Origin of the sequence: Pseudomonas sp. NPDC089741, assembly GCF_044748825.1 — a bacterium.
Lineage (GTDB): Bacteria > Pseudomonadota > Gammaproteobacteria > Pseudomonadales > Pseudomonadaceae > Aquipseudomonas > Aquipseudomonas helmanticensis.
On record NZ_JBIVGT010000020.1, the window covers coordinates 57,672 to 98,922 of the forward strand.

Consider the following 41,251-nt stretch of genomic DNA (forward strand, 5'->3'; position numbering starts at 1 on the left):
AGCAACCGGCGATCCGCGAATACGATGAGGAGCATTACGCTCTGCAAGCGGCGATAGCCGGGCAAGGGTTGGTGCTGGCGAGCAATATTCTGGTCTCGGAAAGTGTCGCCAGCGGTTTGCTGGTGCCGTACATGGCCGAGGTGGTGGTCGATGGCGCGGGTTACAGCGCCTTGTGCGTGCCGGGGCGGGAGCGGCATCCGCCGGTGCGGGCATTTTTTGCCTGGTTGCGCGAGGAGGCAGAGTTGTCCGGGCTGGCGCCAGGAGCGCGGCCTTCGGCAGCTCCTGCGAGGGTTGTGTAAAACCGATAAAACTTTTTGCAGCGCGCATGACTCACAACTTGGGTAGCGACCGCGTCCGCAGAACGTGGCGCCCATCGGATTAGCCTCCAGGAGACTGAAATGAGCAATGACCTGCACCTGTCAGATGTCCAAACCCTGCGCGACCGTGCGCGCCAACACGTCGAGAACGGCGCCGTCACCGAGAGCTACAGCGCCGACCGCGATGAGGTGCTGCGTTTGCTCAATGAATCGCTGGCCACTGAACTGGTCTGCGTATTGCGCTACAAACGCCACTATTTCATGGCCACCGGCGTCAAAGCCCATGTCGCCGCCGAGGAGTTTCTCGAACACGCGACTCAGGAAGCCCAGCACGCCGACCGTCTGGCCGAGCGCATTGTGCAACTGGGCGGCGAACCCGAGTTCAATCCCGACATGCTGTCGAAAATGTCCCACGCGCAATACGTGGCTGGTAAAGATCTCAAGGAGATGGTCTACGAAGACCTCGTCGCCGAGCGGATCGCCATCGACAGCTACCGCGAGATCATCCAGTACATCGGCGAGAAAGACCCGACCACCCGGCGGATCTTCGAAGATATCCTCGCGCAGGAAGAAGAGCATGCCGACGACATGGCTGACATTCTGAAAGACCTGTAACCGTTAAAAACAAAAGATCGCAGCCTGCGGCAGCTCCTGCATTGATCCCTGTGGAGCTGCCGAAGGCTGCGATCTTTTGTTTTATTCTTTTACCTGGTGGGCTTGACGGTCACCGGCGCCTTGCCCGCCTTCATCTGCTCCAGCAACGGCGCGCACTGATTCGGCTCACCCCCACTCGGCGCCACCAGCGCCAACAGCCCCGCCGCCGGTGCGGCAATCACGCCCAGCGCAACCATCCCCGCCCCACGCAGCATCAGCGGCACAGCCTTCACACCGGCATCCGGCTTGATGAACTTGCCGCGCACATACAGCGGCGAGCGCAGGGAGATCAAACGCCAGCCCTTGGATTCCGGCGTCACGGTCAGATCAAGTTGCTCGGTGGCCATGTTCGCCGTGCCATCGATATAGATGATCGCGTTCTCGGTATCGAAGACGAACAGCTGCGTGGTCGCCAGGCCGGTTTTGATGTCGAAGTCGGCCGCCGCACAATTGATCTTCACTTCCTTGTCGCCAAAGATCTTGCCGACCACATAGTTGCCGACGTTGAGCCCGGCCAGTTCCATCAGCTCGCGACTGATGGCGCCGTCATTGATCAGCATCTTCAGCTTGCCGTTGGCGCCGCCCAGCAGCTTGGCGACCGAGTTGCCGCGCCCGCTGATGTCGGCGTCGCCATTGAGCTCGCCGAAACTGGTTTTCATCGGTTCAAAAGTCGGGAACAACTCTTTGAGCTTGAAGCCACGGGCGGTCAGTTTCGCCCGGCCTTCGAGCGGCTCGGTGCGGCCGTTGAGGCGGATCTGCGCATCAAGGTTGCCGCCGGCCACGCCGAAGCGCAGTGGTTCGAGACTGAGTTCGCCGTCGTTGAGCTTGAGGTGGGTATAAAGGTCGGTGAACGGCAGCTTCTCGCTATGCACGATACGTTTGCCGGTGAATTCGACGTCAGCATCCATCGCCCGCCAGCGGTCGGTCTTGAACTCCTCGACCGGCAGGACTTTGTCGGCCGGTTGTTTGCTCTCGCCGCCGCGAGCCTTTTGCTTATCGTTGGAGTCGGCACCGATCAACGGCGCGAGGTCAGCGAACAGCAGTTGATTGGAGAGCAGCGCGCCGCTGAGCTTGGGTCGCGGCTGACTGGCAACGTAAGTCAGATCGCCATGGATGTCGCTGCCGCCGATCTTGCCGTTGAACTGTTCATAGGTGAATTTCGCGCCGCCAGCATCATGCAGCTTGGCGATCAGATGGCCGTCGGTGGAGTACGGCGGGGTGTCCGGCAGGGTCACGCCGGTCAGCGGATAGAGATTGCCAAGGCTGGCGCCCGCCAGCTTCAGGCGCAGGTCAAGGGCGCCGAGGTTGAGCGGATCGGTCAACGTACCGGCGAGTTCGATGCTGGTGTCGCCGATCTTGGCCTGCGCCTGCAACGGGAACGGCTTGCTGGCGTCCTGCAACGCGAGCAGGCCGCCGATCTTGCCTTGGCCGCTGAGGTTCTGCGCGTGATATTGGCCTTTGACCTTCAGCGCAAAGGCGTAGTCCTGCGGTGCGGCGCCCTTGTCCTGTGCGGTTTTCGCCGCTTTGTCGCCGACGATGTCGCTGTACGGGATTGGCTTGCCCAGCGGATCGATCAATACATCGAGATTGGTCTTCAGTGTCTGATCGTCGAGCGTCACATGGCCCTTGTCGAAACCGATGGCGCCGATGTCGACCACCCAGTTCGACGGCTCGGCATTCGGATCCTTGGGATCGAACTTGAACGTCCAGTTGGCGCGGCCATCGGCCAGGCGCTGCAGCTCGGCATTGGGTTCGGTCAGGTCAATACGCGGGATCACCACGCGCTGTGCCAATAGCGCCAGTGGCGAGATGCGCAGTTCAACGCGCTTGAGCGTGACCATCTGCGGCTTTTTGGACCAGTCCGGGTTGCCCAGGCTCAAGTCCTCGGCCACCACATGCGGCCACGGCACCCAGGCACGCCAGCCACCTTCGTCCGGCTCGCGTTGCCAGATCACCGCGAGGTTGCCATTGATGGCGAACGGTCGGTGCAGTTCTTCCGAGACTTTGGCGTTGATCGGCGGTTTGATCCGGTTCCAGTCGAAGAACACGATGATCAAGACCAGCACGGCGAGTAGCAGCACGAGGATGGCGAAGGTCCAGCTGAATATTTTTCCAGTGCGCGTCATGCACAAAGCTCCTGATCACGTGCGCCCGGACATCGCGGCGCACGGCTGAAACGGCGGGCCAATGCGACCCCTCTGAATTCTGTGACTGGCAAAAGGCCCGCAGGTTTAATCAAAAGGTTGATCAAAGCGCAAAAAAACCAGCTGAACCTGACTGATCGGTCGAACAGCGTTACCGCGACCCGCACATTTGCGAGGCGCGAGTGAGTCGAAAATACCCACCTCGGTGCAAAACCGTCGCCCTGAAAGGCCTGATCTAGAGCCTTGCGCCAGAACAATCAATTCTGTTGATTATTACCATTGCGTTTATGAACTTTTATATCGACTTATCGAGAGTAGCATTGCCCTCGTACCCACTTTATCGCCCTCCCAAGGAGCAACCCATCATGAAACGCCAATTACTGTTCAGTCTTACCCTGTCGATGCTAGCCAGCACTGCTTTCGCCCTGCCTGCTGCCGACCAAGCGACTCCGCAAGTGAAATCCAGCCATTCGGCATTCAGCCAGACCGTTGCTGCTGACGGCGGCGACCGCACCCCACAAGGCCAGACCCTGGCTGAAAACGGCCGCAACCGCCTGGAAGAAAAAGGCCTGGTGCAAGATGGCTATGACAAGACTCCACAAGGTCAGACCGTAGCCGAAGGTGGCCGTGATCGCCTCGAAGAGAAAGGTCTGGTGCAAGACGGTTCCGATCGCACTCCACAAGGTCAAACCCTGGCTTCTGACGGCAGCGACCGTACCCCACAAGGTCAAACCCTGGCTTCCGATGGCAGCGACCGTACCCCACAAGGTCAAACCCTGGCTTCCGATGGCAGCGATCGCACTCCACAAGGTCAAACCCTGGCCTCCGATGGCAGCGACCGTACCCCACAAGGCCAAACCCTCGCTGAAGGCGGTGGTGACCGTGTGATCGAACGCAACAGCGCTTTGAGCTAAGCCCATGGCGGCCTCGAAAAAAAGCCCAATCAGCGGATTGGGCTTTTGACTTTTCAGCCCCACTGAAATCCTTCGCTGCACCTCCTCCCGTTCGACGCCGACAAAGCCGATTTGCTAGAGTGCGGCGCTTGTCCTGCCGAAGAACACACCCTGCGATGCTGCCCCGCGCCGAACAGAAACAACAGACCCGCAACGCCCTCATGGACGCTGCCCGCCACTTGATGGAAAGCGGCCGAGGATTCGGCAGCCTGAGCCTGCGCGAAGTGACCAAAACCGCCGGGATCGTGCCGACCGGTTTCTACCGGCATTTTGCCGATATGGATGAGCTGGGCCTGGTGCTGGTCAGTGAAGTCGGCCAGACCTTTCGCGAAACCATCCGTTTGGTACGCCACAACGAGTTCGTCATGGGCGGCATTATCGATGCCTCGGTGCGAATCTTCCTTGATGTGGTCAGCGCCAACCGTTCGCAATTTCTCTTTCTCGCCCGCGAGCAGTACGGCGGTTCGCAGCCGGTGCGCCAGGCAATCGGACGTTTGCGCGAGAACATCAGCGCCGACCTTGCGGCGGATTTGACGTTGATGCCCAAGCTCCAGCATCTGGACGCTGCGGGGCTGAGCGTGATGGCTGACCTGATCGTCAAATCGGTGTTTGCCACCCTGCCGGACATTATTGATCCACCCGCCGAAGCACTGCCGGAGCATCTGACGCCGCAGGCGAAGATCACCCAGCAACTGCGTTTCATCTTTATCGGACTCAAGCATTGGCAGGGGCTCGGCAGTACCGAATAAAAGATCAACGGATCGCAGCCTTCGGCAGTTCCTACAGGGATTGATGTAGGAGCTGCCGAAGGCTGCGATCTTTTTTATGCGCCGCAAATTGGTGCATTAAAAAATCTTCACGCACCAAAACCTCTCATATCTCCGCAACATCCTGAAACATCCGCTAGTCTCCGACAGGGATTTCCTACATCTCGTCCGATTGGCAAGGCCCTTGCTCTAGTCTGAGTATTGTCCATAAGCTGGAAGCTTACCGATGCTGGTGATTCACCGCAGAATCGACCCTCAACCCGTCTGGGCCGCTGAGTTGCTCCTGACTTTCGAAGCGCGGAGCAAAAGCCGTCTGCGCTGTTTCAGTGCCGAAGGCGAAGACGTCGGGCTGTTTCTGGAGCGCGGCCAACCGCCGCTGTATGACGGCGAATGCCTGCAAGCCGAAGACGGCCGCATCGTTCGCGTTTGTGCCCGCCCCGAACAACTGCTGCACGTCACCTGCGCCAACGCTTTCGAATTGACCCGCGCCGCCTATCACCTGGGCAATCGCCACGTTGCCCTGCAAGTCGGCGATGGCTGGCTGCGCTTGCTCGATGACTACGTGCTCAAAGCCATGCTCGAGCAATTGGGCGCGCAGGTCGAAGCCATCGAAGCACCGTTCCAGCCGGAACACGGCGCCTATGGCGGCGGCCATCACCATTCCCGCCACGGCGACGAAGACTTCAACTACGCGCCGAAACTCCATCAGTTCGGCGTACGCCTGTGAATCCGGCCTGGGCGCTGCTGCGCCTGGCCAGTCCGCAACTGCCGATTGGCGGCTACAGCTATTCGCAAGGCCTGGAAATGGCGGTGGATAACGGCCGGGTGAAAAACCCGGACGACGCCCGCCGCTGGATCAGTGATCAGTTGCTACTGAATCTGTCGCGCTTTGAGGCGCCGTTGTTGGTTGCGCATTGCCAAGCGGCGGCGGATGAAAACTGGTGCGAGTTGCTGACCCTATGTGAGAGCCATCGCGCCAGCCGCGAGACCCGCGAGTTGCATCTGGAAAGTCGGCAGATGGGCTATTCGTTGCAGCAATTGCTCAACGGTTTGCCGGAACTCGACACGCCCGCGCGCGACTTTCTCGATCAATGCACAGAACCGCATCTGGCCCTGTGCTGGGCGCTGGCCGCGCGCGCTTGGGGCATTAGCCCGCAAGACGCACTCGCCGCGTGGCTGTGGAGCTGGCTGGAAAACCAGCTGGCCGTATTGATGAAAACCCTGCCGCTGGGCCAGCAAGCGGCGCAACGCCTGACCAGCGAACTGCTGCCACTGCTGCAACAGGCGCAGCAGGACGCCAGCCGAATCAATCCCGAACACATCGGCAGCGCCACGTTCGGCCTGTCCCTGGCGTGCATGGCCCACGAGCGCCAGTACAGCCGCCTCTTTCGCTCCTAGGAGAAACATTTATGAACACACAACCTCTGCGCGTCGGCATCGGCGGCCCGGTCGGTTCCGGCAAAACCGCGTTGACCCTGGCCCTGTGCCTGGCCCTGCGCGAGCGCTACAACCTCGCCGTGGTCACCAACGATATCTACACCCGCGAAGACGCCGATTTCCTCGTGCGCAATGAAGCTCTCGCGCCGGAACGGATCATCGGCGTGGAAACCGGCGGCTGCCCGCACACCGCGATTCGCGAAGACGCCTCGATCAACCTCGAAGCGGTCGATCAACTGAATCGACGCTTTCCGGGACTCGACCTGATTCTGGTGGAGTCCGGCGGCGACAACCTGTCGGCGACCTTTAGCCCGGAATTGTCCGACCTGACCATCTACGTGATCGACGTTTCGGCCGGCGACAAGCTGCCGCGCAAGGGCGGGCCGGGGATCTGCAAATCCGATCTGCTGGTGATCAACAAGATCGACCTTGCGCCACTGGTGGGCGCCTCGCTGGAGATGATGGACAGCGACACCAAACGCATGCGCAACGGCAAGCCGTTCGTCTTCAGCAACCAGAAAACCGGTCAGGGCCTGGAAGCCATCATCGCCTTCATCGAACGCCAGGGCCTGCTGACCGCAGCCTGATTCACTTTTCAACAAGGAAGCTTTTCCATGACTCTCAAACGCATTCTTGGCGCGGTTGCGCTACTGCTGACCCCGGCATTGGCCTTTGCTCATCCGGGGCATGGCGACAGTGGCTTGATCGCCGGTATCAGCCACCCGATAGGCGGCCTCGACCACTTGCTGGCGATGGTTGCCGTTGGGTTGTGGGCAGCGCAGCAACAAGGCGCCGCGCGATGGGCGCTGCCGTGCACGTTTGTCGGCACCATGCTGATTGGCGGCCTGCTCGGGTTTGAAGGCCTGCAATTGCCGGCGCTGGAAAGCGGGATTGCTGCCTCGGTGCTGGCGCTGGGCCTGGCGGTGGCGTTGGCTGTGCGTCCGCCGCTGGTGATGGCGGTGGTGGCAACGGCGGTGTTTGCGTTGTTCCACGGTGTGGCGCATGGGCTGGAATTGCCGGACATGAGCAGCCCTTGGGCGTATGCCGCTGGTTTCGTCGCCGCGACAGCTGCACTGCATGCCGCTGGTTATGCCGTAGTGCGTTTCCTGCCTCAGGCTGCTGCACCGTTGGTGCGCCTCGCTGGCGCTGCCTCAGCCATCACCGGCGCCTGGCTGCTGGCTGGCTAGACGGCACATCCCCTGTAGGAGCTGCCGAAGGCTGCGATCTTTTGATTTTGATTAATAAAAGCAAGATCAAAAGATCGCAGCCTTCGGCAGCTACAGGGTTCGTCACCCACCCGGTGCTCTCTGCTACCATGTCGCGCAATCGCCCCAGCCCGTGACGACGTCCGCCCATGCCCCACGCTTCCCGCTCCACCGCCCTGCCTGAATTGACCGCCCTGTTCGGCGCTGTGCAACAGCACTTCGTCAATGTGATCGTGCCCCTCTGGCAAGGCCCGGGCTGGAACGCCGACATGGCGTTGCCCTATGAGGCGCTGGACGCTGCGCACCAACCTTTGCCGGCGCAGCGCTATCGCGCGATGGCCTGTGCACGCCAGCTGTATCTGTTTTCCAGTCTGATCGGGGTTGTGGATAACGCTGAAGCTCGCGCAGCGACGCTGTTCCGTTCCCTGCAACGGCATTTCCACGATGCCGAGCACGGTGGCTGGTTCTACAGCATCGATGCACAGGGCAAGCCGCTGGATCAGCGCAAGGATCTCTACACCCACGCCTTCATTCTGTTCGCCTGCGCGCATTATTGGGCCAGGTCCGGTGATCCGCTGGTCGAGTCGACCTTGAACGCGGCGCTGGAAATCATCGGTCGGCGCTTTGCCACCGGTGACGGCTTGTACGAGGCGTGCCTGGATCGCGACTGGATCACCCTTGAAACCGGTCCGTTGCAGAATCCATTGATGCACCTGGCCGAAGCCTTCCTCGCCACCCTGGCCGTGCGCAAAGATGCACAGACGCAGACAGCGTTGCTGGAGTTATGTACAGCCATGCACAAGCGCTTCATCGATCCGCAACACGGCGTATTGATGGAGAAGCCGCTTGGGGCTGTGGATAACTGGTACGAACCGGGGCATCAGTTCGAGTGGTATTTCCTGCTGGAGTCGTCGCCGCTGTTGCGTGGTTCGAAACTGCATGCGGCACTGGACCGGGCGTTCGCGTTCACCGAGCAATACGGTGTGGTGCAACCGTCTGGCGCGGTGCGGGCGATGCTGGATCTGGAGCTGGATGGAAGGCCGAAGGATTCGACTCAGCGGATTTGGGCTCAGGCGGAATATCTGCGGGCGCTGACGTTGCGTCAGGGCAGCGAAGCCGTGGTGCTGCGCCAGTTACAGGCGTTGCAACAACGCTTTCTGCATGCCGGTGGCTGGCATGAATGCCGGGATGAACAAGGCGAAGTCAGTCGCAAGGACATGCCTTCTACTACGCCTTATCACCTTGCGACCTGCTATCACGGTCTGGCTGAATATTTACGCTGATCTCATGGAAAATGAGATCCAGTGTGCTGAGGAGATCTACTGTGGCGAGGGGATTTATCCCCGTTGGGCTGCGCAGCGGCCCCGCTCTTTTTAGGGCCGCTTCGCGCCCCAACGGGGATAAATCCCCTCGCCACAATAAATCTCCTTCTCCACAAATGTGTTCTCAACAGGAATCAGGGTTACATCAGGCGATCCACTTCTTGTCCCCGGTGAAGCTGATAGTCAACCAGCGCGCCGCATCCGGAGTGCCCAGCTTCGCCGAAATCTCCTCACGTAACGCATCCAGTTGCCCGACATTGCTCAGCGCATAATCGGCCGGCAACACCACATGAATCTCGATAAACCGCGCCCGCCCGTGCTTCTGTACGTACGACACGTAATCATCGAAACCATGCTCGACCTTCGCCGCGTCCATCACCTGGCGCACCTGGTCATCCAGCGTGTCCGGCGCGATCCCCAACACGTCACGCAGTGCCGGCCGAAGTATCTTGAACGCTGGCGGCAACATGGTCAGCGCCAGCACGATCAGGATCAGCGGGTCAACGTACGCCGCCCACTGGCCATAGCCCTGCGACTTGAGCAGCAGCGCTGCGAGGAAACTGATCAACAGGCCCACGGACAGCATCGCGTCCACCAGCCAACTGATGTTGTCGAACTGGATCAGACTGGATTTCAGTTTGCGGTTACGCCGACGCACGTAGAAGAAATAGGCGAACTCGACCACGGTGAACACGCCTGCATAGATGATCACCAGACCCAGTTCGATCTCGCGGCCACCGTTGATAATGCCGAACACACCGTTGAGAAATGCATAGATCGCAATCAACAGGAGAAAACTGCCTTCAATCAGCAGCACCATCGGTTCGAGATGCCAGAAACCGAACTGGAAACGGTGGTTGCTTTCCTTGGCGATCAACTTGGCAGTGATCAGCATCAGGACTTTGATGAAGGTTGCGATCAGCGAGAAAAAACCATCAAAAAGGATGGATTGGGAACCTGAAACAAAACCGGTAACGATCCCGGCGATCGCCACGGCAAACATCAGAATGGTCGATTGTTTGAGCAGCGCCTGCTCACCTCGGTTACTCACTTTAACTCCTCGAAAAACCCTGAAAACCGCGGGGTGCGGTGGGGTTGTTGAGAGAGGAGTTTACCTTATCGCTGATTTCCACCCGATTTTGTGGCGAGGGAGCTTGCTCCCGCTGGGGTGCGAAGCGCCCCCTGCTCTTCAGCTAAAAGCAGGGGCCTGCTGCGCAAGCCAGCGGGAGCAAGCTCCCTCGCCACAGGGTTAAGTGTCAGGCCTTGTTACGCTCGATCGCAAACCCAGCCCAGGTCTGGCTCACCGGCATCAACTCCAGGCTGTTGATGTTGATGTGCGCCGGCGCATTCATCACCCAGAAAATCGTCTCGGCAATGTCCTGCGGCTGGATCGGCTCGGCACCGGCATACGTTGCGTTGTAGCGTTCCTGATCGCCAGCGAAACGAACCAGCGAGAACTCGCTTTCGCACAGCCCTGGCTCGATATTGCTGACACGCACGCCGGTTCCCTGCAAGTCGCAACGCAGGTTCAGCGAAAACTGCTTAACAAACGCCTTGGTCGCGCCGTAGATATGGCTGCCCGGATACGGGTAGTTACCAGCGATCGAACCGAGGTTAACGATGCCGGCCCCTCGGCCATGGGCGATCAGGCGCGGCAGCAGCAGACGGGTTGCGTACATCAGGCCTTTGACGTTGGTGTCGACCATGGTGTCCCAATCGTCCAGATCGCACTTCGGCGCCGGGTCCACGCCCAATGCCAGACCGGCGTTGTTGATCAGGCCGCGCAGCTTGGCGAACGACGGCGGCAAGTTTGCAATCGCCTCCTCCATCGCCTTGCGATCACGCACATCGAGCACCAGGCCATGCACCTCGGTCTGCTTCGACAGCTCGGCGCACAGCGCATTGAGGCGTTCTTCACGACGACCGGTCAGCACCAGTTTCCAGCCAGCCTCGGCAAAACGGCGGGCACAGGCTTCACCAAATCCGGACGTCGCGCCGGTGATAAACAGGGTGTTGGACATCGTGTTCTCCTTGCTTCGGCCACCGTAGCAGCCCTTGGAATAGAAAATCAGCCAGCAGCATGCCCGGCCCACGAATATCGGGCAACTACCGCCTCCGTGTAGGAGCTGCCGAAGGCTGCGATCTTTTGATGTTGTTTCTGAAGGTCAAAAGATCGCAGCCTTCGGCAGCTCCTACACGGAGGTATTTCAGCTCAAAAAATGATCAATCGTCGGAGCGTCATACAGGGCGTGGCCTGTAGCCATGTGCGCGCACGTTATCCACAGTCCCTTCCACAGTTTCCGGGGGCAAGTGGAAACGCGCAAAGCCGCGCCATACAAGGCTTTGCGGGCGAAATAGAAAGTTTTTTGCTTGACCCTGAAGTGACAGATGTGCGGCACATGGCATTTTGCACGACCGAGCGGTCAGTGCAGTGATTGCGCGAGGCCAGTAATTACGGCCCTTAGCGAGGTCTTTCCAGAGTTTAATCACAGACTTATCCACAGGCTTGCCCCTCAGCAACCAACCCCTTTGCCGACTGGATAAAAAGGTTGACAAGAGCGACTCCAGCACGCGTAAAAACGCCTGATCAAAAAACAACCACAACGCTGCAAGCCACGGTTCCAGAGGCTTTCAGCCAGCTACTCCCACGTTATTCACAGCCAGCTCCACAGCAAACGGGGACAAGTCAAAACTGTGCAAAAACAGCCATTTGCAGCGTCTATATGTCGCGCTTTGACAGCTTGGTGGATTTGTTTTCCACAATTAGACGGAACAGCTGTTTTCCCTGTAGGAGCTGCCGCAGGCTGCGATCTTTTGATGTGTTTTTAAAGATCAAGAGATCGCAGCCTGCGGCAGCTCCTACAGGGGGATTGCAAGCATTAAAAAGCCCCGGGACTTGCGTCGCCGGGGCTGTGTATAACGTTGCAGCAATCAGTGCCCGCCCAAATAGGCGTTACGCACCTCCTCGTTCACCAGCAGCTCCTTGCCAGTGCCGGTCAGGCGGATCTCGCCGTTGACCATGACATACGCCCGGTCGGACAGTTTCAGCGCATGGTTGGCGTTCTGCTCGACCAGAAAAATGGTCATGCCGGTTTTCGCCAACTCGCGCAGGGTCGCAAAGATCTGCTTCACCACAATCGGCGCCAGGCCCAGGCTCGGCTCATCGAGCAGCAACAACTTCGGCCGGCTCATCAAGGCACGAGCAATCGCCAGCATCTGCTGTTCACCACCGGACATGGTCATCGCCCGTTGGGTACGGCGCTCTTCCAGCCGAGGAAACAGCGCAAACATGCGCTGCATGTCCTCTTTAGCGTACTTGTCGCCAATCGGGATGGTGCCCATCAACAGGTTTTCCTCGACAGTCATGTCGGGGAACACCCGCCGTCCTTCCGGCGATTGCGCAATGCCGTGGGAGGCGATGTAGTGCGATGACTTCTGGGTGATGTCGACGCCCTGATAAATAATCTGCCCGCCGGCCGCTCGTGGCTGGCCGAAGATCGACATCAGCAACGTCGATTTGCCGGCGCCGTTGGAGCCGATCAGGCTGACGGTTTCCCCCTCATTGATCTGCAGCGAAACACCCTTGAGCGCCTGGATCGGTCCGTAGAACACGTCGAGGTCTTTGAGTTCGAGGATCGGTTGCGTCATACCAGCTCCTCTTCGTCGGCGCCCAGATAGGCGGCAATCACTTTCGGATCGTTACGAATCGCTTCAGGTCCGCCTTCGGCGATGACGATGCCGTGGTCCAGCACCACGATGTGGTCGGAAATGCTCATTACCATGCCCATGTCGTGTTCGATCAGCACCACGGTCAGATCGTGCTCATCGCGCAGCAGCCGGATCATCGCGCTCAGCGCTTCGGTTTCCTGTGGATTGAGGCCGGCAGCCGGTTCGTCGAGGCAGATGATCTGCGGCCGCGTGCACATGGCCCGGGCAATCTCCAGACGGCGCTGCTGGCCGTAGGAGAGTTCACCGGCGAGACGGTTGGCGCAGTCGACCAGATCGACCACTTCCAGCCAGTAGAACGCGCAATCGAGCGCATCGCTTTCAGCCTTGCGGTAGCCCTTGGTGTTGAGGATGCCGGCGAGCATGTTGCGGTTGACCCACATGTGCTGGGCCACCAGCAGGTTTTCCAGCACCGACATTTCCTTGAACAGGCGAATGTTCTGGAACGTCCGAGCCAGGCCTGCGCGGTTCACCAGATGCGTGCCGCCGAACATCTTGTAGTACAGACGGCTGAGGAAGGATTTCGGCGAAACAAAATCGGTCGCTTTGAACGATTCGCCCAGCAACTGGATAACGTTGGTCTGCTGGCCGCGCACGTTGAGTTCGATCTTGCCGCCGGAAGCTTTATAGAAACCGGTCAGGCAGTTGAACACCGTGGTTTTGCCGGCGCCGTTAGGGCCGATCAAGGCGAAGATCGAGTTGCGCTTGACCTTCAGGCTGACATCGCTCAGGGCCTTGATGCCACCGAAATGCATCATCAGCTTTTCAACAGAGAGTACGACTTCACTCATGGCGCAGTCCTCTCATAGTGAATGGCACCTTTGCGTGGAGTGACCCCGGTGCGGCTGATGCGGATCAGCCCACGTGGTCGCCAGATCATCATCAACACCATCAGGATGCCGAACAGCAACACGCGATATTCGGCGAAGCCGCGCAGCAGTTCCGGGGCGACGGTCAACACGAATGCGGCGATCACCACGCCGATGGTCGAACCCATGCCGCCGAGTACGACGATGGCCAGAATCAGCGCTGATTCGAAGAAGGTGAACGAGGTCGGGTTGACGAAGCCTTGATAGGTCGCGAAGAACACGCCCGCGAGGCCGGCCGTCGATGCACCGATGGTGAACGCCGACAGCTTGACCAGCACGTGGTTGAGGCCCATCGAGCGGCAGGCGATTTCATCTTCACGCAGGGCTTCCCAGGCGCGGCCGACCGGCATTTTCACCAGACGATGCTTGATGTACAGCACGGCCAATACCACGAGGAACAACACCGCGTAGATGAAGTAGTACTTCACGTCCGGGTTGTAGGCGATGCCGAAAAACTCGTGGAACGGCACCCCGCCGTCCTTCGCGCGCTTGCCGAACTCCAGACCGAAGAAGGTCGGCAGCGGCGCCGGCATGCCGTTCGGGCCACCGGTCAGGGACAACCAGTTGTTGAGGATCAGGCGAATGATTTCACCGAAGCCCAACGTCACGATCGCCAGATAGTCGCCATGCAGGCGCAACACCGGGAAGCCGAGGATGCATCCAGCAAGGCCAGCAGTAATTGCCGCCAGCGGCAGCACGGTCCAGAAACCCAGCCCGAGATACTGGTAACCGAGCGCCAGACCGTAGGCACCGATGGCGTAGAACGCCACGTAACCAAGGTCGAGCAGACCGGCCAGACCGACCACGATGTTCAATCCCAGGCCCAGCAGCACGTAGATCAACCCGAGGATGACCACGCCCAGCAGATAGGAGTTGGAAACGAACGGCACGATGACCGCCAGCACAATCAGCAGCGGGATGATCCAGCGCAGGCTCGATTTGTGATCGCTGGGCAGTACGTGCACACCGGAACCGGTGCTCTCGAATCCGTCGAGAATTTTCAGGCCCTTGGGCGTTTGCAGGAACAGGCTGAGGGCGAAGCGGCCAATCATGACGATGCCGATGATCCACGCCACGCGGGTCGGTTCGAGATTGAAGCTGTACCCCTCAAGGACGACACCGACAATCGGCCCGAAAACGATCAGGGCAATCAGGCCGGCAAGAATCGCCTCAACCAGGCTTTTTTTGACATCAATGCTTTTTTTGGTGGTTGAAGACATCGCTTACACCTTCGACACAAGAGGACGGCCCAACAGGCCCTGCGGCCGGAAGACCAGAACAAGTACGAGCAGCGAGAAGCTGAACACGTCTTTGTAGTCGGAGTTGACCAGGCCGGAGAACAGCGACTCGGAGATACCGAGGATGATCCCGCCCAACATCGCACCCGGCAGCGAACCGATCCCGCCGAGTACCGCAGCGGTAAAGGCTTTAATGCCGATGACGAAACCGGCGTAGAAGTCGAACGTGCCGTAGTTCATGGTGATCAGCACACCGGCCAGTGCCGCCATGGCTGCACCGATGATGAACACGTAAGAGATAACGCGGTCGGTGTTGATCCCCAGTATCGAGGCCATCTTGCGGTCTTGCTGGGTGGCGCGGCACATGCGGCCGAGCTTGGTGTACTTGATGACATAGGTCAGCAGGCCCATGCCAACGAACGCGGCGACCAGGATGAACACCTTGGTGTAGGTGAGCTGGACAAAACCGGTGCCGATGTCGACGCGCCAGGCACCGGTGAGCAGTGTCGGAACGCCCTGTTGGCGCGCGCCCTGACTGATCTGGGCATAGTTTTGCAGAATCAGCGAGATGCCGATGGCGCTGATCAGCGGAGCCAGTCGGGTGGAGTTGCGCAGGGGTCTGTAAGCGACTCGCTCAATGACCCAGCCATACACCGCCGTGACGACGATGGTGAAGATCAGTGTGCCGAGCATCAGCAGCGGGAAGGATTCGATACCGAAGTAAGCCAGCAGAGCCAGACTGATTGCCGCCAGGTAAGCGGAAATCATGTAAACCTCGCCGTGGGCGAAGTTGATCATGCCGATGATGCCGTAGACCATTGTGTAGCCGATGGCGATCAGGCCATAGACCGACCCGAGGGTCAGGCCGTTGACCAGTTGCTGCAGGAAAATACCATCCATAACGCAATCTCACGCAGTGAGAACCTGCCCACCTGTAGGCGGGCGGCTCTTCTAGGGAAAATACAGATTTACGTCGGAGCAATGTCAGCCACGATTCACCCGTCACCACCGCCCCCTGTAGGAGTGAGCCTACTCGCGATAGCGGATTAACATTCAACACATGTGTTGCCTGTAACTCCGTCATCGCGAGCAGGCTCACTCCTACAAAGGAGCCGTGGGATCAGTTGATCGCGTCAGCCCTTACTTCTGTTTTTCCAGCTGGTGATATTTGCCGCTGGCGTCCCACTGGTACACCACGTAGTCGGAGACTTTCAGGTCGCCCTTCTTGTCCCAGGCCTTCTCACCCATGACGGTTTTCACCGGGTTGGCTTTCAGCCACTCGGCGGCTTTCTCGCCACTGTTGGATTTTGCGCCATTGAAGGCTGCAGCCAGGGTTTGCACCGAGGCGTAGGCGTACAAGGTGTAGCCTTCAGGTTCGGTGCCGGCCTTGCGGAAGGCATCGACGACGGTTTTACTTTCCGGCAGCAGACGCGGGTCGGCGCCGAAAGTCATCAGCACGCCGTCGACGTATTGCGGGCCGCCAGCGGTGGTCACCAGTTCGTCGGTAACGATGCCGTCGTCGGACATGAATTTCACGTCTTTCAGGCCTTCGGTACGCAGTTGTTTGACCAGTGGACCGGCTTCCGGGTGCAGGCCGCCGAAGTAGACAACGTCGGCACCGGCGGCGCGGATCTTGGTGACCAGGGCGCTGAAGTCTTTCTCGCCACGGGTCAGGCCTTCGTAGATGACCGGGGTCACACCACGCTTGGTCAACTGCGCCTTGGTGGCATCCGCCAGGCCTTGGCCGTAGGTGTCCTTGTCGTGGATGACCGCGACTTTCTTGCCCTTGAGCACGTCGACGATGTAGTCGCCGGCGACGATGCCTTGCTGGTCGTCACGTCCGCACATACGGAACATGGCGCCCAAGCCGCGCTCGGTCACTTGCGGGTTGGTGGAACCCGGGGTGATCGCGATAACGCCGGCCTCGTCGTAGATTTCCGAGGCTGGAATGGTGGAAGAAGAGCAGAAGTGACCGACTACGCCAGCGACTTTCTGGTTGACCAGGTCCTTGGCGACCGTGACCGCTTGTTTCGGTTCGCAGGCGTCATCGCCTTTGACCAGAACGATTTTCTCCCCGTTGACGCCACCTGCCGCGTTGACCGCATCAGCCGCCGCCTGTGCACCCTTCATGTACTGCTCGCCAAATGCCGCGTTGGCGCCAGTCATTGGACCCGCTACACCGATTTTGACGTCGGCTTGAGCAAACGCAGAAACACCCAACGCAGTAGCCACTGCGAGGGCCAGAAAGCCTTTCTTGTAAAACGTCTGGGACATGAGGTGGTGCTCCAAGGTTTTTTTTAGTTGGCACTGCGACTTCACTTCACTGAAAGCTCAGAGCAAGGCCCGTGCCATCGGTTTTTTATTCTTCAAAAAGTCGCTGCTTTCTTGTTATTTCGACTGTTTCGTTCCCATTTTCATTGGGCGTGCAACCGTCTAAACCGCGGAAGGTGAAACCATTTATTTTTTCAGGCGCACCCCGCACGCGCCATCATTGCAACCGCGGCGCCAAACGACGTGCAACCAGCCTGTAACAGCCCGCGTCACCGAACTGCACACTGCTGGTGCGGGACTGCTACAACCCGCACCATTACAGGCTAGTCGCTGCATCGAAAAGCGCCGCTTCCGGCAACATATTTCAACACTCAAATGACGATGCGCAGGCACTGGCCCGCGTGATACAGCGAGAACCCGGCCTCGTACAGGCAACTGCGCAAGCTCACGCCCGCCAAGGGCTGCATCGGTGCAAAGGGTATCGGCAGGGCCTGTGGATTGCCGTTACACAAGTAATCGGCAAAGGCCTTGCCGACCACGGTGCCGGTGGTGACGCCGCGACCGTTGTAGCCAGTGACGGCCACCAGTCCCGGCGCCGGTTCGAACAGACGCATGAGGTGATCGGGCGTGAACGCGATACGCCCGGTCCAGGTGCATTCCCATTCAACCGGTTTCAGGTTGGGGAAATAATGCTGTTGTACCCGGTCGGCCCAAGCCTTGAGAAACCAGGCCGGTTTCTGGTTGCCGTTGCCAAGGCTGCCGAGCAATAAGCGCCCTTCTTTGTCACGGCGGATACTGCTTAACACTTGTCTGGTATCCCACGAACCCTGCCCGCCCGGGAGGATTGCCTGCGCGGCGTCTTCGCTCAGCGGCACCGAGGCGACCTGATAGTAGTAACCGGGGAAGAAGTTGCGCTTGAGTTCGGTCCAGTCGCCTTCGGTATAGGCATTGGAGGCGATGACCACTTGTTCGGCGAGCACCGAACCGTGCTCGGTTTGCACCGACCATTTCGAGCCCTGACGTTCGAGTCGGGTGACCGGCGAGTGGTCGAACATCTGCCCGCCGAGGCCGGTTACGGCGTTGGCCAAACCGCTGACGTAAGCCATTGGATTGAGTGTGCCGGCACGACGATCGAGCAGCGCGGCGGCGATTTTTTGCGTGCCGGTGGCTTGCTCGCAGGCCTTGCCGGTGAGCAATTCGACCGGCGCACCACGGCGTTTCCATTGTTGCTCACGACTGCGCAGATCCGCCTCGCCCTTGGCGTTGTGCGCCATGTGCAGGGTACCTTCGCGGCGCAACTGGCAATCGATGTTGTATTTATCCACAAGGCTGAACACCAGCGCCGGCGCCGCCCCGAGCATGCGGTTGAGCTGGCTGCCGACCGCTTCGCCGAAACCGGCTTCGATCTCGTCCGGCGGGATCCACATGCCGGCGTTGACCAGCCCGACATTGCGCCCGGAACCGCCGTGGCCGGCGCGATAGGCTTCCAGCACACAGACGCTTTTGCCTTTTTCCAACAGATGCAGCGCCGCCGACAAACCGGTGAACCCGGCGCCGATCACGCAGACATCAACTTTGACTTCGCCCTTCAGCCCGGTGTTATCCGGCCGTTGTGGCGTGAGCTTTTCCCACAGACATTCTTCGCGTAACGGCATTGCCAGACTCCAACAGAAACCTAACAAACACTGCATACCCTGTGGGAGCGAAGCTATCTGTGACGAAAACCTGTGGCGAGGGGATTTATCCCCGTTCGGCTGCGAAGCAGTCATCGCTTTTAGATTTTCAGGGCCGCTGCGCAGCCCAACGGGGATAAATCCCCTCGCCACAAAGGTTCACTCCTGCAGGGGGGATCTCCACCTGTCAGTCGAACGTGATGCCCTGCGCCAGCGGCAACTCCAGCGAATAGTTCACGGTGTTGGTCTGGCGGCGCATGTACCCGCGCCATGCATCGGAACCCGATTCACGACCACCGCCGGTTTCCTTCTCGCCACCAAACGCGCCACCGATCTCGGCACCGCTCGGGCCGATGTTGACGTTGGCGATCCCGCAGTCACTGCCCACCGCCGACATGAACTGCTCGGCCTCGCGCACATCCGTGGTGAAGATGCACGATGACAGACCTTGTGGCACGGCGTTGTTCAGGCGCAGCGCTTCCTGGAAATCGTTGTAACCGACCACGTACAGAATCGGCGCGAAGGTTTCGCTGCAGACCACGTCGCTCTGCTCCGGCATTTCAACGATGGCCGGCGAAACGTAATAGGCATTGGGGAATTGGTCTTCGAGCTGACGCTTGCCGCCGAACACCCGACCACCCTCGCTCAACGCCTGCTCCAGTGCGTCCTGCATGTTTTCGAAGCTGTGCTTGTCGATCAGCGGGCCGACCAGATTGCCTTCCAGCGGGTTGCCGATGCGCACTTTCGAGTACGCAGCTTTGAGGCGAGCAACAATTTCTTCCTTCACCGACTCATGGGCGATCAGGCGACGCAGCGTGGTGCAGCGCTGGCCGGCAGTGCCGACGGCGCTGAACAGAATCGCACGCACCGCCATGTCGAGGTCGGCGCTCGGGCCGAGGATCATCGCGTTGTTGCCGCCCAGTTCGAGAATGCTGCGGGCAAAACGCGCGGCGACTTTCGGCGCCACTTCGCGGCCCATGCGCGTGCTGCCGGTGGCGCTGATCAGCGCCACACGCGGGTCGTCGACCAGCGCTTCACCCGCGTCGCGACCACCGATAATCACTTGGCAAAGATTCGCCGGCGCATCGCTGAAATTCTTCACCACACGATCAAACAGTGCCTGACAAGCCAGTGCGGTCAGTGGAGTTTTCTCCGACGGCTTCCATACCACCGGGTTGCCGCAGACCAGCGCCAGCGCGGTGTTCCACGCCCACACCGCGACCGGGAAGTTGAACGCACTGATGACACCGACCACGCCCAGCGGATGCCAGGTTTCACGCATGTGGTGGCCCGGACGCTCGGAGGCAATGGTCAAACCGTACAACTGACGAGACAGGCCGACGGCGAAATCGCAGATGTCGATCATCTCCTGCACTTCACCCAAACCTTCCTGGGTGATCTTGCCCGCCTCCCAAGACACCAACTCGCCGAGATCGGCCTTGTATTCGCGCAATACTTCACCGAATTGACGCACCAACTCGCCGCGACGCGGGGCCGGGATCTTGCGCCACTGTTCGAACGCATGATCTGCGCGACTGATGTGCTGCTCGACTTCGGCCGCGCCCTCCCAATTGACGGCGGCAATGCGGCTGCCATCGATGGGCGAATGCACCGGCACTTTGCCGTTCTGATAAAGGGCCGGGTTCACACCAAGACGATCAAGCAATGCGGCAACCATGGGTCACTCCTCAAGCAAAAAACTGAATGTGTGCGGCCGCTGTTTGCACGACCGGGCAGGCCTTTAGTTGTAGCGTCACAATGGCAAGGCAACAAACGACCTTTACGCGAGATATCATTCCGTTTATTCATGCTGAGCATCGAAAGACAAGAAAAGGATCGGTCATGCTGAACAAACGCCACTTGCCCTCGATCACCGCCCTGCAGTGCTTCGAAGCCGTGACCCGGCACCTGAGCTTCACCCGCGCGGCCGAAGAACTGAACCTGACCCAGAGCGCGGTCAGCAAGCAGGTCGCGCAGCTGGAGGAATTGTTACAGCACTTGTTGTTCCTCCGCGTGCGCCGGCGTTTGCAGATGACCCCGGCCGGGGATCTGTACCTGGTCGAAGTACGAAAAATCCTCACGCAGGTGGAGATGTCGACCCATTACCTGCGTTCCTACGGCGGCGAAACCGAAGTCCTGCGCGTATCGACGCCATCGACCTTCGGCGCGCGCTGGCTGGTGCCGCGCTTGAAAGGCTGGCGTTTGCGTCACCCGTCGATTCATCTGGATTTGTGCAACGAACAGGAAGCCGATGACTTGCTGCAAGGGCGCAGCGATCTGGCGTTTTATTTCGGTCAGGGTTCGCGGCCCGGCACGGAATGCCTGAAATTGTTCGGCGAAGAGTTGGTGCCAGTCTGCGCGCCGGGCAGCCTGCCAGACACACCGTTTACTGACCCGACGCAGCTCACCGATCTGGTCCTGCTGCAAAATGCCTCGCGCCCACAGGCGTGGCACGACTGGTTCGACAGTCAGGGTTACCAAACCGAACACAGCTATCACGGCCCACGCTTTGAAACCTTCTATATGTGCATCCGCGCCGCGCAGGTCGGCTGCGGCGTGGCGTTGTTGCCACGGTTTCTGGTGGAAGAGGAATTGGCCGACGGCAAATTGGTCATTCCCTGGCAGCATGCAATGCCCAGTCCCGACGCCTATTACCTCGCCTACCCGGAGCACGCGGCGGAAGTGCCGAAGGTGCGCGACTTCGTCAAATGGATGCTCGAACAGATCGACAATCCCTGACCGATCTCCCGTAGGAGCTGTCGAGTGCAACGAGGCTGCGATCTTTTGATCTTGAAAACCAGCATCAAAAGATCGCAGCCTCGTTGCACTCGACAGCTCCTACAGAGGGCGCTCATTGGGCAATAACAAACAAACCGTCAACAACGTGAGCCTGGGCGAGTCGTGAACGCAGGTCATCATCGATAGTGCAATCATCCGGCTTGTACAGCCGCACGCGGCGATAGGCTTCGACCCGATTGATTTCCTGCCCGAGATATTCCCAGACAACCCTCGAGCACGACGGCGCACGATGATCCGCAGCAGAGACCCCCATCTTCAAACCATTGAGCCGCGTGATACAGCTTTTGAAACTCGGGATAAGAATGGTTTGGCTGATTTCGTTTGAAGTGAGCGATTCATAATCGATAAAAAACAGGCGATCCCGTAGGTAGTAGGCGACGCCCAAATATCGATATTGTTCAAACCCTGCCTCCTCACCGGCAATTTGCAAGCGCTCGTTTCGCTCATAAACGATGTCTTCACCGTCCTCTCGCACATGCACAAGCGAACACAGAATGGAACCGGGATCGGTCATTGCGTTGTAGTACTCGTAGTAATAACCGACGTGAGTTTTCAGTTCCGGTGAAGACTCCTGGCGCAGATGGTCATGCATTATTCTTGAAGGCGTCGCCTTTTCGGTAGAGTGGCAATTACTGGATTTCATACAAAGCAATGCGCTGAACTTCTCCGCAGGCAAAGCCAGCTCAAACTCATCCACACCAAAAAAATCGCAAATTCGCTTGAGATTAAAAGGTGTAGGGACACTTTTCCCACAAAGATACTTATTGAATTGCCCACGATTAATACGAATTTTCCTACAAACTTCCGCGACAGATCTGTAGTGACTACAAAGTAATTTCAGATTCACGGAAAGAGACTCGCACATACAATAACCCAACGAAAATCAAGAGAACGCAACCATAGCAGCAACTCGCATCATATTTAAGCAACTTGCGAAATTGCATCGAATGAAATATGGCTGGATATTACGCCCCCTGAAAGGCTTCAGGACTGAAGACACCATCGTTTCGCCAGCACTCTAAATAGCTAGGAGCTTTGAATGCTAGATATCATCAACGACTTTCTGTCGGGCAAAATATTAATACCTTTAGTTCTAGGACTGGGAAGCTACTTCACCGTCCGATCAAGATTTGTTCAGCTCAGATACTTCACCCATATGTTCGGCGTTTTACACGGCAGTTGGCGCGCCGGCAGCCATCAATTGAGTTCATTTCAGGCGCTGACACTCAGCCTTGCTGGACGCGTGGGTACTGGCAATATCGTCGGGGTCGGAATTGCCGTCAGCATGGGAGGACCTGGCGCCGTATTCTGGATGTGGATAACCGCTTTTTTGGGCATGTCCAGCAGTCTTTTCGAATGTACGCTGGGTCAACTCTACAAGCGTAGCGATGGGAACGGACTCTATAGAGGTGGCCCGTCCTGGTACATTCAGCACGGCCTGGACAAACGTTGGCTAGGAATGATCGCTGCAGTGCTTTTGCTCGTGACCTTCGGGTTTGCAATCAATGGCCTTGAGTCCCATGCGGTATCACACTCGCTAAAGGACGCGTTTGGTGTACCGCCTATGTGGTCAGGGCTCGCACTTTGTTTAATGCTGGGAGCCGTGTTCATCGGCGGGATAAAGCGTATAGCCGCAGTGGCCGACCTTTTGGTTCCGCTCAAGGTCCTCGCCTACATTGGCGTGACAACCTACGTGCTGGTTCTGCAGTTCGATCAAGTCCCGACAATGCTGATGTCCATCATCAAAAGTGCATTCGGTATGGATGAAGCGTTCGGAGGCCTGATTGGCAGCGCAATCATCATGGGGGTGCGACGTGGAGTATTTTCCAACGAAGCAGGCTTGGGCAGCGCTCCCAATGTTGCGTCAGTAGCGAAGGTCGGCCACCCGGTTGCACAAGGCGTGGTCCAGGCATTGAGTGTTTTCATCGATACATTCGTGATCTGCACGTGCACTGCCCTGCTGATTTTGCTATCCGGTTTCTACACTCAAGGATTTGAAGGAGACGGAATTGCTCTGGCACAAAACTCGCTGGCGGCCGTTGTTGGTGAGTGGGGGCGGATGTTTATAAGCGTGGTGCTGGCATTGTTCGTATTCACGGCAATGCTCTACAACTATTACCTTGGAGAAAATAGCCTGCGGTTCATGTTTGGTGAGCCCAGGAAAACGCTAATACTTTATCGCCTGCTGGTATTATTTTTAGTGTTATGGGGTTCCATCGAAGATCTGTCCACTGTTCTGGCTTTTGCCGATATCACAATGACTTTATTGGCACTTGTCAACCTGATAGGGATGGCCCTGCTGTTCAATATATGCCTGCGCCTTTTGCGTGATTATGACGAACAGCGTCGCGCCGGAATCCAGGCACCCGTTTTCGACCCAACGTTGTTTTCTGATCTGGATCTCGATCCTGGAGCATGGCCACCGCTGGCCGATCACGCTGGTACATCAGTGCTTGGCAAGCCCGCAAGGAGACAGCCAGTTTAAACTTAGATAGAAATTGCAGAGCCATTAAACCAAGTTATGGCTCTGCCCTGCTGCAACCGCAACCAAAACAACAACAGACTCTTCGATCTGGCGCACCTAAAACAACTTAAGGACTTTTCCCATGAGTCGATTCCACCCCCTCAAAGCAAGCGCAACCAATACCCCGACCTTCTTTATAGATTCGTATGCCGCACCTAATCAGTTATTTGAAGACGCCTGTTTCAGAATCCGCGCCGCCGCCAGTCTGTTGGAGACTTTCACATCGGTCACCATAAAGGGCACTAACGACTCTGACTTTTATCGAATGATACTTCCTGCTTATGTATTACTTCAGGACGGCGTTGACACACTGGAGCAGATCTCTTTCAAGGGTGGTGTCATCCATGTATAAAATAGCAACCCACACAATGATTAGAGCAGCGATGATTAAAGCAGTTGAAATAAATCTGATACCGAGACACTCACTACTCTCCGAGTATTTAAAAAGCTGGGAGCATATTGAAAAAGTCCTTTACGCCGCACTTGAGGTGCAACCGAAAATAGATAATTTTTGCGGGCTAAGGTGTATGGCCTCTAAGGATCTTTCACCTGAAAGCAAAAAAGCGCTGGCAATCCCCACCGCTGATATGCGCCACTAGCGCCATTGATTGAGACCGCGCCACGGCGCGGCGCACCTGGAGACCCCGTTATGAGCGAGAGTGTGTTTGCCGATCGCATCGTGCAGAACCTGCTCGACACCGACTTCTACAAACTGACGATGATGCAGGCGGTGCTGCACAACTACCCCAACGTTGAAGTCGAATGGGAGTTTCGTTGCCGTAACAGCGAGGATCTGCGCCCGTATCTGGCCGAGATCCGCTACCAGATCGAGCGCCTGGCCGAACTGAGCCTGAGTGCCGATCAACTGAATTTCCTCGAGCGCATCAGCTTCCTCAAACCGGATTTCCTGCGGTTCCTCGGGTTGTTCCGCTTCAACCTGCGCTACGTGCACACCGGCATCGAGAACGGCGAACTGTTCATCCGTCTGCGCGGGCCATGGCTGCATGTGATTCTCTACGAGGTGCCGCTGCTGGCCATCGTCAGCGAAGTGCGCAACCGCTATCGCTACCGCGAAACCGTGCTCGAACAGGCGCGCGAGCAGCTCTATCGCAAGTTCGACTGGCTGACCGCCAACGCCTCGGCTGACGAATTGTCGCAACTGCAGGTCGCCGATTTCGGCACGCGACGCCGGTTTTCCTACCGCGTGCAGGAAGAAGTGGTGAACGTGCTCAAGCACGATTTCCCTGGCCGTTTCGTCGGCACCAGCAATGTGCATCTGTCGCGCGAACTGGACATGAAACCGCTGGGCACCATGGCCCACGAATGGATCATGGCGCACCAGCAACTCGGCCCACGGCTGATCGACAGTCAGATCGCCGCGCTCGATTGCTGGGTCCGTGAATACCGCGGCCTACTCGGTATCGCCCTCACCGATTGCATCACCACCGATGCCTTCCTCGGCGATTTCGATCTGTTCTTCGCCAAGCTGTTCGACGGTCTGCGCCACGATTCCGGCGATCCTGTGGTCTGGGGCGAAAAATGCATCGCCCACTATCACCAGCTCGGGATCGACCCGATGAGCAAGACGCTGGTGTTCTCCGACAGCCTGACCCTGCCCAGGTCGCTGGAAATCTTCCGCGCGCTGCACGGCCGGATCAACGTCAGCTTCGGCATCGGCACCAACCTCACCTGTGACATTGCGGGTGTTGAACCGATGAGCATCGTGCTTAAAATGACCGCCTGCAATGGTCAACCGGTGGCGAAGATCTCCGACGAGCCAGGCAAGTCCCACTGCAAAGACCCGAATTTCGTCGCCTATTTGCGACATGTTTTCCAGGTTCCTGCCGATTCCAGTCTATCTAGCAAGGAGTGAATTCATGCAAGCCGTACAGCGTGAGATTGCGCAGCAGCTCAAGGTGCAACCGCCGTTCGCCGACTACAAGGCCCTGCAGGCCGAAGTCGCCCGGCGCATTACCTTCATTCAGGATTGCCTGGTCAATTCCGGGCTCAAGACCCTGGTGCTGGGCATCAGCGGCGGTGTCGACTCGCTGACCGCCGGCCTCTTGGCCCAGCGCGCCATGCGCGAACTGCGCGACCAGACCGGCGACAACAGCTACAAATTCATCGCCGTGCGCCTGCCGTACGAAACCCAATTCGACGAACACGACGCTCAGGCTTCGGTGGATTTCATCGCTCCGGACGAGCGCCACACTGTCAACATCGGCCCGGCCGTGAAGTCGCTGGCCGCTGAAGTCGCGGCCTTCGAAGGCAAGCACGCGGTGTCGGTGGATTTCGTCCTTGGCAACACCAAGGCGCGGATGCGCATGGTCGCCCAGTACACCATCGCCGGCGCGGCGCACGGTCTGGTAATCGGCACTGACCACGCGGCGGAAGCGGTGATGGGTTTCTTCACCAAGTTCGGTGACGGCGCCTGCGACCTCGCGCCGCTCAGTGGCCTGGTGAAAAATCAGGTTCGGGCGATTGCCCGCAGCTTTGGCGCACCGGAATCGCTGGTCGAGAAAATCCCGACGGCGGATCTGGAAGACCTGTCACCGGGCAAGCCGGACGAAGCCTCCCACGGCGTGACCTATACCGAGATCGATGCCTTCCTGCACGGCGAACCGGTGCGTCAGGAAGCGTTCGACATCATCGTCGCGACCTACAACAAAACCCACCACAAACGCGTAATGCCGTTCGCCCCGTAAGTTGAAAGCCCCCCCTGTAGGAGCTGTCGAGTGAAACGAGGCTGCGATCTTTTGATCTTCAAAAACAAAATCAAAAGATCGCAGCCTGCGGCAGCTCCTACAGAAAACAAAAAAGCGTCCCGTGGGACGCTTTTTTTGTGCCTGACTCGATTACTTGACGGTAATCGTGCCTTTCATCATCGAGATGTGGCCAGGGAACGAGCAGAAGAAGCCGTAGCCGCCGTCTGCAATCTTCGCCACGTCGAAGGTCAGCGAGTCGGTTTCCTTGGCGCCGATGATCTTGGTGTGAGCGATGATGCGTGCGTCACCTTCCGGCAGATAGTTCTTGTCGATACCGGCGGCCAGGCCTGCGGTAGCGATTGGCTGCATGTCAGCTTCTTTGCTGATCACCAGGTTATGGCCCATGACGTTCTTCGGCAGGCTGCCGGAGTGGGTCAGTTCGACGGTGAAGGTCTTGCAGCTCTTGTCGATCACGATTTCCTTGGTGTTGAAGGACATCTGATCGGTGGAGTCAACGGTGGTTTTGCACTCGGCAGCCATCAATTGGCTGCTGGCCAGCGCCAGCAGGGATACCGCAACAACTTTGGAAAACATGGTGAATCTCCAAGGCAGGGTTAACAAAAACACTAATGGTGGAAAGACTGCCTGAAATCTTCGCAAGTTCCTATGACTTGAGTCAAAAATTGTATACAACTTTCAGGCTATGACACTCATCGAGACAATCTAACGGCCAGATTCCCCGGCCCGCCCTATGATCGGCGCATCTACTGAGACGGAGTGCCTGTCATGTTCTTTAACGGTCTGTTGTGCAGTTTGCTCGCCGCCTACGCCTGTGGCGCCAGCGGCACCTTTGAATCACCGGAACGCGAAGTTTAGCCCTTGGATCGAGGCGTGCCAGCCATTACCCTGTGACTGATTGACCCAGGAGAAAGGCATGTCTCTGAAATCCGTGTGTGTATTTTGCGGTGCCAATGCTGGCACCGTCCCGGCTTATACCGAAGCTGCAATCGCTCTTGGCCGGGCGTTGGCTGAACGCAAGCTGACCTTGGTCTACGGCGGTGGCGCCGTGGGTCTGATGGGGATTGTCGCCGACGCCGCACTGGCCGCTGGCGGCGAAGTGATCGGCATCATCCCGCAAAGCCTGATGGACAAGGAGATCGGCCACAAAAGCCTGACACGTCTGGAAGTGGTCGACGGCATGCATGCGCGCAAGGCACGGATGGCTGAGCTCAGCGATGCGTTCATCGCCCTGCCCGGCGGCCTCGGCACGCTGGAAGAGCTGTTCGAAGTCTGGACCTGGGGCCAGCTCGGTTACCACGGCAAACCGCTGGGGCTGCTGGAAGTGAACGGCTTTTATAGCAAACTCACTGCATTTCTTGACCACATCGTCGGCGAAGGCTTCGTTCGCGCGCCACACCGTGACATGCTGCAAGTGAGCGAATCACCACAAACGCTGCTCGATGCCCTCGATCAATGGAAGCCGACCGTCACGCCAAAATGGGTCGACCAAAAACCCAGCTAACCACCGGGCACCGATACAGGGCAGAATACGCGCCGCTCAACCTCACCTTCGACCAAGAGGAACGCCCATGGCCAAACCCAATTACTCCTTCGCCAAACGTCAACGAGACCTGGCAAAGGAACAGAAGAAAGAGGAAAAGCTTCAGCGCAAGAAACAAACAGCTGAAGAAGCAGCACTGAACCCTGAGGGTGAAGTGGCAACAGATGACGATGTTGATGCAACTGAAGCACCGAAAGATCAGGCGCCTGACGCCTGAGCCCCACCGGGTTTGATGATCGAATCAGACCCAGCGGATTTGTGACGGGGCTGGCGGTTTCACTGCCGGCCCTCACAGCCCTTCCCAGAAACACCCCAATTCCCCTGTAGGAGTGAGCCTGCTCGCGATAGCAGTGTGTCATTCGAAATATTTGCTGCTGACACACCGCTATCGCGAGCAGGCTCACTCCTACAGTTTGATTTGCATTAATCCAGGGGCATTACGGTCACGCGGACTTCGGGATCGTGGTTGCCGCCGCCGAGGATCACTCCGCGTAATGGCGAAACGTCAGAGAAGTCCCTGCCCCACGCCAATGTGATGTGTTCCAGCGCCGGCTGCACGTTGTTGGTCGGATCGAAATCCACCCAGCCCAGCACCGGACAAAACACCGACACCCACGCATGCGACGCATCGGCGCCGATCAAGCGTGGCTGCCCCGGTGGCGGCTGCGTCAGCAGGTAACCGCTGATGTAGCGCGCCGCCAGCCCTCGCGAGCGCACGCAGGCAAGCATCAAGTGCGCGAAGTCCTGACAGACCCCACGCCGCCGCTCCAGCACCTCCACCAGCGGCGTCGCCACCTGGGTCGCCTCGGCATCGAAGGTGAATTCGCTGAAGATCTTCTGCATCAAATCCTGCACACCGAGCAGTAATGGCCGCCCCGGCGGGAAACAGCTGTGCGAGAACTCGACGAAGCTACTTTTCAAATGCACATAGGGAGACTGAAAACGATAACGACAAGCCTCAAGCACGTCGGCGGACAACGGCTGGCTGCTGTAGGTCAGCGCATCGCGGGTCTGCTCCCATGCCGGCGACTGATTGAAATCCAGCGCTGGTCGCGCCAGCACTTCGACCGTCAGTTGTGCATTGACCTGCAATTCATCATGCGGCCGCTCGAAGGCCAAGCGGGTCAGCGGATTGCCAAACACATCCAGTTCATCGCGCCGCGCCGTAGGCTCCGGACTGATCAGCAGTTGCTGTTCGGTGCAACGTTGCCAACTGCACTCGCGCGGCCACAGATGGGCCAGTTGCTGTGCCAGCGAAACCGGGCTGTCGTAGTGATAACAGGTGTCGTGGAAGATCTGGTAATGCGCGCTCATCAGACCGACACCGTACGCTGGCTGACGTCGTCGACGTGAGCGAAATGGCGCAACGCCAGACGATCCGAGACCTGGCCGCTGGCCTCGGCGATCTCTTGCAGCAGATCCGCCAGGCCATCGAGTGCCGCACGCACACTGGTCTCGCCGAACAGCGGATTTTCCAGGCAGCCCAGATCGAATCGCGCCAGACGCTCGACCAATGGCGGCAGCCCAGCCTCACGCGGCACGCCGAAATCATCGTTCAGACGTTTCAAGGTGCGCGTGACCAGTTTCAACTGGAACAACACCGCATGTGGGTTTTGTTCATCGAGCAACAACAGGTCGAGCACCGGAATCAACTGCGCTACGGCCAGATAACGTGAGCGGTAGGTGATGCTGCTGTTGCCCAGTTCGAGCAGCCATTCCAGCCCCGCCTGATCGAACGCTGCGGCGCCGCGCAGAAATGCCGCCAGACTGCTGCTGAGAAATTGCAGACGCTCGATACGCCGCCCGATCATCAGGAAACGCCAGCCTTCGTCGCGCGTCATGTCGTCCAGCGCAAACCCGGACAACGCCGCCAGCGACATCACCAGACGGTTGAGAAAATCCAGCAGTTCGCCGAAATCCGGCTCGTCAGTGTCCAGTTCCATCGCTTCGCGCTGCAACTCGACCAACGCTTGCCAGTTCTCCCGCGAGAGTTTGCCGCGTACCTGCGAGGCTGCCCACTGCAAACGTTGCAGGTTGGAGCGCAGGCTGAACGACCAGTCATCGCCAAGCAGCGCGGCCAGCAAGCGTTCCGGCAACTCGCCTTCGTCCGGTAACAGCGTCAGGCGCTCGCCGAGATCGACGGCTGCCTGCAAGGCTTGCGGGTCATCGCCATCGACATACCGCGCGAGCATGATCCGCAGCAGTCGCGCGCTGTCATCGCAGCGCTCGCAATATCGGCCGAACCAGAACAGGTTTTCCACTACCCGCGAGGGCAGATAAGGATCGCGCCGCACGAGGTCATGCACGCCGACATTGCGCTGGGTTTTCCATTGTTCGCCGCTCGGCGGACGATCACCGAGCACCCAGGTGTCCTTGCTGGCACCGCCGCGCTGCATCGACACCACCTCGGCATCAGCCTCGGCGGCCACCCGGGTCAGGCCACCGGGCAGCACTCGATAACCGTCGCAACTGGCGACGGCGTACATGCGCATGCCGATCGCCCGGGGTTGCAGTTGACCGTTTTCGGCTTGCCAGATCGGCGCCTGCGACAACTGCGCCAATTCTTGCGCCACATAGGCGTACGGCCGCGCCCGCATGCGCGCGGCGAGCTCATCGCGCTGTTTTTCACTCAAATCACGGCCAAATACCGGGGCGAAGCTTTGTGAAGGAAACGCCGGTTTGATCAACAGTTCAGGCAGTTTTTCCAGCGCTTGCGCCAACACTGGCGCCTCACCGCACCACCACGTTGCGATGGACGGCAGGATCAGTTCTTCGCCGAACAGGTATTGATTGATCTTCGGCAGAAACCCGAGCAATCCCGGTGATTCGAGCACGCCACTGCCCAGCGCATTGGCCACCAGGACCCGGCCCTGACGCACCGCTTCGAGCAGCCCGGGAACGCCGAGCGCCGAATCCGTGCGCAGCTCCAGCGGATCGCAGAAGTCGTCGTCGAGGCGACGCATGATCGCGTGGACGCGGCGCAAACCGCTGAGGGTTTTCAGGTAGACCGTGGCGTCGCGCACGGTAAGGTCACCGCCCTCGACCAGCGGATAACCGAGCTGGCGGGCCAGATACAAATGTTCGAAATAACTTTCGTTGAAGCGCCCCGGCGTCAGCAACACCACCAGCGGCGCATCATTACCGGCCGGCGCCTGACGCGCGAGGGTTTCCTGCAAGGTGCGGAAGAATCCGGCCAGATGCTGCACCTTCAGATCGCGGTACAGCTCGGGAAAGGCACGGGAAACGATGGTGCGGTTTTCCAGCGCATACCCGGCGCCCGACGGTGCCTGGGTACGATCGGCAGTGACCCACCAGCGGCCGTCCGGCGTGCGCGCCAGATCCACCGCGTAAAGGTGCAGAAAAGCGCCTTCCGGCGGCGCAATGCCCTGACACGGCCAGAGAAAATTGTTGTGCCCGAACACCAGCTCAGCGGGCAGCAAGCCTGCGCTGATCAGCCGCTGCGGCCCATACAAATCGGCCAGCACGGCATTGAGCAATCGCGCCCGCTGAGCAATTCCGGCCGACAGTTGTTGCCATTCATCCGCCGCAATCACATGCGGCAGCAGATCCAGTTCCCACGGCCGGTCCGCGCCTTTCGGGTCGGCATAGACGTTATAGGTGACGCCGTTTTCCTGAATCTGCCGCGCCAGCAACGCTTGGCGCTGCACCAGTTGCGCCGGGGTGCTGCGTTGCAACTGGTCGAACAGTCGCCTCCAGTGCGGACGCACTGCGCCGCTGCCGTCGAGCAGTTCGTGATAAGTGCCCGCCGTCAGCGGGTAGCGGTCTAGCAGGTCAGGCATGGAAAGCTCGGCAGACAGCAGGGAACGGTCAGACTAACGCAGGCACATGACGCGCGGATATACGAAAAATCCGCGTGTCGCGTAGGCCCTAGAAACGTCGTAAATCGATTGTCATCGGTAGCTCGTCACTGATTTCCACATTCGGTATAGGAAGTTTCCCCGGCGTGTGTCCGACGCGGAAGAAACGCGCCATGCGCCGGCTCTCGGCTTCGTTGGCATTGACCGGCAGCGTCTCGTAATTGCGCCCGCCCGGATGCGCGACATGGTATTGGCAGCCGCCCAGCGAACGGCCCATCCAGGTGTCGAGCACATCGAACACCAGCGGCGCGTGCACGGGTATTGTCGGTTGAAGACAGTTGGCCGGCTGCCAGGCGCGGTAGCGCACCCCGGCAACGAATTCGCCAACGCGCCCGGTCGGGTGCAACGGCACGGCGATGCCGTTACACGTCAGCAAATAGCGCTGCGGTGGCAGGCCTTTGATCTTGACCTGCAAGCGCTCCAGCGAAGAGTCGACGTAACGCACCGTGCCACCCGCCGCACCCTCCTCGCCCAACACATGCCACGGTTCCAGCGCCTGACGCAGTTCCAGTTCGATACCGTTGACGGCGTAATCGCCAACCTTGGGAAAACGAAACTCCAGATGCGCGGCGAACCATTCCGCCCTTAGCGGATAACCGGCGCTGTTCAGTTCGACGATGACGTCGGCGAAGTCCTGCTCGATAAAGTGTGGCAGCAGAAAACGGTCATGCAGCTCGGTGCCCCAGCGCGCCAGTTTCGGCGGCGCATAAGGTTCGCGCCAGAAGCGTGCGACCAATGCTCGCAGCAGCAACTGCTGAGCGAGGCTCATGCGGGCGTGCGGCGGCATTTCGAACGCGCGCAGTTCCAGCAGGCCAAGACGCCCGGTGGCGCCGTCCGGTGAATACAGTTTGTCGATGCAGAATTCGGCACGATGAGTATTGCCGGTAACGTCGATGAGCAAGTTACGCAGCAGTCGATCGACCAGCCACGGCGCGCATTCTTCGCCCGGTTCGGGCATCTGCGCGAAAGCGATTTCCAGTTCGTACAAGGCATCGTTGCGCGCTTCATCGACGCGCGGCGCCTGCGACGTCGGGCCGATGAACAATCCGGAAAACAGATACGACAACGACGGATGGTTGTGCCAGTAACTGATCAGGCTGCGCAGCAGATCCGGACGGCGCAGGAACGGTGAATCCGCCGGCGTCGCCCCTCCGAGGACAAAGTGGTTACCGCCGCCGGTGCCAGTATGGCGACCATCGATCATGAATTTTTCGCTGGTCAGGCGGGTTTGCCGTGCCTCTTCATAGAGAAATTCAGTGCGTTCGACCAATTCGTCCCACGTCGCCGACGGCTGCACGTTAACCTCAATCACGCCCGGATCCGGGGTGATGCGGAAGTTGCTCAGGCGCTGATCGCTTGGCGGCTCGTAGCCTTCGAGCAATACCGGGCAATGCAATTCTTCGGCAGTGGCCTCGATCGCCGCGACCAGTTGCAGATAATCCTCGACCTGCTCCAGCGGCGGCATGAACAGATACAACCGCCCTTCGCGGGCTTCGGCGCAAAACGCGGTGCGAGTCAGCCAGTCGGCAGATTCGTCGATCTTCGGCGCACGGTCGTCAGCCGTCGCCGGTTCGCCGTGACGGTTGAGCTGTGCGGTTTGCGGCAGCTCGGAAAAATCCTGATTGGGATCCCGGGGATGAATAAACGGATACTCGGCGGCCTTCACCCACGGCTGCGAACCGAGCGGCAGGCGATAACCCAGCGGTGAATCACCCGGCACCAGACGGCAGTGCTCGTCACGCAGATACCAGCGCCCGCTCTGCCATTGATCACCCTTGGCGGTACGCGCCAGCGGCAATACCTGGCCGATTACTTTGTTCAGGCCCTGGCTGAAAACTTTGCGCAAGCGCGCACGCTCCAGAGGTTCCTCAAGACGCGAATCTTCGGCGCTGACGTTGCTCGGCAACGTGCCCTCACGCCAGAGGTAATAGAAATTGTCTTCGTAGGCCGGGAACACAAAGCGCACAGGCAATTTCAGGCGTTCGGCGACACTGGCGAGAAAACGCCCGGCCAGTTCACCATTCGCACCGTAATCCTGCTGTTCGTCGGCGATCAGGGCATCGTTGTGCCAGATCGGCACGCCATCACGACGCCAATAGCAATTGAGCGACCAGCGTGGCAGTTGCTCACCGGGATACCATTTGCCCTGCCCAAAATGCACCAGGCCCTTCGGCGCGTAGTGCTTGCGCATGCGCTGGAACAGTTCGGCAGAGAGCCGACGTTTATCGTCACCCAATGCAGCGGTGTTCCACTCGGCACTGTCCGGGTCATCGATGGACACGAAGGTTGGCTCGCCGCCCATGGTCAGGCGCACATCGCCCTCCAGCAGGTCGGCATCGATCTGCCGACCCAATGCCTGAATCGCCAGCCATTGCTCATCGGTGTAGGGCTTGGTGACGCGTGGCGCCTCCCAGATCCGTTCCACCGACATTTCGTGGCTGAACACACACTCGCACGGTTCGACCAATCCACTGATCGGCGCCGCCGACGACGGATCGGGACTACAGGCCAACGGGATATGCCCTTCACCGGCGAACAGCCCGGAAGTCGCATCGAGACCGATCCAGCCAGCGCCCGGCAGATACACCTCGCACCAGGCATGCAGGTCGGTGAAGTCGACTTCAGTGCCGGACGGACCGTCGAGGCTTTTCACGTCGGCCGTCAGTTGAATCAGGTAGCCGGAAACAAATCGCGCGGCCAGGCCGAGGTTGCGCAGCAACTGCACCAGCAACCACGCCGAATCGCGGCAGGAACCAGAGGCGTGTTCGAGGGTGTGTTCCGGCGTCTGCACGCCCGGTTCCATGCGGATCAGGTAGCCGATGTCTTCGCTCAGGCGCTGGTTGAGTGCGACGAGGAAGTCCACCGCTGGCAGCGGCGTGCGGTCGATGGCGTCCAGATAGGCTTTGAATTTCGGCGTCAGTGGCAGGGTTTCGAGGTACGGCGCCAGTTCCTTGCGTTCATCGCCGGCGTAGGCGAAGGGGATTTTCTCGGCGTAGGGTTCGAGGAAGAAATCGAACGGATTGAACACGGCCATTTCGGCGAGCAGATCGACTTCAATGCGCAGCTCAGTGGTTTTCTCGGGGAATACCAGTCGCGCGAGGTAGTTACCCTGCGGGTCTTGCTGCCAGTTGATGAAATGCTGCTCGGGCGAGACTTTCAGCGCATACGACAGAATCCGCGTGCGGCTGTGGGCGGCCGGGCGCAGGCGAACGATCTGCGGGCCGAGTTCGACAGCATGGTCGTAGCGGTAATGCGTGACGTGATGCAATGCGACATGAATCGACACGGCGTGCCTCCTGCGAGCCTAAGCGTATTCGAAAGCGCGCAAGACTTATGCCATGCACAGGATTGGGCGCTTTCCCGGAATGCTTAAGGCAGTACAGCACCAAAATCGGGCGATGCGGGGAAATGGTTTGGGCTCATTGCACGTAAATGTTGCGAGAGCCCCCCTCACCCTAACCCTCTTCCGGAGGGAGAGGGGACTGACCGCGCTGGATGTTGGAGATACGCCGACTTGAAAGTCTTGAGTCGAACTCAGATTTTGAAAGGCACAGAGTTCTGCTCCCTTCCCCCTCGCCCCCTTGGGGGCGGTCCGACGTTTCGGGAGGGCTGGGGTGAGGGGGATGGATCTTGCGGCCTGCATAAATCCAACGGCAGAAATGCAAAACGCCAACCCAAAGGTTGGCGTTCTGTTCAGCTAAAAAGCAACTTAGCGCGGTACGACCGGCTTGCGGGTCGGCTTCGGCCCTTTGCCTTTCGCCGCGTCCTTACGTTCCTTGGCCGCCTGCTGGTTGCGGGCAAACGCCGCAGCCTTGGCCTGCTCACGCTTGTCCCACGGATTACCGCCATCACTGGCACGTGGCGGCAAGCCAGTGTGCTGAGTGAGGATCTTGGTGGTCTTCTCTTTGCCTTCCTTCGCCACTTTATGGCTGCCGGCTGGCGTCGAGTTCTTGCGACGGGCGCTCTGGTAGCTGTCGGTGGTCGGCTGGTGAGTCGGGATCAACTGATCCTTGCCCGAACCGATCAGGTCAGCGCGGCCCATGCGAGTCAGCGCTTCACGCAGCATCGGCCAGCCTTTCGGGTCGTGATAACGCAAGAACGCCTTGTGCAGACGACGCTGCTCTTCGCTCTTGACGATGGTCACGGCGTCACTCTTGTAAGTGACTTTGCGCAGCGGGTTCTTGCCCGAGTGGTACATCGCGGTGGCGGTGGCCATCGGCGACGGGTAGAACGCCTGCACCTGGTCAGCGCGGAAGCCATTGCCCTTGAGCCACAGGGCGAGGTTCATCATGTCTTCGTCGGTGGTGCCCGGGTGAGCGGCGATGAAGTACGGAATCAGGTACTGCTCTTTGCCCGCTTCCTTGGTGTACTTCTCGAACATGCGCTTGAACTTGTCATAGCTGCCAATGCCCGGCTTCATCATCTGGTTGAGCGGACCTTCCTCGGTGTGTTCCGGGGCGATCTTCAGGTAACCACCGACGTGGTGGGTCACCAGCTCTTTGACGTACTCCGGCGACTCGACCGCGAGGTCGTAGCGCAGGCCGGAGGCGATCAGGATCTTCTTCACACCCGGCAAGGCACGGGCGCTGCGGTACAGCTGAATCAACGACGAATGGTCGGTGTTCAGGTTCGGGCAGATGCCCGGGAACACGCAGGATGGCTTGCGGCACGCCGATTCGATTTCCGGCGTCTTGCAGGCGATGCGGTACATGTTCGCGGTCGGGCCGCCGAGGTCGGAGATGACGCCGGTGAAGCCTGGCACCTTGTCGCGGATCTCTTCGATTTCGCGAATGATCGACTCTTCGGAACGGTTCTGGATGATCCGGCCTTCGTGCTCGGTGATCGAGCAGAAGGTGCAGCCACCGAAGCAGCCACGCATGATGTTCACCGAGAAACGGATCATGTCGTAGGCCGGGATCTTCTCCTTACCGTACGCCGGGTGCGGAACACGTGCGTAAGGCATGCCGAACACGTAGTCCATTTCTTCAGTGGTCATCGGAATCGGCGGCGGATTGAACCAGACGTCGACTTCGCCATGCTTCTGCACCAGCGCACGGGCGTTGCCCGGGTTGGTTTCCAGGTGCAGCACACGGTTGGCGTGGGCATACAGAACAGCATCGCCACGGACCTTTTCAACCGATGGCAGACGAATCACGGTCTTGTCACGGGTCATGCGCGGGCTGGCCAGGATCTGCACGACCTTGGCTTCCTGCGGATCTTCAACCGGACCTTTTTCCTGCTCGATGGCGCAGGCCTGGGTGTCCTGGGTATTCACGTACGGGTTGATGATCTTGTCGACCTTGCCCGGACGATCGATCCGCGTCGAGTCGACTTCGTACCAGTCTTTCGGCGTATCGCGACGAATGAACGCGGTGCCGCGCACGTCAGTGATGTCTTCGATCTTGTGACCGTAGGACAGACGCTGCGCGACTTCGACAATCGCGCGCTCGGCGTTGCCGTACAGCAGAATGTCGGCGCAGGCGTCGATCAGGATCGAGTTACGCACACGATCCTGCCAATAGTCGTAGTGCGCGATGCGACGCAGGGAAGCTTCAATGCCGCCGAGGACGATCGGCACGTTTTTGTAAGCCTCTTTGCAGCGCTGGCTGTAAACCAGGCTTGCACGATCCGGACGTTTGCCGGCCATACCACCTGGCGTGTAGGCGTCGTCAGAACGGATCTTTTTGTCGGCGGTGTAGCGGTTGATCATCGAGTCCATGTTGCCGGCCGCGACGCCGAAGAACAGGTTCGGCTCGCCGAGCTTCATGAAGTCGTCTTTCGACTGCCAGTTTGGCTGGGCGATGATCCCGACGCGAAAGCCTTGCGACTCCAGCAGCCGGCCGATGATCGCCATGCCGAACGACGGGTGATCGACGTAGGCATCACCGGTGACGATGATGATGTCGCAGGAATCCCAGCCAAGCTGATCCATCTCCTCCCTGCTCATCGGCAGGAATGGCGCTGGCCCGAAACATTCGGCCCAGTACTTTGGATAGTCAAATAACGGCTTGGCTGCTTGCATGTCGATAACCGGTGTTGGCTTTCATTGAATTTCGCGGGCGCGGAATATAGCACAAATTTTGACCAATTCCGACGGCTGTGGTCGGAAATTGTGCCGACCCCATTCGCGAGCAGGCTCGCTCCCACATTTGAACGCATTCCAAATGTGGGAGCGAGCCTGCTCGCGAAGAGGCCAGATCAGGCGACGACGATTACTCGTCGTCGTCGAAGTTGTAGCTGCCCGGCGCAAGGTTTTCGAAGCGCGTGTACTTGCCGATAAACGCCAGGCGGATAAAGCCGATCGGCCCGTTCCGCTGCTTGCCGATGATGATCTCGGCGATGCCTTTGTGCTCGGTTTCCGGGTGATACACCTCGTCCCGGTACACGAACATGATGACGTCAGCATCCTGCTCGATCGCTCCGGATTCCCGGAGGTCGGAGTTGATTGGCCGCTTGTTCGGTCGTTGCTCGAGGGAACGGTTGAGCTGGGACAGCGCCACCACCGGGCAGTTGAATTCCTTGGCCAGGGCTTTCAGGGAACGCGAGATTTCGGAAATCTCATTGGTCCGGTTGTCGCCGCCGGATCCTGGAATCTGCATCAACTGCAGGTAGTCGATCATGATCAGGCCGATGTCACCATGCTCACGCGCCAGGCGTCGGGTACGCGCACGCATTTCCGACGGGCTGATGCCTGCGGTGTCGTCGATGAACAGCTTGCGGTCATTGAGCAGGTTGACCGCCGAGGTCAGGCGCGGCCAGTCGTCGTCTTCCAGTTGGCCGGAACGCACTTTGGTCTGGTCGATGCGACCCAGCGAGGAGAGCATACGCATGATCAGCGATTCACCTGGCATTTCGAGGGAATACACCAGCACTGCTTTGTCACTGCGCAGTACGGCGTTTTCCACCAGGTTCATGGCGAAGGTGGTTTTACCCATCGAAGGACGACCGGCGACGATGATCAGGTCGGCTGGTTGCAGGCCGCTGGTTTTCTCGTCGAGGTCGGTGTAACCGGTGGACAGACCAGTGATGGCGTTGTCGGTGTTGAACAAGGTGTCGATGCGGTCGATGGCCTTGGTCAGCAACTCATTCACACCCACCGGGCCGCCGGTTTTCGGGCGGGCCTCGGCAATTGCGAAGATCTGCCGCTCGGCTTCGTCGAGGATTTCCTCGGCGGTGCGACCTTCCGGGTTGAAGGCGCTGTCGGCGATCTCGGTGCTGATGCCGATCAGTTGGCGCAACGTCGCACGCTGGCGGACGATCTGCGCATAGGCCTTGATGTTGGCGACAGACGGCGTGTTTTTCGCCAGTTCGCCAAGGTATCCGAGACCGCCGACTTGCGAGGTCTGACCTTCCTTGTCCAATTGCTCGGAAAGGGTCACGACGTCGATCGGAGAGTTCTGATCGGCCAGTTTGGCGATCGCACGGAAGATCAGGCGGTGGTCATGTCGATAGAAATCGCCGTCGGAGACTTGATCAAGCACGCGTTCCCAGGCGTTGTTGTCCAGCATCAGACCACCGAGCACAGCCTGTTCGGCCTCGATGGAATGCGGCGGCACCTTCAGGGCAGCGGTTTGCAGATCGTATTGCTCGGGAGCGGAGATATCGTTCATGGCCACTTGTGTTGTTTGGAAAAACGGGGAATTCAGAAAGACAAAGGGCACGACCTGTAAACAGGATCGTGCCCGATGTTAACCGTCTGACGGGCAAGCCGCCAGCCGATCAGGTGTTGCTTAAGCTGCTACCACGACAACGCGTACGGTGGCTTCAACTTCGGCGTGCAGGTGCACAGCCACGTCGAATTCACCCACGTTGCGGATGGTGCCGTTCGGCAGACGAACTTCGCTTTTCGCAACTTCAACGCCGGAGGCGGTCAGTGCGTCAGCGATGTCGTGAGTACCGATCGAACCGAACAGCTTGCCTTCGTCGCCAGCGGTGGCAGTGATGGTCACTTCCAGCTCGGCCAGTTGGGCAGCACGGCTTTCAGCCGATGCTTTACGGTCTGCAGCAGCTTTTTCCAGCTCGGCACGACGCTCTTCGAACGCAGCGATGTTCGCTGGGGTCGCGGCGGTAGCTTTGCCGTAAGGCAGCAGGTAGTTACGACCGTAACCGGCCTTAACGTTCACTTTGTCACCCAGGTTGCCCAGGTTGGTGACTTTTTCCAGAAGGATCAGTTGCATGTGAAAATCCTCTTAACTTTTAACCTTCACCGTTCGCGCTATCGGTGTCTTTCGACACATGACGACCGCGAAAATCAATCAGGCTGTCGACAATGGCCAGGACCACGAGCAACGGATAGATCAGCTGCATGAACAGCAACAACGTGACGTACAACCCCACCAGCCAGAAACCGGCCAGTCGCTTCTGCCCGACCAGCCCGTGAATCAGGGCAAGTCCGGCGAACACCAGCGGTACACTGCACAACGGCGTCAACATGGCCATCTGTGCACCGAGATTCGGGCCCAGAAGCATCAACGCCAGCAGTAACATCGCCGGCCCCAGCGGGATCCGGATGGCGCGAAACTCGCGACCAAAACCACCCGGGTTGTACAACAACGCCTGCCAATGACGCCCGACAATCAGGCTCAGCACGCTGACGATCTGCAACAAAGCCGCAATCAGTCCGGTCAGGACCGGTGCAATCAGGGACGCGAAACGCGCTTGCTCTTCGACCGACAATTGCTTGTAGGTCTCACCGAGAAGCGCCGGCATGACCTTTATAAGGGCCTGCGAGAGCATCTCGATCTGGGCTGCAAACGCTGCCCCGAGCACCACCGAAAACACCACTCCAATCACTACGCTGACCAGCAGCGTACGAACCCAGGACTCACTTGCGCGCAAAACCAACGCAAGCCCCGAAGACCCCAGCAGCACCAGAAGTGCCCGTGGGTCATCGGCGTATAGCCACCAGATCAACGCTGGCAGCAGCCCCAGAGACAGAACACCCAGGGCGTCCGTCAGTCCGCGCCGCAGCAGCACAAGGCTTGCGGCGGCAGCACCCAACCAATACAACAACGGCAATGTTGCACATCCGGCCACCACGAGAGCGGCCTGCATACGGCCTCGCATGATGAACTCAGCTAAGGCACGCATGCATTCAATCCTTTGCTACTTGTCGACTGCCCGGTCTCAGCGGCCGTGGCTGTCTGTGGAGGGCAGCGGGGCCGGGGGGGGGGGGCGCGGGGGGCGGGGGGCGAGCTGAGTCTGCGCC

The 41,251-nt window shown here is 59.0% G+C and carries 36 protein-coding genes (1 of these 36 running past the window's edge); 17 read left to right on the plus strand and 19 right to left on the minus strand.

What is annotated here, in order from left to right; genetic code table 11:
• Together ACIPZE_RS18905 and ACIPZE_RS18910 are read left to right on the plus strand one after the other, a co-directional pair.
• Window positions 1–299, plus strand: partial view of a LysR substrate-binding domain-containing protein gene (locus ACIPZE_RS18905; protein ID WP_283437884.1) — the 3' end only. The gene continues 649 nt to the left of window position 1, outside the view; 299 of the gene's 948 nt are visible here — the last part of the coding sequence; its start codon lies beyond the left edge, outside the window; it ends in the stop codon at window positions 297–299.
• Between the two features lie 99 nt (window positions 300–398).
• A complete protein-coding gene (locus tag ACIPZE_RS18910) occupies window positions 399–932 on the plus strand; it encodes a bacterioferritin (RefSeq protein WP_129388398.1) in 534 nt (177 codons plus the stop codon).
• A gap of 89 nt (window positions 933–1,021) precedes the next feature.
• Here the strand turns inward: ACIPZE_RS18910 and ACIPZE_RS18915 are convergent, their stop codons facing one another.
• Window positions 1,022–3,097, minus strand: a complete 2,076-nt coding sequence (locus ACIPZE_RS18915) for an AsmA family protein (RefSeq protein WP_283437885.1) — start codon at window positions 3,095–3,097, stop codon at window positions 1,022–1,024.
• A 383-nt stretch (window positions 3,098–3,480) separates the two neighbouring features.
• On the opposite strand from ACIPZE_RS18915, the gene ACIPZE_RS18920 reads away from it, so the two are divergent.
• The 7 genes from ACIPZE_RS18920 to ACIPZE_RS18950 all read left to right on the plus strand — a co-directional run bounded on the left by ACIPZE_RS18920 (window position 3,481) and on the right by ACIPZE_RS18950 (window position 8,760).
• Window positions 3,481–4,029, plus strand: coding sequence for a hypothetical protein (locus ACIPZE_RS18920; RefSeq protein WP_400774549.1), 549 nt, complete (start codon window positions 3,481–3,483; stop codon window positions 4,027–4,029).
• Window positions 4,030–4,184: 155 nt separating this feature from the next.
• Window positions 4,185–4,817, plus strand: a complete 633-nt coding sequence (locus tag ACIPZE_RS18925; protein WP_129388389.1) for a TetR family transcriptional regulator — start codon at window positions 4,185–4,187, stop codon at window positions 4,815–4,817.
• Window positions 4,818–5,061: 244 nt separating this feature from the next.
• The gene (gene ureE / locus ACIPZE_RS18930; protein WP_129388386.1) at window positions 5,062–5,562 is read left to right on the plus strand and encodes an urease accessory protein UreE; all 501 of its coding nucleotides are present in this window, start codon (window positions 5,062–5,064) and stop codon (window positions 5,560–5,562) included.
• Window positions 5,559–6,233, plus strand: coding sequence for an urease accessory protein UreF (locus ACIPZE_RS18935; RefSeq protein WP_400774551.1), 675 nt, complete (start codon window positions 5,559–5,561; stop codon window positions 6,231–6,233). The genes ureE and ACIPZE_RS18935 overlap by 4 nt, the downstream gene beginning before the upstream one ends.
• 11 nt (window positions 6,234–6,244) lie before the next feature.
• Window positions 6,245–6,859 carry an urease accessory protein UreG gene (ureG, locus tag ACIPZE_RS18940; RefSeq protein ID WP_053116815.1) on the plus strand — a complete coding sequence of 205 codons (615 nt, stop codon included), beginning with the start codon at window positions 6,245–6,247 and terminating at the stop codon, window positions 6,857–6,859.
• A 27-nt stretch (window positions 6,860–6,886) separates the two neighbouring features.
• Window positions 6,887–7,459 carry a HupE/UreJ family protein gene (locus ACIPZE_RS18945; RefSeq protein WP_283437887.1) on the plus strand — a complete coding sequence of 191 codons (573 nt, stop codon included), beginning with the start codon at window positions 6,887–6,889 and terminating at the stop codon, window positions 7,457–7,459.
• Window positions 7,460–7,626: 167 nt separating this feature from the next.
• Entirely contained in the window at window positions 7,627–8,760 is a 1,134-nt protein-coding gene (locus ACIPZE_RS18950; protein ID WP_400774554.1) for an AGE family epimerase/isomerase, read from the plus strand.
• Window positions 8,761–8,944: 184 nt separating this feature from the next.
• Here the strand turns inward: ACIPZE_RS18950 and ACIPZE_RS18955 are convergent, their stop codons facing one another.
• The 9 genes from ACIPZE_RS18955 to ACIPZE_RS18995 form a co-directional block, all read right to left on the minus strand.
• Complete coding sequence (locus ACIPZE_RS18955) at window positions 8,945–9,850, minus strand: cation diffusion facilitator family transporter (protein WP_129388371.1); 906 nt, start codon at window positions 9,848–9,850, stop codon at window positions 8,945–8,947.
• 205 nt (window positions 9,851–10,055) lie between these two features.
• On the minus strand, window positions 10,056–10,820 hold the full coding sequence (locus ACIPZE_RS18960; protein ID WP_008087168.1) for an SDR family oxidoreductase: 765 nt from the start codon (window positions 10,818–10,820) through the stop codon (window positions 10,056–10,058).
• A gap of 910 nt (window positions 10,821–11,730) precedes the next feature.
• Entirely contained in the window at window positions 11,731–12,447 is a 717-nt protein-coding gene (locus tag ACIPZE_RS18965) for an ABC transporter ATP-binding protein (RefSeq protein ID WP_283437889.1), read from the minus strand.
• Window positions 12,444–13,316 (minus strand): ABC transporter ATP-binding protein, encoded by an 873-nt coding sequence (locus ACIPZE_RS18970; protein WP_283437890.1) that lies wholly within the window; start codon window positions 13,314–13,316, stop codon window positions 12,444–12,446. The genes ACIPZE_RS18965 and ACIPZE_RS18970 overlap by 4 nt, the downstream gene beginning before the upstream one ends.
• Window positions 13,313–14,614 carry a high-affinity branched-chain amino acid ABC transporter permease LivM gene (livM, locus tag ACIPZE_RS18975; RefSeq protein WP_129388364.1) on the minus strand — a complete coding sequence of 434 codons (1,302 nt, stop codon included), beginning with the start codon at window positions 14,612–14,614 and terminating at the stop codon, window positions 13,313–13,315. Before livM ends, ACIPZE_RS18970 begins: the two co-directional genes overlap by 4 nt.
• Window positions 14,615–14,617: 3 nt before the next feature.
• Window positions 14,618–15,532, minus strand: a complete 915-nt coding sequence (locus tag ACIPZE_RS18980) for an ABC transporter permease subunit (protein ID WP_129388361.1) — start codon at window positions 15,530–15,532, stop codon at window positions 14,618–14,620.
• Between the two features lie 240 nt (window positions 15,533–15,772).
• A complete protein-coding gene (locus ACIPZE_RS18985; protein ID WP_129388358.1) occupies window positions 15,773–16,906 on the minus strand; it encodes a branched-chain amino acid ABC transporter substrate-binding protein in 1,134 nt (377 codons plus the stop codon).
• Between the two features lie 368 nt (window positions 16,907–17,274).
• Entirely contained in the window at window positions 17,275–18,558 is a 1,284-nt protein-coding gene (locus ACIPZE_RS18990; RefSeq protein ID WP_283437892.1) for an FAD-binding oxidoreductase, read from the minus strand.
• Between the two features lie 205 nt (window positions 18,559–18,763).
• Window positions 18,764–20,254: an aldehyde dehydrogenase family protein gene (locus ACIPZE_RS18995; protein ID WP_400774560.1), complete on the minus strand. Its 1,491-nt coding sequence runs from the start codon at window positions 20,252–20,254 to the stop codon at window positions 18,764–18,766.
• A 164-nt stretch (window positions 20,255–20,418) separates the two neighbouring features.
• Here ACIPZE_RS18995 and ACIPZE_RS19000 point away from each other — a divergent pair, with 164 nt between their 5' ends.
• Window positions 20,419–21,315 carry a LysR family transcriptional regulator gene (locus ACIPZE_RS19000; RefSeq protein WP_283437894.1) on the plus strand — a complete coding sequence of 299 codons (897 nt, stop codon included), beginning with the start codon at window positions 20,419–20,421 and terminating at the stop codon, window positions 21,313–21,315.
• A 112-nt stretch (window positions 21,316–21,427) separates the two neighbouring features.
• On the opposite strand, the gene ACIPZE_RS19005 is transcribed toward ACIPZE_RS19000, so the two are convergent.
• A complete protein-coding gene (locus tag ACIPZE_RS19005; protein WP_283437895.1) occupies window positions 21,428–22,240 on the minus strand; it encodes a helix-turn-helix transcriptional regulator in 813 nt (270 codons plus the stop codon).
• A 174-nt stretch (window positions 22,241–22,414) separates the two neighbouring features.
• Between ACIPZE_RS19005 and ACIPZE_RS19010 the strand changes: the two genes are divergently transcribed.
• The 5 genes from ACIPZE_RS19010 to nadE all read left to right on the plus strand — a co-directional run bounded on the left by ACIPZE_RS19010 (window position 22,415) and on the right by nadE (window position 26,604).
• A complete protein-coding gene (locus tag ACIPZE_RS19010; RefSeq protein WP_400774564.1) occupies window positions 22,415–23,860 on the plus strand; it encodes an alanine/glycine:cation symporter family protein in 1,446 nt (481 codons plus the stop codon).
• Between the two features lie 121 nt (window positions 23,861–23,981).
• Window positions 23,982–24,251 carry a hypothetical protein gene (locus ACIPZE_RS19015; RefSeq protein ID WP_283437897.1) on the plus strand — a complete coding sequence of 90 codons (270 nt, stop codon included), beginning with the start codon at window positions 23,982–23,984 and terminating at the stop codon, window positions 24,249–24,251.
• The gene (locus tag ACIPZE_RS19020) at window positions 24,244–24,498 is read left to right on the plus strand and encodes a hypothetical protein (RefSeq protein WP_400774566.1); all 255 of its coding nucleotides are present in this window, start codon (window positions 24,244–24,246) and stop codon (window positions 24,496–24,498) included. The genes ACIPZE_RS19015 and ACIPZE_RS19020 overlap by 8 nt, the downstream gene beginning before the upstream one ends.
• Window positions 24,499–24,548: 50 nt before the next feature.
• A complete protein-coding gene (gene pncB, locus ACIPZE_RS19025; protein ID WP_129388346.1) occupies window positions 24,549–25,772 on the plus strand; it encodes a nicotinate phosphoribosyltransferase in 1,224 nt (407 codons plus the stop codon).
• A 4-nt stretch (window positions 25,773–25,776) separates the two neighbouring features.
• Entirely contained in the window at window positions 25,777–26,604 is an 828-nt protein-coding gene (gene nadE / locus ACIPZE_RS19030) for an ammonia-dependent NAD(+) synthetase (protein ID WP_283437899.1), read from the plus strand.
• Window positions 26,605–26,754: 150 nt separating this feature from the next.
• Here nadE and azu read toward each other — a convergent pair whose 3' ends face one another.
• Entirely contained in the window at window positions 26,755–27,198 is a 444-nt protein-coding gene (azu, locus tag ACIPZE_RS19035; protein ID WP_008078296.1) for an azurin, read from the minus strand.
• Between the two features lie 340 nt (window positions 27,199–27,538).
• Here azu and ACIPZE_RS19040 point away from each other — a divergent pair, with 340 nt between their 5' ends.
• A complete protein-coding gene (locus ACIPZE_RS19040; RefSeq protein ID WP_283437900.1) occupies window positions 27,539–28,126 on the plus strand; it encodes a TIGR00730 family Rossman fold protein in 588 nt (195 codons plus the stop codon).
• A gap of 67 nt (window positions 28,127–28,193) precedes the next feature.
• Window positions 28,194–28,382, plus strand: a complete 189-nt coding sequence (locus tag ACIPZE_RS19045) for a hypothetical protein (RefSeq protein ID WP_129388337.1) — start codon at window positions 28,194–28,196, stop codon at window positions 28,380–28,382.
• A gap of 206 nt (window positions 28,383–28,588) precedes the next feature.
• On the opposite strand, the gene ACIPZE_RS19050 is transcribed toward ACIPZE_RS19045, so the two are convergent.
• The 7 genes from ACIPZE_RS19050 to ACIPZE_RS19080 form a co-directional block, all read right to left on the minus strand.
• Window positions 28,589–29,479 (minus strand): transglutaminase N-terminal domain-containing protein, encoded by an 891-nt coding sequence (locus tag ACIPZE_RS19050; protein WP_400774572.1) that lies wholly within the window; start codon window positions 29,477–29,479, stop codon window positions 28,589–28,591.
• The gene (locus ACIPZE_RS19055) at window positions 29,479–31,965 is read right to left on the minus strand and encodes a circularly permuted type 2 ATP-grasp protein (protein WP_400774575.1); all 2,487 of its coding nucleotides are present in this window, start codon (window positions 31,963–31,965) and stop codon (window positions 29,479–29,481) included. The genes ACIPZE_RS19050 and ACIPZE_RS19055 overlap by 1 nt, the downstream gene beginning before the upstream one ends.
• Before the next feature lie 88 nt (window positions 31,966–32,053).
• Window positions 32,054–35,329 (minus strand): DUF2126 domain-containing protein, encoded by a 3,276-nt coding sequence (locus ACIPZE_RS19060; RefSeq protein ID WP_400774577.1) that lies wholly within the window; start codon window positions 35,327–35,329, stop codon window positions 32,054–32,056.
• 423 nt (window positions 35,330–35,752) lie between these two features.
• Window positions 35,753–38,065, minus strand: a complete 2,313-nt coding sequence (locus tag ACIPZE_RS19065) for a YgiQ family radical SAM protein (protein ID WP_129388324.1) — start codon at window positions 38,063–38,065, stop codon at window positions 35,753–35,755.
• Between the two features lie 190 nt (window positions 38,066–38,255).
• Complete coding sequence (gene dnaB / locus ACIPZE_RS19070) at window positions 38,256–39,653, minus strand: replicative DNA helicase (protein ID WP_400774580.1); 1,398 nt, start codon at window positions 39,651–39,653, stop codon at window positions 38,256–38,258.
• A gap of 120 nt (window positions 39,654–39,773) precedes the next feature.
• The gene (rplI, locus tag ACIPZE_RS19075) at window positions 39,774–40,220 is read right to left on the minus strand and encodes a 50S ribosomal protein L9 (RefSeq protein ID WP_008078307.1); all 447 of its coding nucleotides are present in this window, start codon (window positions 40,218–40,220) and stop codon (window positions 39,774–39,776) included.
• A 19-nt stretch (window positions 40,221–40,239) separates the two neighbouring features.
• The gene (locus ACIPZE_RS19080; RefSeq protein WP_400774582.1) at window positions 40,240–41,133 is read right to left on the minus strand and encodes a hypothetical protein; all 894 of its coding nucleotides are present in this window, start codon (window positions 41,131–41,133) and stop codon (window positions 40,240–40,242) included.
• Window positions 41,134–41,251 lie beyond the last annotated feature (118 nt).

Excerpts from the sequence above, each read along its gene's own strand:
- ACIPZE_RS18910 (WP_129388398.1), top strand. The coding sequence starts at position 399 with ATGAGCAATGACCTGCACCTGTCAGATGTCCAAACCCTGCGCGACCGT.
- ACIPZE_RS18915 (WP_283437885.1), bottom strand. The coding sequence starts at position 3,097 with ATGACGCGCACTGGAAAAATATTCAGCTGGACCTTCGCCATCCTCGTG.
- ACIPZE_RS18920 (WP_400774549.1), top strand. The coding sequence starts at position 3,481 with ATGAAACGCCAATTACTGTTCAGTCTTACCCTGTCGATGCTAGCCAGC.
- ACIPZE_RS18925 (WP_129388389.1), top strand. The coding sequence starts at position 4,185 with ATGCTGCCCCGCGCCGAACAGAAACAACAGACCCGCAACGCCCTCATG.
- ureE (WP_129388386.1), top strand. The coding sequence starts at position 5,062 with ATGCTGGTGATTCACCGCAGAATCGACCCTCAACCCGTCTGGGCCGCT.
- ureG (WP_053116815.1), top strand. The coding sequence starts at position 6,245 with ATGAACACACAACCTCTGCGCGTCGGCATCGGCGGCCCGGTCGGTTCC.
- ACIPZE_RS18945 (WP_283437887.1), top strand. The coding sequence starts at position 6,887 with ATGACTCTCAAACGCATTCTTGGCGCGGTTGCGCTACTGCTGACCCCG.
- ACIPZE_RS18950 (WP_400774554.1), top strand. The coding sequence starts at position 7,627 with ATGCCCCACGCTTCCCGCTCCACCGCCCTGCCTGAATTGACCGCCCTG.
- ACIPZE_RS18960 (WP_008087168.1), bottom strand. The coding sequence starts at position 10,820 with ATGTCCAACACCCTGTTTATCACCGGCGCGACGTCCGGATTTGGTGAA.
- ACIPZE_RS18965 (WP_283437889.1), bottom strand. The coding sequence starts at position 12,447 with ATGACGCAACCGATCCTCGAACTCAAAGACCTCGACGTGTTCTACGGA.
- ACIPZE_RS18970 (WP_283437890.1), bottom strand. The coding sequence starts at position 13,316 with ATGAGTGAAGTCGTACTCTCTGTTGAAAAGCTGATGATGCATTTCGGT.
- livM (WP_129388364.1), bottom strand. The coding sequence starts at position 14,614 with ATGTCTTCAACCACCAAAAAAAGCATTGATGTCAAAAAAAGCCTGGTT.
- ACIPZE_RS18980 (WP_129388361.1), bottom strand. The coding sequence starts at position 15,532 with ATGGATGGTATTTTCCTGCAGCAACTGGTCAACGGCCTGACCCTCGGG.
- ACIPZE_RS18985 (WP_129388358.1), bottom strand. The coding sequence starts at position 16,906 with ATGTCCCAGACGTTTTACAAGAAAGGCTTTCTGGCCCTCGCAGTGGCT.
- ACIPZE_RS18990 (WP_283437892.1), bottom strand. The coding sequence starts at position 18,558 with ATGCCGTTACGCGAAGAATGTCTGTGGGAAAAGCTCACGCCACAACGG.
- ACIPZE_RS18995 (WP_400774560.1), bottom strand. The coding sequence starts at position 20,254 with ATGGTTGCCGCATTGCTTGATCGTCTTGGTGTGAACCCGGCCCTTTAT.
- ACIPZE_RS19000 (WP_283437894.1), top strand. The coding sequence starts at position 20,419 with ATGCTGAACAAACGCCACTTGCCCTCGATCACCGCCCTGCAGTGCTTC.
- ACIPZE_RS19005 (WP_283437895.1), bottom strand. The coding sequence starts at position 22,240 with ATGTGCGAGTCTCTTTCCGTGAATCTGAAATTACTTTGTAGTCACTAC.
- ACIPZE_RS19010 (WP_400774564.1), top strand. The coding sequence starts at position 22,415 with ATGCTAGATATCATCAACGACTTTCTGTCGGGCAAAATATTAATACCT.
- ACIPZE_RS19015 (WP_283437897.1), top strand. The coding sequence starts at position 23,982 with ATGAGTCGATTCCACCCCCTCAAAGCAAGCGCAACCAATACCCCGACC.
- ACIPZE_RS19020 (WP_400774566.1), top strand. The coding sequence starts at position 24,244 with ATGTATAAAATAGCAACCCACACAATGATTAGAGCAGCGATGATTAAA.
- pncB (WP_129388346.1), top strand. The coding sequence starts at position 24,549 with ATGAGCGAGAGTGTGTTTGCCGATCGCATCGTGCAGAACCTGCTCGAC.
- nadE (WP_283437899.1), top strand. The coding sequence starts at position 25,777 with ATGCAAGCCGTACAGCGTGAGATTGCGCAGCAGCTCAAGGTGCAACCG.
- azu (WP_008078296.1), bottom strand. The coding sequence starts at position 27,198 with ATGTTTTCCAAAGTTGTTGCGGTATCCCTGCTGGCGCTGGCCAGCAGC.
- ACIPZE_RS19040 (WP_283437900.1), top strand. The coding sequence starts at position 27,539 with ATGTCTCTGAAATCCGTGTGTGTATTTTGCGGTGCCAATGCTGGCACC.
- ACIPZE_RS19045 (WP_129388337.1), top strand. The coding sequence starts at position 28,194 with ATGGCCAAACCCAATTACTCCTTCGCCAAACGTCAACGAGACCTGGCA.
- ACIPZE_RS19050 (WP_400774572.1), bottom strand. The coding sequence starts at position 29,479 with ATGAGCGCGCATTACCAGATCTTCCACGACACCTGTTATCACTACGAC.
- ACIPZE_RS19055 (WP_400774575.1), bottom strand. The coding sequence starts at position 31,965 with ATGCCTGACCTGCTAGACCGCTACCCGCTGACGGCGGGCACTTATCAC.
- ACIPZE_RS19065 (WP_129388324.1), bottom strand. The coding sequence starts at position 38,065 with ATGCAAGCAGCCAAGCCGTTATTTGACTATCCAAAGTACTGGGCCGAA.
- dnaB (WP_400774580.1), bottom strand. The coding sequence starts at position 39,653 with ATGAACGATATCTCCGCTCCCGAGCAATACGATCTGCAAACCGCTGCC.
- rplI (WP_008078307.1), bottom strand. The coding sequence starts at position 40,220 with ATGCAACTGATCCTTCTGGAAAAAGTCACCAACCTGGGCAACCTGGGT.
- ACIPZE_RS19080 (WP_400774582.1), bottom strand. The coding sequence starts at position 41,133 with ATGCGTGCCTTAGCTGAGTTCATCATGCGAGGCCGTATGCAGGCCGCT.